The 56,463-nt window shown below is 72.0% G+C and carries 52 protein-coding genes (1 of these 52 only partly in view); 25 read left to right on the top strand and 27 right to left on the bottom strand.

The window, feature by feature from the left end; genetic code table 11:
• Positions 1-142, bottom strand: the 5' end (the start) of a protein-coding gene (locus tag IC605_RS16605) for a saccharopine dehydrogenase family protein (RefSeq protein WP_216326694.1). It extends 944 nt beyond the left edge of the window; 142 of the gene's 1,086 nt are visible here — the first part of the coding sequence; its start codon is at positions 140-142; its stop codon lies beyond the left edge, outside the window.
• A 96-nt stretch (positions 143-238) separates the two neighbouring features.
• Between IC605_RS16605 and IC605_RS16600 the strand changes: the two genes are divergently transcribed.
• Entirely contained in the window at positions 239-3,463 is a 3,225-nt protein-coding gene (locus tag IC605_RS16600; RefSeq protein ID WP_216326693.1) for an alpha-mannosidase, read from the top strand.
• A gap of 29 nt (positions 3,464-3,492) precedes the next feature.
• Here IC605_RS16600 and IC605_RS16595 read toward each other — a convergent pair whose 3' ends face one another.
• From IC605_RS16595 to IC605_RS16575, 5 genes are all read right to left on the bottom strand, one after another.
• On the bottom strand, positions 3,493-3,885 hold the full coding sequence (locus tag IC605_RS16595) for an MmcQ/YjbR family DNA-binding protein (protein WP_343216644.1): 393 nt from the start codon (positions 3,883-3,885) through the stop codon (positions 3,493-3,495).
• Positions 3,886-4,048: 163 nt separating this feature from the next.
• A complete protein-coding gene (locus IC605_RS16590) occupies positions 4,049-4,942 on the bottom strand; it encodes a carbohydrate ABC transporter permease (RefSeq protein ID WP_343216643.1) in 894 nt (297 codons plus the stop codon).
• Positions 4,939-5,826: a carbohydrate ABC transporter permease gene (locus IC605_RS16585; protein WP_216326690.1), complete on the bottom strand. Its 888-nt coding sequence runs from the start codon at positions 5,824-5,826 to the stop codon at positions 4,939-4,941. The genes IC605_RS16590 and IC605_RS16585 overlap by 4 nt, the downstream gene beginning before the upstream one ends.
• A 184-nt stretch (positions 5,827-6,010) precedes the next feature.
• Positions 6,011-7,285 carry an extracellular solute-binding protein gene (locus tag IC605_RS16580; protein WP_246580947.1) on the bottom strand — a complete coding sequence of 425 codons (1,275 nt, stop codon included), beginning with the start codon at positions 7,283-7,285 and terminating at the stop codon, positions 6,011-6,013.
• Between the two features lie 312 nt (positions 7,286-7,597).
• The gene (locus tag IC605_RS16575) at positions 7,598-7,975 is read right to left on the bottom strand and encodes a hypothetical protein (RefSeq protein ID WP_216326687.1); all 378 of its coding nucleotides are present in this window, start codon (positions 7,973-7,975) and stop codon (positions 7,598-7,600) included.
• 135 nt (positions 7,976-8,110) lie between these two features.
• Between IC605_RS16575 and IC605_RS16570 the strand changes: the two genes are divergently transcribed.
• A complete protein-coding gene (locus IC605_RS16570) occupies positions 8,111-9,046 on the top strand; it encodes a DUF808 domain-containing protein (protein ID WP_216326686.1) in 936 nt (311 codons plus the stop codon).
• Positions 9,047-9,159: 113 nt separating this feature from the next.
• On the opposite strand, the gene IC605_RS16565 is transcribed toward IC605_RS16570, so the two are convergent.
• Entirely contained in the window at positions 9,160-10,308 is a 1,149-nt protein-coding gene (locus IC605_RS16565) for an MFS transporter (protein ID WP_343216642.1), read from the bottom strand.
• Positions 10,309-10,459: 151 nt separating this feature from the next.
• On the opposite strand from IC605_RS16565, the gene IC605_RS16560 reads away from it, so the two are divergent.
• Entirely contained in the window at positions 10,460-10,648 is a 189-nt protein-coding gene (locus tag IC605_RS16560) for a hypothetical protein (protein WP_216326682.1), read from the top strand.
• Here the strand turns inward: IC605_RS16560 and IC605_RS25190 are convergent.
• Together IC605_RS25190 and IC605_RS16555 are read right to left on the bottom strand one after the other, a co-directional pair.
• The gene (locus IC605_RS25190) at positions 10,645-10,767 is read right to left on the bottom strand and encodes a hypothetical protein (protein WP_281416354.1); all 123 of its coding nucleotides are present in this window, start codon (positions 10,765-10,767) and stop codon (positions 10,645-10,647) included. The two genes, IC605_RS16560 and IC605_RS25190, sit on opposite strands and share 4 nt — an antisense overlap.
• A 31-nt stretch (positions 10,768-10,798) precedes the next feature.
• Positions 10,799-12,268 carry a glycoside hydrolase family 3 N-terminal domain-containing protein gene (locus IC605_RS16555; protein ID WP_216326680.1) on the bottom strand — a complete coding sequence of 490 codons (1,470 nt, stop codon included), beginning with the start codon at positions 12,266-12,268 and terminating at the stop codon, positions 10,799-10,801.
• A gap of 250 nt (positions 12,269-12,518) precedes the next feature.
• Between IC605_RS16555 and IC605_RS16550 the strand changes: the two genes are divergently transcribed.
• From IC605_RS16550 to IC605_RS16540, 3 genes are all read left to right on the top strand, one after another.
• On the top strand, positions 12,519-13,775 hold the full coding sequence (locus IC605_RS16550; RefSeq protein ID WP_216326677.1) for an ABC transporter substrate-binding protein: 1,257 nt from the start codon (positions 12,519-12,521) through the stop codon (positions 13,773-13,775).
• A gap of 76 nt (positions 13,776-13,851) precedes the next feature.
• Positions 13,852-14,760 carry a carbohydrate ABC transporter permease gene (locus tag IC605_RS16545; protein WP_216326674.1) on the top strand — a complete coding sequence of 303 codons (909 nt, stop codon included), beginning with the start codon at positions 13,852-13,854 and terminating at the stop codon, positions 14,758-14,760.
• On the top strand, positions 14,757-15,680 hold the full coding sequence (locus IC605_RS16540; RefSeq protein WP_216326670.1) for a carbohydrate ABC transporter permease: 924 nt from the start codon (positions 14,757-14,759) through the stop codon (positions 15,678-15,680). The genes IC605_RS16545 and IC605_RS16540 overlap by 4 nt, the downstream gene beginning before the upstream one ends.
• On the opposite strand, the gene IC605_RS16535 is transcribed toward IC605_RS16540, so the two are convergent.
• On the bottom strand, positions 15,673-16,554 hold the full coding sequence (locus IC605_RS16535) for a LysR family transcriptional regulator (protein WP_216326667.1): 882 nt from the start codon (positions 16,552-16,554) through the stop codon (positions 15,673-15,675). The genes IC605_RS16540 and IC605_RS16535 overlap by 8 nt on opposite strands.
• A 141-nt stretch (positions 16,555-16,695) precedes the next feature.
• On the opposite strand from IC605_RS16535, the gene IC605_RS16530 reads away from it, so the two are divergent.
• Positions 16,696-18,390 carry a M20/M25/M40 family metallo-hydrolase gene (locus IC605_RS16530; protein ID WP_216326664.1) on the top strand — a complete coding sequence of 565 codons (1,695 nt, stop codon included), beginning with the start codon at positions 16,696-16,698 and terminating at the stop codon, positions 18,388-18,390.
• Positions 18,391-18,450: 60 nt separating this feature from the next.
• On the opposite strand, the gene IC605_RS16525 is transcribed toward IC605_RS16530, so the two are convergent.
• The 3 genes from IC605_RS16525 to IC605_RS25410 all read right to left on the bottom strand — a co-directional run bounded on the left by IC605_RS16525 (position 18,451) and on the right by IC605_RS25410 (position 20,802).
• Positions 18,451-18,606: a hypothetical protein gene (locus IC605_RS16525; protein ID WP_216326662.1), complete on the bottom strand. Its 156-nt coding sequence runs from the start codon at positions 18,604-18,606 to the stop codon at positions 18,451-18,453.
• Positions 18,607-18,857: 251 nt separating this feature from the next.
• Complete coding sequence (locus tag IC605_RS16520) at positions 18,858-19,574, bottom strand: DUF6683 family protein (protein ID WP_216326659.1); 717 nt, start codon at positions 19,572-19,574, stop codon at positions 18,858-18,860.
• 184 nt (positions 19,575-19,758) lie between these two features.
• Positions 19,759-20,802: a GGDEF domain-containing protein gene (locus IC605_RS25410; RefSeq protein ID WP_216326656.1), complete on the bottom strand. Its 1,044-nt coding sequence runs from the start codon at positions 20,800-20,802 to the stop codon at positions 19,759-19,761.
• Between the two features lie 125 nt (positions 20,803-20,927).
• Here IC605_RS25410 and IC605_RS16510 point away from each other — a divergent pair, with 125 nt between their 5' ends.
• Positions 20,928-21,773, top strand: a complete 846-nt coding sequence (locus IC605_RS16510) for a CBS domain-containing protein (RefSeq protein ID WP_216326652.1) — start codon at positions 20,928-20,930, stop codon at positions 21,771-21,773.
• Between the two features lie 16 nt (positions 21,774-21,789).
• On the opposite strand, the gene IC605_RS16505 is transcribed toward IC605_RS16510, so the two are convergent.
• Together IC605_RS16505 and IC605_RS16500 are read right to left on the bottom strand one after the other, a co-directional pair.
• Complete coding sequence (locus IC605_RS16505) at positions 21,790-23,163, bottom strand: sensor histidine kinase (RefSeq protein ID WP_216326649.1); 1,374 nt, start codon at positions 23,161-23,163, stop codon at positions 21,790-21,792.
• Positions 23,160-23,828, bottom strand: a complete 669-nt coding sequence (locus tag IC605_RS16500) for a response regulator transcription factor (protein WP_216326646.1) — start codon at positions 23,826-23,828, stop codon at positions 23,160-23,162. The genes IC605_RS16505 and IC605_RS16500 overlap by 4 nt, the downstream gene beginning before the upstream one ends.
• 157 nt (positions 23,829-23,985) lie before the next feature.
• Between IC605_RS16500 and IC605_RS16495 the strand changes: the two genes are divergently transcribed.
• The 3 genes from IC605_RS16495 (at position 23,986) to IC605_RS25185 (ending at position 27,802) form a co-directional block, all read left to right on the top strand.
• Positions 23,986-25,254 (top strand): DUF3500 domain-containing protein, encoded by a 1,269-nt coding sequence (locus tag IC605_RS16495; RefSeq protein ID WP_216326644.1) that lies wholly within the window; start codon positions 23,986-23,988, stop codon positions 25,252-25,254.
• Positions 25,255-25,289: 35 nt separating this feature from the next.
• Complete coding sequence (locus IC605_RS16490) at positions 25,290-26,411, top strand: DUF3500 domain-containing protein (protein WP_216326641.1); 1,122 nt, start codon at positions 25,290-25,292, stop codon at positions 26,409-26,411.
• A gap of 68 nt (positions 26,412-26,479) precedes the next feature.
• The gene (locus IC605_RS25185; protein WP_216326638.1) at positions 26,480-27,802 is read left to right on the top strand and encodes a HupE/UreJ family protein; all 1,323 of its coding nucleotides are present in this window, start codon (positions 26,480-26,482) and stop codon (positions 27,800-27,802) included.
• A gap of 58 nt (positions 27,803-27,860) precedes the next feature.
• Here the strand turns inward: IC605_RS25185 and IC605_RS16480 are convergent, their stop codons facing one another.
• From IC605_RS16480 to IC605_RS16465, 4 genes are all read right to left on the bottom strand, one after another.
• Positions 27,861-29,831, bottom strand: a complete 1,971-nt coding sequence (locus tag IC605_RS16480) for a putative bifunctional diguanylate cyclase/phosphodiesterase (RefSeq protein ID WP_216326635.1) — start codon at positions 29,829-29,831, stop codon at positions 27,861-27,863.
• A gap of 294 nt (positions 29,832-30,125) precedes the next feature.
• A complete protein-coding gene (locus tag IC605_RS16475; RefSeq protein WP_216326632.1) occupies positions 30,126-32,948 on the bottom strand; it encodes a bifunctional diguanylate cyclase/phosphodiesterase in 2,823 nt (940 codons plus the stop codon).
• Between the two features lie 164 nt (positions 32,949-33,112).
• The gene (locus tag IC605_RS16470; protein WP_216326629.1) at positions 33,113-33,838 is read right to left on the bottom strand and encodes an alpha/beta hydrolase; all 726 of its coding nucleotides are present in this window, start codon (positions 33,836-33,838) and stop codon (positions 33,113-33,115) included.
• A 116-nt stretch (positions 33,839-33,954) separates the two neighbouring features.
• On the bottom strand, positions 33,955-35,235 hold the full coding sequence (locus tag IC605_RS16465; protein WP_216326626.1) for an FAD-binding protein: 1,281 nt from the start codon (positions 35,233-35,235) through the stop codon (positions 33,955-33,957).
• A gap of 69 nt (positions 35,236-35,304) precedes the next feature.
• On the opposite strand from IC605_RS16465, the gene dinB reads away from it, so the two are divergent.
• The 7 genes from dinB (at position 35,305) to IC605_RS16430 (ending at position 42,092) form a co-directional block, all read left to right on the top strand.
• Positions 35,305-36,387 carry a DNA polymerase IV gene (dinB, locus tag IC605_RS16460; RefSeq protein ID WP_216326623.1) on the top strand — a complete coding sequence of 361 codons (1,083 nt, stop codon included), beginning with the start codon at positions 35,305-35,307 and terminating at the stop codon, positions 36,385-36,387.
• A 163-nt stretch (positions 36,388-36,550) separates the two neighbouring features.
• Positions 36,551-37,207: a GntR family transcriptional regulator gene (locus IC605_RS16455; protein WP_216326620.1), complete on the top strand. Its 657-nt coding sequence runs from the start codon at positions 36,551-36,553 to the stop codon at positions 37,205-37,207.
• Positions 37,208-37,236: 29 nt separating this feature from the next.
• Complete coding sequence (locus IC605_RS16450) at positions 37,237-38,394, top strand: ABC transporter substrate-binding protein (protein WP_216326618.1); 1,158 nt, start codon at positions 37,237-37,239, stop codon at positions 38,392-38,394.
• 267 nt (positions 38,395-38,661) lie between these two features.
• Positions 38,662-39,549, top strand: a complete 888-nt coding sequence (locus IC605_RS16445; protein WP_216326615.1) for a branched-chain amino acid ABC transporter permease — start codon at positions 38,662-38,664, stop codon at positions 39,547-39,549.
• Positions 39,546-40,553, top strand: a complete 1,008-nt coding sequence (locus IC605_RS16440) for a branched-chain amino acid ABC transporter permease (RefSeq protein WP_216326612.1) — start codon at positions 39,546-39,548, stop codon at positions 40,551-40,553. The genes IC605_RS16445 and IC605_RS16440 overlap by 4 nt, the downstream gene beginning before the upstream one ends.
• Complete coding sequence (locus tag IC605_RS16435) at positions 40,550-41,347, top strand: ABC transporter ATP-binding protein (RefSeq protein WP_216326609.1); 798 nt, start codon at positions 40,550-40,552, stop codon at positions 41,345-41,347. Before IC605_RS16440 ends, IC605_RS16435 begins: the two co-directional genes overlap by 4 nt.
• A complete protein-coding gene (locus IC605_RS16430) occupies positions 41,340-42,092 on the top strand; it encodes an ABC transporter ATP-binding protein (RefSeq protein WP_216326606.1) in 753 nt (250 codons plus the stop codon). The genes IC605_RS16435 and IC605_RS16430 overlap by 8 nt, the downstream gene beginning before the upstream one ends.
• 576 nt (positions 42,093-42,668) lie before the next feature.
• On the opposite strand, the gene IC605_RS16425 is transcribed toward IC605_RS16430, so the two are convergent.
• Complete coding sequence (locus tag IC605_RS16425) at positions 42,669-43,490, bottom strand: SDR family NAD(P)-dependent oxidoreductase (RefSeq protein WP_216326604.1); 822 nt, start codon at positions 43,488-43,490, stop codon at positions 42,669-42,671.
• Positions 43,491-43,640: 150 nt separating this feature from the next.
• On the opposite strand from IC605_RS16425, the gene IC605_RS16420 reads away from it, so the two are divergent.
• Positions 43,641-44,225 (top strand): TetR/AcrR family transcriptional regulator, encoded by a 585-nt coding sequence (locus IC605_RS16420; RefSeq protein WP_343216641.1) that lies wholly within the window; start codon positions 43,641-43,643, stop codon positions 44,223-44,225.
• Between the two features lie 317 nt (positions 44,226-44,542).
• Here the strand turns inward: IC605_RS16420 and IC605_RS16415 are convergent, their stop codons facing one another.
• Positions 44,543-45,067, bottom strand: a complete 525-nt coding sequence (locus IC605_RS16415) for a hypothetical protein (protein ID WP_216326600.1) — start codon at positions 45,065-45,067, stop codon at positions 44,543-44,545.
• 110 nt (positions 45,068-45,177) lie between these two features.
• Here IC605_RS16415 and IC605_RS16410 point away from each other — a divergent pair, with 110 nt between their 5' ends.
• Both IC605_RS16410 and IC605_RS16405 read left to right on the top strand, forming a co-directional pair.
• The gene (locus IC605_RS16410) at positions 45,178-46,542 is read left to right on the top strand and encodes a cytochrome P450 (protein WP_216326598.1); all 1,365 of its coding nucleotides are present in this window, start codon (positions 45,178-45,180) and stop codon (positions 46,540-46,542) included.
• Between the two features lie 88 nt (positions 46,543-46,630).
• Positions 46,631-46,858, top strand: a complete 228-nt coding sequence (locus IC605_RS16405) for a hypothetical protein (protein WP_216326596.1) — start codon at positions 46,631-46,633, stop codon at positions 46,856-46,858.
• A gap of 25 nt (positions 46,859-46,883) precedes the next feature.
• On the opposite strand, the gene IC605_RS16400 is transcribed toward IC605_RS16405, so the two are convergent.
• The 3 genes from IC605_RS16400 to IC605_RS16390 are packed head-to-tail and all read right to left on the bottom strand — an operon-like array spanning position 46,884 to position 48,414.
• A complete protein-coding gene (locus IC605_RS16400; protein ID WP_216326594.1) occupies positions 46,884-47,840 on the bottom strand; it encodes a tyrosine-type recombinase/integrase in 957 nt (318 codons plus the stop codon).
• Entirely contained in the window at positions 47,837-48,229 is a 393-nt protein-coding gene (locus tag IC605_RS16395) for a type II toxin-antitoxin system VapC family toxin (RefSeq protein WP_246580950.1), read from the bottom strand. The genes IC605_RS16400 and IC605_RS16395 overlap by 4 nt, the downstream gene beginning before the upstream one ends.
• A gap of 11 nt (positions 48,230-48,240) precedes the next feature.
• Complete coding sequence (locus IC605_RS16390) at positions 48,241-48,414, bottom strand: AbrB/MazE/SpoVT family DNA-binding domain-containing protein (protein WP_216326592.1); 174 nt, start codon at positions 48,412-48,414, stop codon at positions 48,241-48,243.
• Between the two features lie 219 nt (positions 48,415-48,633).
• On the opposite strand from IC605_RS16390, the gene IC605_RS16385 reads away from it, so the two are divergent.
• From IC605_RS16385 to IC605_RS16370, 4 genes are read left to right on the top strand one after another with little or no spacing between them, the layout of a single operon-like run.
• Positions 48,634-49,548, top strand: a complete 915-nt coding sequence (locus tag IC605_RS16385; RefSeq protein ID WP_216326591.1) for an acetamidase/formamidase family protein — start codon at positions 48,634-48,636, stop codon at positions 49,546-49,548.
• Positions 49,545-50,933, top strand: a complete 1,389-nt coding sequence (locus IC605_RS16380; RefSeq protein WP_216326590.1) for an APC family permease — start codon at positions 49,545-49,547, stop codon at positions 50,931-50,933. The genes IC605_RS16385 and IC605_RS16380 overlap by 4 nt, the downstream gene beginning before the upstream one ends.
• Position 50,934: 1 nt before the next feature.
• Positions 50,935-52,278 carry a glutamine synthetase family protein gene (locus IC605_RS16375; protein ID WP_216326589.1) on the top strand — a complete coding sequence of 448 codons (1,344 nt, stop codon included), beginning with the start codon at positions 50,935-50,937 and terminating at the stop codon, positions 52,276-52,278.
• Positions 52,278-53,417 carry an amidohydrolase family protein gene (locus tag IC605_RS16370; RefSeq protein ID WP_216326588.1) on the top strand — a complete coding sequence of 380 codons (1,140 nt, stop codon included), beginning with the start codon at positions 52,278-52,280 and terminating at the stop codon, positions 53,415-53,417. Before IC605_RS16375 ends, IC605_RS16370 begins: the two co-directional genes overlap by 1 nt.
• On the opposite strand, the gene IC605_RS16365 is transcribed toward IC605_RS16370, so the two are convergent.
• The 3 genes from IC605_RS16365 to IC605_RS25405 form a co-directional block, all read right to left on the bottom strand.
• Positions 53,418-54,551, bottom strand: coding sequence for a cytochrome P450 (locus IC605_RS16365; RefSeq protein WP_246580946.1), 1,134 nt, complete (start codon positions 54,549-54,551; stop codon positions 53,418-53,420).
• Positions 54,552-54,674: 123 nt separating this feature from the next.
• Positions 54,675-56,135 carry a hypothetical protein gene (locus tag IC605_RS16360; protein WP_216326587.1) on the bottom strand — a complete coding sequence of 487 codons (1,461 nt, stop codon included), beginning with the start codon at positions 56,133-56,135 and terminating at the stop codon, positions 54,675-54,677.
• Between the two features lie 237 nt (positions 56,136-56,372).
• Positions 56,373-56,463 (bottom strand): IS3 family transposase (locus IC605_RS25405; protein WP_343216646.1); only part of this gene is annotated, 91 nt, incomplete at its 5' end.

Raw genomic sequence — 56,463 nt, 5'->3', positions numbered from 1 at the left:
GTTCCCGGGCCAGGGGCTCGACGGCCTCGCGGGAACGTCCGGCGAGGATCGGCGTGAGCCCCCGGCGGACCGCCTCCCGGGCGATCAGCCTGCCCGTGAAGCCGTTCGCGCCGTAGATCATCGGGCGGGGTTGTAGGGTCATGGCACAGCATAGGCGCGGGGGCCACGTCCCCGCCGGTGTGAAAACATCGGGGAAAGGGCGGCACTTTCCCCCGCAGGCCCGAGAAGGCGAGGACCCATGAACCCCAGCGATCCCGTCCAACAGGTACTCCAGCACCTCACCCCCCGGCTCACCGAACTCGGCGCCTGGCGCGACCGCCACGCCCTGCCCCTGTGCGGCGGCACCTTCCAGGCGGAGGGGCAGACGTTTCCGATCAGCGAGGGTGACCCCTGGCCCGCCCGCGCCCTGCCCGTCACCCTCCGCTTCACCGTCCGCGTTCCCCGGGAGTGGCGCGGCCAGCCCGTCCACATCCGCCTCCAGCCCGGCGGCGAGGGACTCCTGCGGGTGAACGGCGAGGCGGTCGGCGGGCTCAACCCCTACCACCTCGAACATCCCGTGCTGACGCGGGCCGAGGGGGGCGAGGAATTGAACATCGAGCTGGACGTCGTGCCGCGCGGCCTGTTCGGCACGCCCGTCCAGGCCAACGCCTTACGCACGGCCCGCCTGATCGTGCCCGACGGGGACGTGCGCGGGCTGCTGGAGGACTTCGGGGCCGCGCAGGACGCCGCCGGGCAACTCGTGCGCGCCGGGCGGGGAGACATCGCCGCCCTCGTCGCCGACGCGTTGCGGGGCGCCCTCGCGCTCGTGCGGATGGACCGGGGCGACACGGAGGCCTACCTCTCCCGCCTCGCGCACGGTCCCCTCGCCGAGCGGCTGGAACAGCTCGCCCAGACGCCCACCTCCGCCGGGACGCTCGCGGAGCTGGGTCTGATGCCCTCTGCCGGGCAGTCTCTCGCCTCCTTGTGGGAGGAGTACACCTTCCCGCCGCCCGAGGGGGCCTTCCCGGACGCGGGCCGCCCCTGGCTCGCCGCCGCCCGCGCGGCCCTCTCGGCGTCCCTGGGCATCATCCGGGAACGCTACCCCGCCGAGGGCCGCCTGTGGCTGACCGGGCACGCGCACCTCGACCTCGCGTGGCTGTGGCCGACCGGGGAGACCCGGCGCAAGGCGCGGCGGACCTTCGCCACCGTCCTGAACCTGATGGAGCGCTCCCCGCACTTCCACTTCAACCAGTCGAGCGCCCAGCTCTACGCCTGGGTGGAGGAGGATGACCCGGCCCTCTTCGAGCGTGTCCGGGAGCGGGTGCGCGAGGGCCGCTGGGACGTGGTGGGCGGCATGTGGGTCGAGCCCGACGGCAACCTGACCTCGGGGGAGGCGTGGGCGCGCCAGCTCCTGTACGGGCAGCGGTACTTCGAGAGCCGCTTCGGCAAGCGGGCGCGGGTGGCGTGGCTGCCCGACACCTTCGGCTACGCGGCGAACCTCCCGCAATTTCTGCGGCAGGCGGACCTCCCGTATTTCTTCACCACCAAGCTGACCTGGAACGAGACGAACGCCTTCCCGTACGACCTCTACCGCTGGGAGGCGCTCGACGGCTCGCGGGTCCTCGCGCACAGCTTCCGCAACCCCAACGAGGGGTACAACGGCCAGGTCGTCGCCCTCGACCTGTTTGAAACGTGGCGCAATTTCAAGGGGAAGCGGGCGCACGACACCTCCCTCTTCGCCTACGGGTACGGGGACGGCGGCGGCGGCCCGACGGCAGAGATGCTCGAACGCAAGGCGCGGCTGTGCGACTTCCCTGGCCTGCCGCGCCTCGTGACCGGGCGGGTCGAGGACTTCTACGCGGAGGTGAGGCAAGACGGCCTGCCCGTCTGGGTCGGCGAGCAGTACCTGGAGCTGCACCGGGGCACCTACACCACCCAGGGCCGGGTCAAGTTCCTCAACCGCCGCGCCGAGCACACCCTCGTGGAGGCCGACGCGGCGGCGGCCCTCGCCCGGCGTCTGGCGGGGATGGAAGCTCCACGCGAGGAGCTGTACGGGGCGTGGACCACCCTCCTGCGCAACCAGTTCCACGACATCCTGCCGGGCTCGGGCATCCACACGGTGAACGCGCAGGCGCGCGAGGAGCTGGCCTCGGTCCTGGAAACGGCGCGGGGAATCCGTGACGCCGCGTTGAGTGCCCTCTCCGCGCAGGTTCAGCGGGACGGCGAGGCGGTCGTCGTGTGGAACCTGGCGGGAGTGGACCGTCCCCTTCGCGCCCGGATCGAGTGGCCCCAGGACCGACCCGTCCGCTTCACGACTTCCGACGGGACAGAGGTCGCCACCCACCGCGAGGGGGGGACGCTGCACCTTCACGCGCCGGACACACTCGTCCCCGGTTTGGGATATACGACGCTCCTCATCCGGGAGGTCCAACCCACTCCCCCTCCCCCGGTGAACCCGGACGACCTCGTGCTGGAGAATGACCGGCTGCGGGTCGAGGTGGCGGAGGACGGCACGCTCGCCTCCGTGTACGACAAGACGCTGGGCCGCGAGGCGCTGGGCGGGCGCGGCAACCAGCTCTGGGCGCACGAGGACCTGCCTCGGTTGTGGGACGGCTGGGATGTGGACGCCCACGACCTGACGGGCGGGCAGGAGGTCACGGCGCAAGGGCGGCCCACCCGCGTGTCGAGCGGGACGCGCCAGAGTGTGCGGGTGCTGCGCCGGGTCGGGAACGCGGAGATCGAGCAGTTCTACCACCTCGACGCCGGGCGGCCCCGGCTGGAAGTCGAGACGCGGCTGCGCTGGACGGGACGCCGGACGATGCTGCGCGCCCGCTTTCCCCTGAACGTCCGCGCGCTGCACGCGACCTTCGAGACCGCCTTCGGGGCCGTGACCCGCCCCACCCACCGCAACACGTCGTGGGAGGCGGCGCAGTTCGAGGTGCCCGCCCACCGCTGGGCCGACCTCAGCGAGGGGGACTTCGGGGTCAGCCTGCTCAACGACGGCAAGTACGGGCACGGGGCCGGGCCGGGGATGCTGAGCCTGACCCTGCTGCGCTCGCCCGTCTACCCCGACCCGCGCGCGGACGAGGGCGAGCAGACCTTCACCTACGCCCTCTACCCCCACCCCGGCGACTGGCGGGGCGGCACGACGGACGAGGCCGCCGACCTGAACGCGCCCCTCGTCGCCGTCCACAGCGAGCGGCCCGAACCCGGCGCGGCGCTCGACCTCCAGGCCCACCTCGTGACCGTCCAGCCGGGCGGCCTGCGTCTCGCGGCCCTCAAGGAGGCGGAGGAGGGGGACGCCCTCGTCGTGCGGCTGTACGACGCCCACGGCACGCGCGGCACGGCGGAGGTCGAACTGCACCCGGCCCTGGGCAGGGGCGACTGGGAGCGGGTGAACTTCCTGGAAGAGCCCGCCGCCGATCCCGGGGACCTCCGCTTCGGCCCCTTCACGGTCCTGACGCTGAGGCGACGGGAGGGCTGACACTCTTTACGGGATGGGGCGCCCGCCCCTCACCGGGTGGGCAGCCGCTCCCGCACCCGCCGTGGCAAATTCCTCCCCACCACGAGGTCGTAGGAGTGTTCCAGCAACTCGCGGGTCAGGCTGTCCGGCAGCGTCCCGTCGAGCGGCAGGAAGACCCAGTGCCCCCCGAAGTACAGGGCGGGGACGATCTGCGGGTACGCCTCTCGCAGAAGGCCCGACCGCTCGGGCTCGCACTTGACGAGCACGCGCAGTGGGTCTTCCGTGATGTCCACCATCGCGTACATCCGCCACACCGGGGGGCCCCCGTCCGGGTCCTCGCCGCCCACCTTGAAGGTCAGGTTGCGCGAGTCGAAGGGGAAGGTTTCCCTCGTTCCCGGCAGGAGCGCACACGCCCCGCGCACGTCGGCGACGAGCCGCATCATGAGGCCTCCGGTGTGGGGGTCATGCCTCCAAACCAGCGGGCGAGAGAGTCGGAAATTGAAAATCCGTGCGCATACCTTGACGTTCGCCGCATACCACGCTCTACTTTTGACCATCAGCGGCCCGAGCGGTCGCTTTTTTCTTTCTGGTCCGGAGGTCCGCTCCTCAGTCCTTGACCGCGCCCCCCGCGATGCCCGCCACGAAGAGGCGTTGCAGCGCCAGGAACAGGATCAGGAAGGGGATGGTGGCGATGGCCGTGCCCACCATGATCCCGCCCCACGACACGCGCGTCAGGCCGACGAGGGTGCCCAGCGCGACGGGCATGGTGTAGCTGTCTTTCTGCGTCAGGACGATCAGGGGCCACAGGTAGTCGTTCCAGCTCGCCAGGAAGAGCAGGATGGCGAGCGCGGCGAGGGCGGGCCGCACGATGGGCAGCGCGATCTGCCAGAAGATGCGCCACTCGTTCGCCCCGTCGATGCGCGCGGCGTTCAGCAGATCGTTCGGCACCGTCTGGAACGCCTGCCGCATGTAGAAGATGCCGATGGTGTTCGCCAGCGTGGGCAGCACGACCGCCCAGTACGTGTTGCTCAGCCCCAGGTCGCGCGCCACGAGGATGAACTGCGGGATGATCGTCACGAAGGTGGGGATCGTCAGCGTCGCCAGGATCAGCCCGAAGAGGAGGTTGCGCCCCGGGAAGGCGTACTTCGAGAAGGCGTACCCGCCCATGCTGGTGAGCAGCATGCTGAGCAGGGTGTACAGGGTGGCGATGACCACGCTGTTCGCCAGCGTCCGCAGGAAGTTGGTGTCAGCCTGGAGTCCCCGGAAGTTCTCCACGAAGGCGCCGCCGAACCACAGCGGGGGGTTGGGCGAGAAGATCGCCGTCTCCGGGTGCGTGCTGAACACCAGCATCAGCCACAGCGGCGCGAGGAAGAGCAGCGCGAGCGGGATCAAGGCGAGGTGCAACCAGAAGGCGGCGGCCCGCCTCTGGGCCCTCATCCCCCCCGGCTGCGCCGCCGTCACCTGCGCGGGCGCGGCGGAGTCTGCCCGCCGGACCGTCACGACTCCCTCCCGAAGAGCCGGAGCTGGATCGCGCTGAAGATCGCCGCGAGCGCCGCCACCGTGTACGCGATGGCGCTCGCGTAGCCGAAGTTGAAGGAGCGGAAGCCCTGCTGGTAGAGGTACGTCCCCAGCGTCATCGTCGCGTTGCCGGGGCCGCTGTTGGTGATCAGGGCGGGCTCGGTGAACAGTTGCAGCGTCCCGATGATGCTCAGCACGACGCAGAAGAGCAGGGTCGGGCGCAGCAGCGGCAGGGTGATCTTCCAGAACTGCTGCCAGGGGGTCGCCCCGTCGATGGCCGCCGCCTCGTACACCTCCTCGCTGATGCCCTGGAGGCCCGCCAGCAGGATGATCGCGTTGTAGCCCGTCCAGCGCCACGTCATCGCCAGGATGATCACCGCCATCGCGGGCCCGGGCTGGTTGAGCCAGTCCACCGGGCCGAGCCCCAGCCCCGTCAGCCCCCGGTTCACCATCCCGAAGTCGCTGTTGAACAGCAGCCGGAACACCGCCGAGTACGCCACCGTCCCCACCACCAGCGGCGCGAAGAAGGCGAAGCGAAAGAGGCCCCGGAGTTTCAGGAGGCGGCTGTTCAGGGCCACCGCCAGCGCCGTCGCCAGCGTCAGCATGATGGGCACCTGGAGCACCAAGATGAGCAGCGTGTTCCTGAGCGCCGTGAGAAAGAACTCGTCCCCGACGAGCCGTGACCAGTTGGCGAAGCCGAAGGGGGCGGTCGCTCCCAGCCGCGAGTCGCGGAAGCTCATCAGGAACGAGCTGACGATGGGCCACGCCCAGAAGGTCGCGAAAATCAGCAGGTACGGCAGGATGAACAGATACGGCGCGCTGGGAACGCGGCGCCGGGAACGGCGGGGCGCGGGAACAGTGGTCATGGGTCCACCTCAGGGCGGCGGGGCGGGGTGGCGGGAACCGCGCGGGCCCCTCTCCCCCCGCCCCGGGTCGTCTGTCTTCATGGGGGCGTCAGCCGGAACATTGTCACCCCGCGAGCAGCGTCTCCTTCGGGGCAGGGGGGAGGCTTCGCCCCACTCGGCACGGCGCCCCGCGGTGCCGAGCGCCCTAGCGTGCCACCGGCAGGCCCGTCGCGCTGCTGATCTTGCGGGCGGCGTCGTTCAAAGCCTCCTGGGCCGTCTTGTAGCGGCCCTTCACGAAGTCCGACTGCACGACGATCATGACCTGCCGGGCGTCCTGGAAGTACTGGGTGCCGCGCGCCTGGGGCACGTCGCCGAGGGTGTTCAGGACCGTCTGCCAGATGCGCTGGTTGCCCCAGTAGGCCTGCGGCTGCGCGGCGTAGGGGTCGCGGGTCGCGGCGAGCAGGCTCGGCACCAGCCCCTGCGACTTGAGCATGGTGACCTGCCCGTCGGTGGTGCCCAGCGCGTGCTGGAGGAAGGCGTAGGCGGCGGCCTTGTTGCGGCTGGCGCTCGGAATGGCGAGGGCGCTGCCGCCGAGATTGGCCGCGCGCACGCCGCCCACGCGGCTGGCGGGCATCGGGAACACGCCCCACTTGCCGCGCTGGTCGGGGGCGTTCGTGCGGACGGTGCCCTCGTACCACGCGCCGAACATCGCGCCCGCCGTCTTCCCGGCCTTGATGTTCGTGATCTGCCCGCCCCAGTCGCCCGTCGCCACCACATTCGCGTCGTAGAGCCGCTTGATGGTGTTGAGCGCCGCGACGCAGCCCGGCCGGGCGACCGTGACCTGCCTGGCCTCGTTGTCGAAGTAGAAACAGCCGTTCTGGTTGGCGAGCATCCGGAACCACTCGTCGTCCTGCCCGTTGGAGATCGTCGCCATCTTGACGCCGTTCCCGAACTTGGCGTTCATCTTCCGCCCCGCCGCGATAAAGTCGTCCCAGGTGTTGATCGTGGCCGGGTTGACTCCCGCCTGCTGGTAGAGGTCCCGGCGGTAGAACATCACGACCGGGCCCGAGTCCCAGGGCATCGCGTATCTTCTGCCGTTCGCGGTGAGCTCCGTCCACTTGAAGGCCGGGAAATTTTGCACCAGCCGGTCCGCGCCCAGCGTGTTCAGGTCGGTGAAGCAGTCGGGAAAGCGCGCCCAGAAGACCTCGGCCTCGTTGTTCTCGATGGAGTACACGTCGGGGAGGTCGGCCCCGCCCGCCGCGCAGCCCGCCAGCCCCCGGTCGTACACGTTCTGGTTGCCGAGGTCCACCACGTTGACCTTCACGTTGGGGTATTTCTTGTTGAAGCCCGGCACCGTGCTTTGCAGCGCCTTGGCGGCCACGTCCCACGACCAGACGGTCACCGTGCCCGAGAGGTTCTGCCCCTGCGCGGCGGCGGCCGAGCCGAGGGCGAGGGCGGAGAGCAGGGTCAGTTTACGCATGGGGCCTCCAGAGGGGCGAGAAGGGTGGTGGCAGACGGCGTGAAGAGGGCGGGGCCCGTGGAGCGCCAGGTCCCGGTGAGGGTGTCGTTCCCGGGGCCAGGGCAGAGCGTCACGCGGGCGCGGCTCCGACACGAGAGAACATTCCCGGCGCGGAAGGAATGACTTGCGGGAATGACGCTCCGGCACGCTCCCTATTCCCGAACACTGGGAATCTGAACGTTCAACTCAGGTGCGACGAGCGTACTCTCGGGCCTGGGAAAAGTCAAAGAACTGCCCGGTGGCCTGCGCCCCGTTTTCCCCAGCCCACCCGGCTCAGGAGGGCAGCGAGATCACCGGGCGCGCGAGGCGCGGGGCCCGCTTGCGCCACTCTTCCCGCACGCGCCGCCGCAGGTGGGGGCCTTCTTCCTCCCACAGGAGCATCACGACGACGGCGGAGGTGACGATGCACAGCGCGCCGGTGTGGGGGCTGTCGAGCGCGAGGTCGCCCAGCACCGCCGCGAGGTTGAAGAGGAAAGCGCCCGTCCGCCGCCCCTCGGTCGCGCGCAGGCCGGGGGCGAGCAGGTGGCCGAGGGCCAGCCCGGCCAGCCCCAGGCCCAGCGCGGCGCCCCACCCGAAATCCAGCGCGAAGGCCAGGCCCTGGAGCAGCAAGGCGGTCCCCATGCCCCACAGCAGCAGGCGGCCAAAGCTCACGGGTTCCAGCATAAGGCACGCCCAGGGGAAGGACCCCGGCCGGGCTTGCTAGGCTGGAACCCTGATGGCCCCCTGGTACCCCTGCGTTGGTCTCCGCTGCTCTCTCCCTCCCCGCCCCCTCACCGGGAACGCCCGATGAGCGGCGGCCTCGTCGCCCTGCTCGACGATGTGGCGGCCATCGCCCGGCTCGCCGCCGCCTCCATCGACGACATCGGCGCGGCGGCGGGCAAGGCGGGCGCCAAGGCCGTCGGTGTGGTCGTGGACGACACCGCCGTCACGCCGCGGTATGTCACGGGCTTCTCGCCCGAGCGCGAGCTGCCGATCATCTGGCGCATCGCGCGGGGCTCGCTGCGCAACAAGGTGGTGTTCATCCTCCCGGTGGCGCTGCTGCTCAGCCAGTTCCTGCCGTGGGCGATCACCCCGATCCTGATGGTGGGCGCGGCCTACCTGTGTTTCGAGGGCGCCGAGAAGCTCTACGAGGCGGTCGTGGGCCACCCCGAGACGACCCACGAGGACGCGGCCAGGCAGTCGAGCCAGGCGCACGAGGAGCAGATGGTCTCAGGAGCGATCCGCACCGATTTCATCCTCTCGGCGGAGATCATGGCGATCTCGCTGGCGGAGGTCGCCGATCAGCCCTTCGCCCTGCGCGCCGTGATCCTCGTGGTCGTCGCGCTCCTGATCACCGCGCTGGTGTACGGGGTGGTCGGATTGATCGTGAAGATGGACGACCTCGGCCTGCGGCTGGCGAACGGCGACGGACCCGCCCGCCCGCTCGGGCGCGGGCTGGTGCGCGCGATGCCCGCCGTCTTGTCGGTGCTCTCCGTCGTCGGCACCGCCGCCATGCTGTGGGTCGGCGGGCACATCATCCTCGTCGGCCTGGAGGAATTCGGCTTCGGCGGCCTCGCCCACGCCCTGCACGAGGACGCCCTGGCCGTGGGCCACGCGGTGCCGGGCGCCCTGTCGGGCTTCGCCGAGTGGCTCGTGGAGACGCTGGGCTCCGCGCTGATCGGCGTGCTCCTGGGCGCCGTGATCGTGGCGGTCACGCACTTCCTGCCGAAGAAGGGGCACTGACGCCGCCCGGAGCCCCGGTGGGTGGCAGGCGGTCAGCCCTCCGCTCCGGTCAAAAGGGCGAGCCGCCCGGGGCGGCAGGCGGCTCCCCTCTTTTCCCTGACGGCTGAGGGCGCTCACGAACGCAGCGCGCGCCGCAGCCCGAGGGCGACGCCGAGGCACAGCAGGGTGATGCCGAGCAGCGTCAGGGGGATCGCCTGCCAGCCGAAGGCGTCCTTGAAGGCGCCGACGACCGGCGAGAAGACCACCGGGCCGAGGAACGCGCTGGCGAAGACGGAGGTCGTGGCCCCCGCCGTGGGCAGGGTGCGGGTCAGCCACACCAGCCCGGTCGTGAACACGGGCGCGAGGAACAGGCCCGTCAGCGCGTAGGCCACCCCGGCCGCCTCCGGCACCGCCGCCAGGGCGAGGCTCGCGGCGGCCAGCCCCAGCGAGAGGGTCACCAGCCGCGCGGGCGGGAGGCGCAGGGCCAGCGCCGCCGAGACCAGCCGCCCGGCCGTGAAGCTCACCCAGAAGAGCGACGTGAGAGGCGCCGCCCCCGCCGTGCTCAGCCCCAGCGCGTCTTGCAGGTGGGTGACCGCCCACGCCCCGATGCCGCCCTCCACCCCGACGTAGGTCAGAAACAGCAGCACGAAGCCCGGCAGCAGCAGGCGGGCCCGCCCGGTCGCCCGGGCTGAAGGGGGGGCGGCGGGGGTGTCCGGCCCGCTGACCCGGCGCAGGCTCAGCACCAGGGGAAGCAGCGCGGCGGCCAGAGCTGCGCAGCCGAGCAGGGGGAGGCGGAAGTCGCCGCCCGCGAGCCCCACCGCCAGGGGCGCGAGCACGGCGCCGACCCCGAAGCTCGCGCTGAGGAGGTTGAGCATGGAGGCGCTGCGCTCGCCGTACCCCGTGGACATCCAGACGTTGGTGGTGAGGTCGAGGACCCCGAAGCCCAGCCCGAGCAGCCCCGCAAAGGCGAGCGCGACCCCGAAGCCGGGGGCGAAGGCCAGCCCCAGGCCCCCGGCGGCCAGGAGGCCCAGCGCCAGCGTCGCGCGCCGGGGAGGCGACCAGCGCCGCGAGAGGGCCCCCGCCAGCAGCACGCCCGCAAAGGCCCCCGCCGAGTTAAGGCTGAGCAGCAGCGAGGCGCCCGTCGCACTCAGCCCGAACTGCCCGCTCAGGGTCGGCAGCGCCGGGCCCAGGACGGGATAGACCAGCCCAAGCAGCAGAAAAAGCCCGAGCCCGGAGGCGGCCAGCCTGCGCGGCGGCGTGCGGGCGGCCCTATGCAGCGTCACCCCCGCAGCATAGCCAGCCCCGGCGCGCGGGAGCGTCCGCCCCTCCTCAGGCCGTCGCCGGCCGGTCAGGTGGAGGCGGGCGGGGGGTGAGCGAAGGTTGCTCATGAGGGGTTTCTCACACACCGGGGCGGGAGGTGGGGGACAGTGGACCATGTTGCAGAGCTTGCTCGTCGTCGTCGCGGGTCTGTTCGGGGGTGGGGTCCTGATCGCGCTGGGCTTTCTCGTCCACCTCGGGTGGTTCTGGTGGACGGGGCAGGACTATCGCGGCCCCGGGGAGCGCGCCTGGGAGCGGACGGCCGGGCGTCCGGCCCCCTCGCGGCGGGCCCTGACCCCGCGTTAACGGCCCAGCCACTGCCAGAGCATCAGTCCCCACAACACGACCAAAACGAGCAGCGTCACCCGCAGGAAGACACTGAACCACCCGAACGCGAACCGTTGTCGCCGCCGCCGTCTCGCCATGCCGCGCCGACCCTAGCACGGGAGCCGCCCCTCAGTCCCGCGCCAGCGCCCGGGCCGCCGCCCTCAGGTTGACCTCCCGGAATCCGTGCGCGGCGAGCGTGGGAAGCGCGGCGTCCCCGAAGCGGTGGACCGTCCACAGGGCCAGATGCACGGCGGTTCGTCCGTGTAAGGTCGGGGCGAGTTGGGCTTGCCACGCGGGCGGGGCCCAGCGGTCCAGGGTGGCGAGGATGACGGGCGCGTCGGGAAACGTTCGGAGGAGGGACGGGTCGGGCTCTCGCGCCCCGGCCCCGTGCAGGGCCACCCGCAAGCGGGGAAAGTGGGTCCGCAGCGCGTCCGCCAGCGCCTCGCCGCTCGGGGCGTCCCCGTAGGGCCCGCCGACGGGGGCGGTGCGCGGGGCGTAGAGCAGCACGGGCCCGTCCGGGGAGAGGCGCGGCACGTCCCCGAGGAAGGTCAGCGCCTCCCGTGCCCAGCGGGCGACGCTGGCCTCGTCTGCCTCCCGTTCATCTGCCGTGTAAGGCCGGGGCGTCCCCGGAAAGCGCCGCGCCGCGCGTTCCAGCCGGGAGCCTGCCTCCTCCACACGCGCCTCGTCCAGCGAACCTTCCCTCAGCGCGGCTTCGAGCGCCCGGGCGTGCTCGGCGTGAATTCGCAGTTCCCCATGTCCGCAACTGAGCACCGCGTCGGCCCCGGCGGCGAGCGCGAGGGGGGCCGCCGCGCCGTGGGGGGAGCGGTCCGCGATGGCCCGCATGTCGGTCGCGTCCGTGACCACCACCCCGCCGTAGCCCCAGCGTTCCCGCAGCAGCCCGGTGAGCAGGGCGGGGGAGAGGGTCGCGGGCCGGTGCGGATCGAGCGCCGGGTAGACGATGTGGGCGGTCATCACGCTTCCCACGCCCGCCGTGACCGCCGTGCGGAAGGGCAGCCACTCGGTCGCCTCCAGAGCCGCGAGGGGCTTGTCCACCACCGGCAGGGTGAGGTGGCTGTCCTGGTGCGTGTCGCCGTGGCCGGGGAAGTGTTTCACGGCGGCCATCACCCCCTGCGCCTCCAGCCCCAGCGCCCAGGCGGTCCCCAGCCGCGCGACGAGATCAGGGTTGGCCCCGAAGGCCCGCTCGCCGATGACCGGGTTGGCGGGGTTCACGTTCACGTCCAGGCTGGGCGCGAAGTCCCAGTTGATCCCGAGTTCGATCAGTCCCCGCGCCGCGACCGCCCCCGCCTCCCACGCGGCGTCCTCGCTCCCGATCACGCCGAGCGCGAGGGGTGCGGGCGGCAGAGGCACGTCCAGCCGCCGCAGCACCGCCCCGCCCTCCTGGTCGGTGGCGATCCAGGCCCCCCCACCCAGCGCGTCCCGCAGGTCGCGGATCAGCCGCGCGGTCTGCTCCGGCGTGCGGATGTTGCGCGCGAAGAGGCACACGCCGCCGAAACCGTACTCCCGCAGGAAGCGGCCCTGCGCCGGGGTCAGGTCCGGGCCGGGGACATCGACGATCAGGGTGCGGGCGGCCCCCGTCATGGCGGGGCGGCGGGAACCGGGGATCGCTGGGGCAAGTTCATCCCTCCTCCTTGCTGTGCCCGGCCAGCTTCCCAGGGGCGCGGCGCGGCGTCAATTCCCCTTCCCGTTGACAAGCCCCGGACCCCGGCCTACCATCGAAGTGTTCTCAAAATCACAAGTGCAGGTGCGGCGACGGGCGCCCGGACCCCCTCCGGGGAAGCGCAGCGAGGACCGGGGTCGGCCCCTCCTGCCCTCTTTCCCAGGAGGCCCCATGAGACACGCCCTGCGGACCCTGACCCTGGCGCTCGGCGCCGCCGCCTTCGGTGTGGCGCACGCCCAGCAGCCCGTGCAGATCAACTTCTGGACGTATTACCTCAGCCCCAAGTTCGACGACTACATCAAGGGTGTGATCGCCGCCTTCGAGAAACAGAACCCGGGCATCAAGGTCAATTACATCGACAAGCAGGGCACCCTGGAGCAGGAGTTCATTACCGCCGTCTCGCTCGGCAGCCCGCCCGACGTGGTGAACCTGTGGGTCGAGTCCACCCAGAAGGCGGCGGACAGCGGCCTGCTCACCGACCTCGGCGCGGCGGTCGGGCCCAGCCTGAAGACGCTGTACTACCCCAACTCGCTGGGCAACTTCACGGTGAACGGCAAGGTCTACGGCCTGCCGTGGTACGCCTCCTTCAACACGGGCGTCATGGCCTACAACAACGACCTCGTGAAGAAGGCGGGCGTCACGGCCCTGCCCAAGACGACCGCGCAGATGGTCGCCTTCGCCAAGCAGGTCAAGGCCAGGACCGGCGCCTACGGCTGGGCCCCCGCCATCAAGGATCCCCAGGGCGGCACCTTTCTGGGCGTCTTCGTGGACGAGGGGCTGCCGCTGATCCGGGGCAATCAGGCCGTCTTCAACTCCCCGGCGCACGCGCGGGTCCTCCAGTCCTACATCGACCTGTACAAGGCGGACGTGATCCCGCAGGACCTGCTGCGCAAAGAGGCTTTCCAGCTCAGCCAGGAGCTGTACACCCAGGGCAAGCTCGCCACCGTGATCGGCGGGCCGCAGGCGCTCAACCGCGTGCGCGACAACAACAAGGCGATCTACGCCGCCTCGCAGGTGACGGCGGCGCCGCTCGGGGCGGGGAAGGTCCAGGCGGGCGGCGGCATGTCGCTCGTGGTGCCCAAGGCCGCCCCGCACCCGAAGGAGGCGCTGCTCTTCGCCCGCTTCATGACCAACCGCGCCAATCAGGTCGCCTTCGCCAAGATCGTGCCCGTGGTGCCCACCGCCGCGGGCTCCGACCGCGACCCCTACTTCGCCCAGGCCCGGGCGAGCAAGGACCCCATCGAGCGCGCGACCGGCATGATCGGCGCGAACGGGGCGAACCTCAAGACCGCGATTCCGCCCCTGAAAAACCCCACCGACATGTTCAAGGCCTTCGACGACAACATCGAGGCTGCCTTCCTGGGCCGCAAGAGTGCTCAGCAGGCGCTCAACGACGCCGCGACCGCCTGGAACGCCCTGATGAAGTGAGCGGGCCGGGGAGGGGCCGGGGGGAGGTGACCTGCCTTGCCCCGGCCCCTCGCCCTTGGCCTCAAGGAGGCTTCCCATGTTCAGGTTCCTGCGCGGCGCCCCCGTCTCGTACCTCTTCCTGCTGCCCGCCCTCGTGCTCCTCGTGGTGTTCACCCTCTACCCGGTGCTGTACGGCTCCTACCTGGGCTTCACGAGATACACCGCCGTCAACTTCGCCACCCGCACGCCGCCCGAGTGGGTCGGTCTGGGCAACTTCCGCACGCTGGCGGGCGACGAACTGTTCCGCATCAGCGTCCTGAACAGCGTCAAGTACCTGCTCGTCGTCCCGGCCCTCCAGATCGCCTCGCTGGCGGTCGCCGTGCTGGTCAACCGGCAACTCCCGGGAATTGCCTTTTTCCGCGCGGCGTACTACGTCCCGGTCATCACCTCCATCTCGCTCGCCGCCGTGATGTGGGACTGGATCTACAACAAGGACGGGGTGCTCAACTGGCTGCTCAAGGGCCTGCGCCTGATGAGCCCGGACAGCAACCTGAGCTGGCTGCTCGATCCCAGCACGGCCTTCTGGGCGATCATGCTCGTCACCTTCTGGCGCGGCTTCGGGTACTACATGGTGCTGTACATGGCGGGGCTCCAGAACATCCCGGGTGAACTGGAGGAGGCCGCGCGCCTCGACGGCGCCTCGCCCTGGCAGAGCTTCTGGCGGATCACGGTGCCGCTGATGCAGCCCACCATCCTGCTGTGCACGCTGCTCAGCACCCTGTCGGCGATCCGGGTGCTGGAAGAGGTCCTCGTCTTCACGAACGGGACGGGCGGGCCGCTGAATTCCACCTACACGGCCCTGCTGTACGTCTATAAGAAATCCTTCGGCGGGCTGGACTTCAATTACGGGCTGGCGAGTGCGGCGGGGCTCGTCGTGGCCGCCATCGCGCTCGTGCTGTCGGTCCTGAACTTCCGCCTCTTCCGGGAAGGGAGCGTGCGGGCGTGACGCGGGTCGTTCCGGCGGCCCCGCCCGTGGCCCGCACGGTCACGCGCAGACGCAGCGCCCGTCCCCTGCGGCAGGCCCTCACCTACCTCGTGCTGTTCGCCATCTTCCTCTTCGCGGCCTTTCCCTTGATCTGGACCTTCGTGATCAGCGTGACGGACAGCAACGCCGTGACGACGGGGCGCACGGTGTACGACTTCCCGGCGAGCCTCTTCCCGCAAAAGGTCACGCTGACGAACTTCTTCAACGTGGTGCAGACGTACCCGGCGGTGGGGCGGGCCTTTCTCAACTCCCTGATCATCAGCGGCCTGAGCGTGGTCCTGACGGTGCTCGTCTCCGCCCTCGCCGCCTACCCGCTCGCCCGGCACGAGTTCCGGGGCAAGGCGCTGATCTTCGGGGTCATCCTGGCGACGATGGTGCTGCCCACCGAGACGAGCTTTCTGGTGAACATGCTGACGCTGGCGAAGCTCAAGGCGTGGCCGGTCGTGGGCCCGCTGATCGGTCTCGGCTCGTACCTGGGCGTGGTGCTGCCCACCGTGAGCACGGCCTTCGGCATCTTCCTGATGCGGCAGGCGTTCCTGGCGATCCCGCAGAGCCTGCTGGAGGCCGCGCGCATCGACGGGGCGGGGGAGGGGCTGATCTTCCGGCGGATCATGCTGCCGCTGGCGGTGCCGAGCGTCGCCGCCTTGTCGATCTTCACGCTGGTCAACACCTGGAACGCCTACTTCTGGCCGTCCATCGCGCTCACCGGGGCGCAGGAGCGGTTCCCGCTCGCGGTCGAGATGCTCAAGCTCAAGGGGGCCTTCAACGACAACATCTTCAACACGGCGGCGGGGGCGGTGATCATGATGGTGCCGATCCTGGGGCTCTTCCTCTTCGCCCAGCGCTTTTTCATGCGCGGGCTGGAGGGGGCCGTCAAGTAGCGGGTCGGCCTGGCCCGGTCCCCGTCCCCTCCCACAGCAGACCCAGCACGGCGCGGGTCGCGGGGGTGAGGGTGCCGGGGCGGTGCACCGTGCCGAGGGTGCGGGCGAGGGGAAAGGGGAGGGGCGCCCGCCTCACCCCCTGGGGCAGGTCGCCGAGCGCGAGGCGCGGCAGGACCGAGAAGCCCAGCCCGCGCGCGACCATCGCCAGGATCGCGCCCTCGGTGGTCAGGGAGAGGGTGGGCCGGAGCTGAACGCCCGCCCGCCCCAGCGCCCGGGGCACGAAGTCTTCCCGCGCCGAGCCGAGGTGGATGTAGGGGCGCTCCCAGACGCCGGGCCCCTCCCACGCCCGGGGGAGCAGCAGGTCGTAGGGGTCCTCGCCGATGGGGGTGGGCAGCAACCGGGGGTGCGCGGGAAGCTGGGTCAGCCCGATATCCGCCTGGAGCGAGAGAACCGCCGCGTCCACGGCGTCACGCTCCAGGTGCGCGTCCTGCACCTGCACCTCGACCCCGGGGTGCAGCTCGCGCATCCGGGCCACCACCCCCGGCAGCAGTTGCCCCGCCAGGCTCGGAAAGCTGGCGATCCGCACCAGCCCGCTCAGCGGCACCTCCGCGCGGGCGGCGGCGGGCAGTTGCCGGGCGAGTTCGAGCATCTGCCGGGCCAGCTCGGCCACCCGCAGGCCGCCGGGCGTGGGCCGCGCCCCCCCGGCCCCCCGGTGCAGCAGCGCCACGCCCAGCACCTGCTCAAGCCCCTTGACGCTGTGGCTGACCCCCGATTGGGTCAGGTCCAGCTCCACGGCGGCGGCGCTGAAGCTCCCCGTCCGCACCACGGCGAGGAACACGCGCAGATGCGCCAGGGTCGGGCCTCCGTCAGCCATCAGTTTTATTCATAGCAGCTCTTCCATAAATGAGTAACCGTACACACAGTTTCGGGCACAAAGATTAAGCTCGGGTGGAGGCTCGATGAAGCCGACCCGTCCCCTGCCCAGTCTTTCTCATCCCTCTCAGGAGCCCCCGGAATGATCCAATCCGCCCACCCCGACTGGTTCGACCGTACCCGCGACCTTGCCCTGCTGCTGACGAGCTGGCCCAGCGTGACGGGGACGCCGGGGGAGTCGGAATTTGCGGGTCGGCTGCTGGCCGAGGTGCGGGGCTGGCCGGGATTCGCGGGGCACCCGGAGGACGTGTGGCTGGGTCCGGCCCGGTCGGGGCACGGGGCGTGGAACCTCTACGCGCTCGTGCGCGGGCAGAGTGACCGGACGGTGCTGCTCGCCGGGCACTACGACACGGTGGGCACCGAGGACTACGGCGAGTGGCGGCCGCTGGCGGGGGACGCCCGGGCGCTCGCCGAGAGCATCACGCGCAGCCTCGCCGGGGAGGAGACGCTGGGGGCCGCCGAACGGCTCGCGCTCGCGGACCTGACGGGCGGGGACTTTCTGCCGGGGCGGGGCCTGCTCGACATGAAGGGCGGGCTCGCCGCCGGGCTCGCGGTGCTGGAGCGCTACAGCCGCCTGCCCCCCGGCGAGCGGCCCGGCCACCTCCTGCTCGTCGCTACCCCCGACGAGGAGGGCCGCTCCAGCGGGGCGCGCGCGGTGGCCCACGACCTGCCGGGGCTGGCCCGCGACCTCGGGCTGGAGATCGTCGCCGGGCTCAACCTCGACGCCACCGCCGACGTGGGGGGCGGCGAGGAGGGGCGCGCGGCGTACCTGGGCACGGTGGGCAAGGTGCTGCTCTCCGCACTCGTGGTGGGGCGGCCCACCCACGCGGCCTACCCCTTCGACGGGGTGAGTGCCCCCCTGCTCGCCGCCGAACTCCTGCGCCGGGTGGAGGCATCGCCCGACCTCGCCGAGGAGGTGGGCGCCGAGCGGGCCGCCGCCCCCGCCTGCCTGGAGTTGCGCGACAGCCGCAGCGGCTACGACGTGACCACCCCGGCCTGGGTGTGGTGCGCCTTCAACGTGCTGACCCTGCGCCGCACCCCCAGCGAGGTGCTCGCCCTCTTCGCGGAAGTGGCGCGCGAGGTGGCCGAACGAGCGGCCCGCGATTTCGGAACCCGGGCCGCCCGGGCGGGAAGCCTCAACGCCGCGTCCCTGGGGTGCCAACTCCCCCCCGTGCTGACCTTCGGCGAGCTGCGGGGCCGGGCCGAGGCGCGGGCGGGTGCGGAGGCCGTGCGGGCCGTCGTCGCCGCCTGTCCGTCCGGTCCCGACCCTCTGCGGGCCAGCCGCGAGATCACGGTCTCGCTCCTCGGGCTGGCGGGGCTGGAGGGTCCGGCGATCATCCTGGGCTTCGGGGCGCTGCACTATCCGGCCTCCCACCTGTCGGGCCGCCTCGCCGATGAGGTGTTGAGAGAGGCCGTCGAGCGGCACACGGCGGGGCTCTCCCGCGAGACGGGCGAGAGCCTGCGCGTGCGGGGCTACTTCGCGGGCATCTCCGACATGAGTTTCCTGGGGCAGGCGGCGGACCCGCGCGAGCAGGCCTGCGTGGCGGCCCACACGCCGCACCCCGCCCACGTGGACCCCGTGCCGGAGGGCGCGCTGAGGTTCCCGGTCGTCAACATCGGCCCCTGGGGGCGGGACTACCACCAGCGGCTGGAGCGCATCCACGCCCCCTACGCCTTCCGGACGGTGCCCGAACTGCTGTGGCGCCTCGCCCTCGACGTGCTGGGGCACGCCGGAGTCGAGGAGACGTTCGCCGGGACCGGTGTCGCCGCCGACTGAGGTCCGCCCCGGGTCGGTCGCCCGCGCGAGGCCGGTGCCCCGCCGCCCTCGACCGTGCCCTCAGCTATGCCCGGGGTCGGAGTCGTCCGAGGGCCGGCCGTGCTCGCCGGCCTCCGCGTTCCCGTCCATGTCGGCGGGCTGGGAATCCGTCTGGGCCTCGCCCTCTGCGGAAGCCGTTTCGGAGAATTGAACATCGTCGTCCTGGGGCCGGGTCATGGTGGGACCTCCTGGCGAAAGGGTTCGTGGCCGGAGCCGTCTGGTCTGACGCCCGGTCCCCCGACCATCCCCGCCCGGCCGACCCGGGCGTTCAGAAAGGCATGAAGCCGCCTTGGCCGTTGCCCGGCCCCGAGCGCTCGGGGCACACGGGCTTCAGGCCGCCCCATGCTCCCGGAGACGGTGTGGGGACAGACCGGGCGGGCGCACCTCCCGGCGGCATCGGCCCCCGGTCCTGCCCAGCGCCCCCGCCCCTACTTGCGGGCCTGGAGGCCCTTCTCACCCAGCCGGATCCGGTCGGGGTCGAGCCTGAAGCCCTGGAGGGTACCCTTGATCTGCGCCCTGACTTTCTCCAGGCTGTAGCCGGGCGTCCCCTTCTTCGCCTGCTCCACGTCGTTGGACTGGAAGGCGGTGAGCCACATCAGCCCCTCGGCGAACTTCTGCTTGTCGGCGTCCGTCATCCGGGCGACGCCCGGAATCGTGAGCAGCGCGCCCCGGAACTGCTCGTAGGTGGCCCGGTCCTGCGCGTCGGTGGTCTGCACCCCGTCGAGGACCTCGAAGGAACTCACCACGTAGAGGGTCAGGGCGGTCGCCACGTTGTACACGTCGTAGCCCCTGGGTTTCAGGAGCTTGCCGTACTCGGCGGCGATGTCCACCCGGGCGAGGCCGTCGCGAAGCTGCCGCTCGTTGGCGGCGCTCAGGGTGCCGCCTTGTTTCGCCCCGGTGATGAGCCCGTTCACGAACTGGGTCCGCAGCTCACTGCTCACCCTGGGCGAGGGCTGGTAGGTCAGCACCTTCTCGTTTGCGGGCGCGGCCGCGGCGGCCGGGGCGGGCTGACCGCTCTGCGCCTGTCCGGCCACCCGGTCGAAGATGCCCGACAGGGGATTGCCCGAGAGGGGGTTGCCCTGGGCGAGCGCGGCGGGGCTCAGCAGGGCGAGCAGGAGCAGGCTGGGTCGGGTGAGCTTGGTCAAGGGACTCTCCTTGCGGCAGGTGGGGAATGAGACGACCTTACCTCAGGCGCGGACCCGGAACCAGCCGCCGGGGAGGCACAGCCGCGCACGTCGTCCCCCACCCCCCTCCGCCGCGCAGGAGACGAACGCCGCGCCCCCTCACCCTCCCCGGCGCGCCCCCGGCCGAGCCGGGTCTCCGGGGCCGTCACAGGGCGGGGACCGTCTCCAGGCTCCAGCGGTCGCGCCCCTGCGCCTTGGCGCGGTAGAGGTGGGCGTCGGCACGCTGCAACACGCCGCTCAGGGCGTCTCCCGGCCCGGCGACCGCCACGCCGAGGCTCGCCGTGAAGGGCGGCAGGTCCTCCCCGGAAGCGTGCCGCAGCGCCCGCCACAGCCGGGCCGCGACCTGCGCCGCGCGGGCCTCGTCCGCTCCCGGGAGCAGCACCAGAAATTCCTCGCCGCCCCAGCGGGCGACGTGATCGCCCGGCTCCAGGGCCCGCCGCAGCACCTGCGCCGCCCGTTGCAGCACCCGGTCGCCCACGGCGTGCCCGTGGCGGTCGTTGATCGCCTTGAAGTGGTCGAGGTCGAGCAAGACCACCGCAAAGGTCCGGCCCGTCCCCTGGGTCCCCTCCAGGTGGCGGTACATGGCCCGGCGGTTCGCCACCCCGGTGAGGGGATCGGTCAGCGCCAGCACGTGGTACTCCTGGCGCTGCACGCGCTCGCGGGTGACCTGCCGCCCGAAGATCGCCAGTTGCCACACGAGCGCCACGGCCACGCCCATCTCCAGCAGCAGGGTCGTGTCGGTCGGGGGGGGCCGCGTCAGGGCCAGGGCGCTGAAGGCCGCCAGGATGACGAACGTCCAGACCAGGGCGGGCCTCACGGCGAAGGTCTGGACGGCGCAGAGGATCACGAACAGCCCGACGAAGTACAGGCGCGGCGCAACGGGGGCGGGCAGCGCCGCACTCTGGAGAAGCTGCGCGGCGAGCGCGGCCGAGACGATCCAGGTGACCGCGACCTCCAGGCTTTGCAGCGAGACGCGCCCGGAGAGCAGGGCGGCCACCAGCCCGGCGCAAAAGAGCGCCCCGAAGGTGGACTCCCAGGCCAGGGGGCTCAGCGGCCCCGGTTGCAAGGCGTCGAGGAGCGCGACCGCCGTCTGGGCGAGGCAGGCGACGAGCGCGAGGGCGAGGGAGCAGCGCAGCCTCCAGCCCTCGGCCTCCAGGCCAGGTTCCACCCACGGCTTCCCACGCCACACGGCCCCACGGTACTTCGCCCCGGCTTCCCCAACTCTGACACGCGCGGCCCGGTCCCCCCTCCCCCGTAATGCCCCGGTAACCCCCCCGGCGGACCCTGGGCCCACCGAGAAGAAGGAGGCACCCCATGCTCGTTCAGGACGCCATGCACACGCGCGTGATCACCGCCGACCCCCACGAGTCCCTGCCCGACGCCGTGGTCAAGATGGAGACCCTGAGGATCAAGCGGCTGCCGGTCCTGCTGGAGGGGCAGCTCGTCGGGCTGCTGACCGACGGCGAGGTCCGGCGCCATCTCCCCGCCCTGCACGAGGGCCTGAGCCCCTGGGACTTCGCCCACCGCGCCGGGCGGGTGCGGGTGCGCGACGCCATGCGCCGCCCGGTGCTGACGACCACGCCGGAGGAGCCGCTGGAACACGCCGTGCGCGTGATGCTGGAGCGCCGGGTCGGGGGCCTGCCCGTCCTGAACGACGCGGGCGGGCTCGTCGGGATGCTCACCCTGACGGACGTGCTCGCGGCCGCCCTGCGGGAGACGCCCCCCACCTGGGGAGCCGTGCAGGAACACATGACCGCCACGACGGTCAACGTCGAGGCCGGGGCCCCCGCGGGCGAGGCCGCCGCCCGGCTGCGGGTCACCGGGCTGCGGGTGCTGCCCGTGCTGGAGGGTGGCCGTCTGGTCGGCGTGATCCACGAGCGCGACCTGGGCGCGGCGGTCGACCGGGCCAAGGCCGCCCACGGGGACACCGTTCTCGGCGACCAGTTCTTCCTCAAAGGCAAGGCCGCCCGCGACCTGATGCGCCCCCCGGGAGGCCAGGTGCCCGCGGGTGCTCCCCTGCGCGAGGCGGTGTCGAGGATGCTGGAGCAGGGCGTCCACGGCCTGCCCGTCCTCGGGGAGGGTGAGCGGCTCCTCGGAGTGGTGACGGTGAGCGACGTGCTGCACGCCTGGCTCGGGCAGGGAGCGCCGGGCCGCGGCTGAGCGCTGGACCTGGGGCTCAAACCCCCGGGGGAGGGGCGGGGGAACCCCGGGGCAGCGTCAGGGTCGCCGTCGTGCCCCCGCCCACGCGGCTTTCGAGCGTCAGGGTGCCGCCGTGCGCCTCGGCGAGCGTGCGGGCGATGCTCAGGCCCAGCCCGCTGCCGGGGGTGGTGCGGGCCTCGTCCACCCGGTGCAGGCGGTCGAACACCCGCTCCAGATGCCCCGGCGCGATGCCCCGCCCGGTGTCTTGCACCGTGAGCCGCCACCCGCCGCCCCGGACCCCGGCGGTCAGGGTCACCGTGCCGCCTGCCGGGGTGTGGTTCAGCGCGTTTTGCATCAGGTTGTGCAGCACCTGGGTGATCCGCACGGGGTCCACGCGGGCGGGCGGTCCCCCGGCGGCCTGAACGGTGAGCGTCACCCCGGCCTGCCCGGCGCGGTCCTCGAAGGCGGCCGCCACCTCGCCGAGCAGCCGCGCCACGTCGACCTCCCGGCGGTGCAGGGTCAGGTCCCCCGCGTCCGCGAGCGACAGCAGGCGCAAGTCCCCCGTCAGGTGCAGCAGGTGTCCCGTCTGGGCGTGGAGACGGGCCAGCCGCCCGGGCGTGGGCGTCAGGGTGCCCTCCAGCATGGCCTCCAGCGAGGCCCGCATGACGCTCAGCGGCGTGGTCAGGTCGTGGGCGATGTCGGCGCTGAACTGCCGACCCGCCACCCGGCGGCGCTCCAGCTCGGCGGTCATGGCGTTGAAGGCGGCCAGCAGCTCGCCCAGCTCGTCCGGGGGACCCGCCGGGAGGGGGTGGGGCGCGCGGCCCACGGTCAGCGAACGGACCCCGCGTTGCAGGGCGCGCAGCGGCGCGAGCAGGTGGCGGGAGACGGCCGCCCCGAGCCCCGTGGCGAGCAGGGCCGAGAGCCCCACGGCGGCCAGCAGCAGCAGCGCGGTCTGCTGCAGGAACGCCCGGCTCTGCGCGTCGAGCGGCGGCGGCGTCCCCGTGGCGTACAGGTAGGCGATGGGCCGCCCGTTCACCCTGACCTCCCGCAGCCCGGCCCGCCGCGCGGCGGGGAGGACCGTGCCCGCCGGGTACCCCGCGACGCCGCCCACCACCCGGAACGCCGGGTCCAGCACCAGAAAGGGGGGAAGGGAGGACGGCGGTGGGGGCCGCCGCTGCGGCTCCAGGTTGCGTTCCTCCAGCGGGGGCTCCTGCGGCTGCAAGCCCGCCAGCGAGCCGGTGGCCCGGTGGTGACGGCGGATGTTGTTGTCCAGCTCGCGCAGCACCTCGCCCCGGCGCAGCGCCAGGTAGGCGTGCCGGGCGTAGAGGAAGGTCACCCCGGCCAGCAGCAGCAGGGCGGGCAGGCTGACCAGGGTAAAGGCGCGGACGAGCCGGGTCCGCAAGCGCCTCACGGCGCCTCCCGCAGGCGGTAGCCCACCCCGTAGACCGTCTCCAGCAGCTCCGCGTCCTCTCCCAGCTTGGCGCGGAGGTTGCGCACATGCACGTTGATGGTGCGCTCCGAGCCCCCGCCCTCCTCCTGAAGGTGGGTGAGCAGTTCCGAGCGGGTAAAGACCCGCTGTGGGCTGAGCATCAGCAGGTGCAGCAGCCCGAACTCCACCCGGGTGAGGTTCACGACCTCCCCCCGGAGACGAACCGCCCGGGTGAGGGGATGAAGGCTCAGGACTCCGTGCCGCAGGGGCCCGCGCTCGCCGCCGGGTTGCGAGCGCCGCAGCAGGGCCCGCACCCGCGCGAGCAGCTCGGCCACCGAGAAGGGTTTGGTCACGTAGTCGTCCGCGCCCAGTTCCAGGGCCAGCACCTTGTCGGCCTCTCCCTCCCTGGCCGTCAGCATCAGGACGGGGGCGTCCGACTCCGCCCGCAGCCGCCGCAGCACCTCCAGCCCGCCCAGACCGGGCAGCATCACGTCGAGCACGATCAGGTCGGGCCGGGTATGCAGGGCGGCGTGCAGGCCCGCGCGCCCCTCCCGCGCCGACGTGACCCCATACCCCAGCGCCCCGAAATACTCGTGCAGCAGGGCGCTCATGTCCGGGTTGTCCTCGATGACGAGCAGATGTGGCACGCGCTTTCCCCCTTCTGTGCGGCAGCTTAAGGGGCGCTCCGGGCTGCGGGCCAGCAGACTACTCCGGTTCTGAACAAGTCCCCCGTACAACTGGACGTTGGGGGGCCTGAGGCTTGTTTCCTCGCGGCCCCCGCTCCCCCCAGTTTCAGGAGGCATCATGAAGCGTCCTCTCACCCTGGCGCTCCTCGTCGGAACGGCGGCCCTCGGCGTCCGCCTCGCCTGCACGGCGCGCGCCGGAGGGGCCGGGCCCACCTCCCCGGCCGCCACCCTGCGGACGGACGGCACTGTGGTCACCACGGGCCTGCGTCTCACGGGCCGCGACGTCACCCTTCCCGCGAGGTGTGCGGAGGCGGCCAGCGGAGCGCCCCGGGTCGTGTGCGCCGCGAACGCCTTCCTCGCCACGCTGAGCGCCGAGCAGCGGGCCAGGGCCGTCCTGCCCGCGACCCAAGAGAACGCGACCCGCTGGTCGAACCTCCCCGTCGCCCTCGTGCCGCGCGGCGGCGTCGCGCTCGGCGACCTGAACGGCACCCAGCTCGCCGCCGCGCTCGCGGTCGTGAGGGCCGCGACGGGCTCGGCGGCGAACGAGGGCTACGACGAGGTGTTGCAGCTTCGCCTCGCCGACGACGTGCTCAACGTCTCGGGCAACACGGCCGGTGTCGGGGGCGGGGGTCCGCCGCCCGCGGGCCCGGCGGGAGCCACGGGGACGCCCCCGGCCGGTCCGCCTCCCGGTGGGGCGCCGGGCGGTACACCACCCGCCGGGGGCCTCACGGGCAACGACTACGGCAGCGGCCTGTACGCCCTGGCCTTCCTGGGCGCCCCCGGCACCCCGGGCACGTGGCAGCTCCAGTTCGGCGGCCACCACCTCGCGGTGAACACGACCTACCGGGCCGGGCAGGTCGTGGGTGCCACCCCGAGGTTCACGGGCGTCGAACCCAGGGTCTGGACGGCGGGCGGCGCGACCTATGCGCCGCTCAGGAGCGAACACGACGGGATGGCCGCCCTGCTCGGGGGCTTGAGCACCTCCCAGCTCGCCGCCGCCAGACTCTCCCAGACCTTCAGCGACGTGCTGCTGGGGCCGGGGAGGGACGGCCAGTTCCCGGCGGCGAAGGCGGGCGTGCGGGTCGGCACGCTGGGCGCCGCGCAAAAGGCCCGGGTGCTCGCCGCGATCCGGCCCTGGGTGCAGGACGCGGACGACGCCACCGCCGCGCGGCTCCTCGCCGTGTACGGGCGGGAACTGGACGACACGTACGTCGCCTACTCCGGCAACGCGGCGCTGACGAACAACGCCGACTACGTGCGGATCGACGGGCCGAGCGTCTGGATCGAGTTCGTGTGCCAGAACGGCGTCGTGTACCGCTCGCAGCTTCACTTCCACACCGTCTGGCGTGACCACACGCGTGATTACGGCGGCGAGTACAGCTTCTAGCCCCAGTCCCTCCCCTCCCCCGAAAGAGGTGCCGTATGAAAAAAGCTCTGTTCGCCGTTCCCCTCAGCCTCGCCCTGTTGCTCGCCGGGTGCGGCACCACGACCACCGACACCGGCGGCGGCACGGACACCGGCACGGGCGGCGACCCGATCAGCACGGGCACGGCCGCCGAGGTGGTCACCGCCGCCAACGCCTTTCTCGCCACCCTCTCCACGGGCCAGCAGTCGAGCGTGGTGCTGACCCGCACCGAGTCGAACTCGACCACGTGGTCCAACCTCCCGGTCGGCGCGGCGACCCGCAACGGCCTGGCGCTGAGCAGCCTGACCGAAACCCAGCGGGCCGCCGCCCTCGCCGTGGTGAAGGCCGCCACCGGCACGGCCGCGAACGAGGGCTACGACGAGACCACGCAACTTCTCGCCGCCGACGACGTGCTGGCCGGGTCGCAGTCGGGCTACGGCAGCGGCCTGTATTACCTCGCCTTCCTGAATACGCCCAGCACGACCGGGCAGTGGCAGCTTCAGTTCGGCGGGCACCACCTCGCCTACAACATCACCTACAACGCCGGGGCGGTCACGGGCGCCACGCCCAAGTTCACCGGCATCGAGCCCAAGTGCTGGTCGGTGACGGGAAGCACGGTCAACGTCATCACCAGCGGGTGCCCGGCCCCCGGCACGAGCGGGAGCACGACCACCTACGCGCCGCTGTACCAGGAGCAGCAGGGCATGGTGAACATGCTCGCGGGCCTGAGCAGCACCCAGCTCGCCTCCGCCAAGCTCTCGCAGACCTTCAGCGACGTGCTGCTGGGACCGGGCGAGGACGGCCAGTTCCCGAGCACCAAGTCGGGCCTCGCCGTGAGCGGGCTGAGCGCGGACCAGAAGGCCCTCGTGCTCGCGGCCATCAAGCCCTGGGTGCAGGACGTGGACGACACGACGGCCGCCGCCCTGCTCGGCATCTACGAGAACGAGCTGGACAGCACGTACATCGCCTACTCGGGGAGCACCGGCCTGACGAGCACCGCCGATTACGTCCGCATCGACGGCCCCAGCGTCTGGATCGAGTTCGTGTGCCAGAACGGCATCGTGTACCGCTCGCAGATCCATTACCACACCGTCTGGCGCGACCACACCCGCGACTACGGCGCGAGCTTCTCCTTCTGAACGCCGCCGGACCGGGCGGGGGGGCCGGGCCGTCTCCCCGCCCCCCCCCCCGTCCCCGAGGTGACGCCTTGACCCTTCCCCGACCCCCCCTCCTGAGCTGGCTCCTCGCCCTCGTCTTCGCCCTGCTGCCGGGGCGCGGCCTCGCCCACCCGATGCCGACGACGACCCTTCAGCTCGACCTCCACCCGTCGTCGGTCACGGCGGACCTCGCCCTGCCGCTGAACGAGCTGCAACTGGCGACCCGCTGGAACTTGCTCGGCAACGCCTCGGCGCTGGAGCAGTACGGCCCCCAGCTCCGCACCTACCTGCGGCGTCACCTCGCCGCCACCACGCCCTCCGGGCAGGCCTGGGCGGTCGAGATCGGCGAGCCCACCCTCTCGCAGGTGCAGCAGGCCGCGACCGGCCCGTATCAGGAATTCGTGGTGCCCGTGCAGCTCACCCCCCCGGCCGGGGCGAGCACCCGCGCCTTCACGCTGAGGTACGACGCCATCGTGCATCAGGTGGTGACCCACAGCGTCCTCGTGTCCATCCGGCGCGACTGGGAACGCGGGCTGAACAAGGAGAGCGGCAACGAGAACGTCGAGGTCGGCGTCATCCGCACCGACCCGCGTACCGGACAGGTACCGCTCCTGCCGGTGAATCAAGCGCAGGGCAACGCCTGGCAGGGCTTCGTCGGCATCTTCAAGTTGGGGATGCAGCATATTGCCGAGGGCACCGACCACCTCCTGTTCCTGCTCACCCTGCTGCTGCCCGCCCCACTGCTGGCCGTCATGAACCGTCGGCCCCACTGGGGGGCGTTCGGCGGCCCCCGGCGCTCGCTGCTGAACATCGTCAAGATCACCACCGCCTTCACCGTCGGCCACTCGCTGACGTTGCTGCTGGGCACCCTGCGGATCGTCAACGTGCCGGATGCCCCCATCGAGGCGCTGATCGCGGTCTCGATCCTGGTCTCGGCCGTGCACGCCCTGCGGCCGATCTTCCCGGGGCGTGAGCTCGTCATCGCGGGGGGGTTCGGGCTGATTCACGGGCTGGCCTTTTCCTCCACCCTGGCCGAACTCGACCTCAGCCCGTGGCAGACGGCGCTGAGTCTGCTGGGGTTCAACCTGGGGATCGAGGCGATGCAGCTCATCGTCATCGCCGTGACGATGCCGTGGCTGATCCTGCTGGCGCAAACGAGGCTCTATACCCCGGTGCGCACCCTCGGTGCGTCGCTCGCGGTCCTGGCCTCGCTGGGCTGGCTGGGGGACCGGGTGGGGCTGGCAAACCCGCTGGGCACGCTGGCGGATAGCCTGGGCGCGGCCGGGCCGTGGGCGCTGCTGGCCCTGGCGGCCCTCGCGCTGCTGGGCTTCGCCTTCAGGCGGGCGGGCAATCAGGGGGTCTCCACCTCCTAGCCCCCTCCGGTTCCTGATCTGAAGCCTGCCCGCCCTGGCCCTGGTCCGGCGGGCAGGCTCAGGGGGTGACCCCGTGGCTGGTCGCGGCCCCGCGCACGCCCTGCAAGAACAGGGCCGCCGCCCCCTCGCCGAGCGGCCGGGAGAAGAGGTAGCCCTGCCCGTAGTCGCAGCCCAGCGCGCGCAGGGCGCCGAGCTGTTCCGCCGACTCGATGCCCTCGGCAACGACCCGCAGGCCGAGGTGCCGGGCCATGCCGATCATGGTGCGGACGAGTTCGGCGCTCTCGGGGCTGGACGACATGCGCGTGATAAAGGAGCGGTCGATCTTGATGACGTTGACCGGGTGGTGCTGGAGGTAGCCCAGCGAGGAGTAGCCGGTCCCGAAGTCGTCGATGTGCAGCCCGATCCCGAGGGCCCGCAGGCGGTCAAAGTTCGCGCGGGCGACCTCCGAGTCCTGCACGAGAACGCTCTCGGTCATCTCGATCTTCAGGCGCCGCGGGTCGAAGCCGGTCTCGCGCAGGATCTCCTCGACCCGCTCGCACAGGTCGGGCTGGGCGAACTGCTGGCCGGAGAAGTTCACGCTCAGGCTCAGGGGGCCCGGGCCCGGGATCTCCCGCCGCCAGGCCTCCATTCGCCCCGACGCCTCGCGCAGCACCCAGCGGTCGAGGTCGAGGATCAGCCCGCTCTCCTCGGCGACCGGGATGAACTGGGCGGGGGAGACCGGCCCCAGGGTGGGGTGCGACCAGCGCACGAGCGCCTCGAAGCCCTCCGGCTCCCCGCTGCCCAGGGCGACGATCGGCTGGTACTCGACCGTGAGCTGCCCCTCCCGCACGGCGGCGCGCAGGTCACGCTCCAGGGTGATCAGCCCCTGCGCCTCGGCGCGCAGCTCGGCGGTAAAGAGCTGGTGCCCCGCCCGGCCGCGCGCCTTGGCCCGGTACATGGCGATGTCCGCGTCGCGCAGCACGTCCTCGGGACCGCCGTGTGCCGGGTCGGCGAGGACCACCCCGATGCTCGCCGACATCTGCACGTCCTGGCCCCCCAGGGACAGTGGCGTCCCCAGGGCCCGCTGGACGCGCTCGGCCGCCCGCAGCGCCTCCGCCGGGTCCACCTCCTCCAGCAGGATCACGAACTCGTCCCCGCCCATGCGCGCCACCGTGTCCAGGGGCCGCACGCAGCCCCGCAGCCGCCCCGCCAGCTCGACGAGCAGGGCGTCGCCCGCCGTGTGCCCGAGGGAATCGTTGACCCCCTTGAAGCGGTCGCAGTCGAGGAGCAGCACCGCGAACTGCCCCCCCGGTCGGCGGTGGGCGCGCTCGATGGCCTGCCCCAGCCGGTCTCGCAGCAGCGCGCGGTTGGGCAGCCCGGTCAGCGCGTCGTGGAAGGCGTCGTGCTGAAGCTGCTCGCCCATCCGCCGCAGCTCCTCGGTGCGCTCCTCGACCCGCCGCTCCAGCTCGCCGTTGAGCCGCTCGAGGGCTTCTTGCGCCTCGCGGCGCTCGGTGATGTCGCGGCCGTAGCCCAGCACCAGCTCCAGCCGCCCGTCCGGCGAGAACACCGGGTTGAAGTGCCGCAGGTGGTGCCGGGGGCCGGGGGAGCCGGGGAACGTCTCCTCCCAGGAGACCGGGCGCCCCCCCTCGACCGCCGCCCGGAACTGGGCCTCGCGGCGGTGTGCCACCTCCGGGTCGAAGCCCCGGTGCTCGACGTACTCGCGGTCGCTGCGGCCGATGATCCATGCCCGGATGGTGTCGTCGCGAATGGCGGCCCGGTTGCAAAACAGGTAGCGGCCCCCCGGGTCGAGCACGACCACCTCGACGGGCAGGCGGCCCAGGATGCCCTCGTAAAAGGCCCGCTGCTCCTGCCCGGCGCGCGCCGCCTGCGCCCGGTCCGCGTCGACCCGGGCGCAGGTCTCCGAGACCCGCGAGAGAAGCTGCCGCCACGCCCCGGGGTCCGGCGGCGCGGTCTCGTCGAGCCCCAGCGCCCGCAGGTCGCGCTCCAGCAGGGGGTGGACCCCGGATTCGGCCGACGGTTCAGCCGACATGGAGGACCAGGGCGGACCCACGCCCCTCGGCGGGGGGGGGCGGACAGGCGGGGCAGAGGTGGGGTGCGGACATGCCTTCCTTTCGGGGGCGCAAGCGGAGGTCGTGGGCAGTTTTTCCGGTGTGAAGGGTAGGCGCGGCGCCCTCACAGGAGGCTGACTGCGGGGGCCCCTCCGAAGATGAAGGCCCGGCCCACGCGGCCCCGGGAGCCCAACAGGCGGTGAGGAGCGCCGGGTGGGGGGCGTCAGCGCCTCCTCACCGGCAGGGTCGCCGCAGAGGAGCGAGCAAGCCGGGCTTCAGCGGGCCGGGGCGACGCGGCTCTCCTCCAGCAGGGTTCCGAGCGCGCGCGCGTCCTGGGGCCTGCCCGTGAGGTAGCCCTGCACGTAGTCGCAGGCGTGCGTGCGCAGGAACTCGAGCTGCGGGGCCGTCTCCACCCCCTCCACCGTGACCTCCAGCCCCAGCGCCTGGGCGAGATTCATCACCGCCCGGACGAGGGCCTCGTCGCGTCCCGCCGAGGGGAGGTCGCTCGCCACGCCCGCCGTGAAGGAGCGGTCGATCTTGAGCCCGTCGATGGGGTACTGCTTGAGGTAGGCGAGGTTGGAGTACCCGGTCCCGAAGTCGTCCACGACCACCCGCACCCCGAGGTCCTTGAGGCGCCGCAAGGTTCCCTGCGCCTCCAGGGCCTGCATCAACATGCTCTCGGTAAGTTCGAGTTCGAGCCGCTCCGGGCGCAGGCCCGAGGTCCGCAGCGCCCAGGTCACCGTCTCGATCAGGTTGGGTTCCAGAAACTGCCGGGCGGAGAGATTGACCGACATCCGGAGACCGGGGGCGAGGGCCGTCCACGCCACCGCCTGCTCGCAGGCCTGGCGCAACACCCAGGCGCCGATGGGCACGATCAGCCCCGTCACCTCGGTCAGGGGAATGAAGTCGGCGGGCGGCACCAGCCCGAGGTCGGGATGTTGCCAGCGCAGCAGGGCTTCGACCCCCACCAGCCTTCCGCTGCGGGCCTCCCACTGCGGCTGGTAGTGCAGCACGAATTCCTGCCGCTCCAGGGCGCGGTTGAGGGCCGTTTCCAGCGTCATCGCGGCGAGGCGCTCCTCGCCTTCCGGGGTATACACGGCGTACCCGCCGCCCCGGCGCTTGGCCTGGTACATGGCGGTGTCCGCCTGCTGGAGGAGGTGCTCGACCGCCGTCGCCGCGTGCGCAAAGACCGTGAACCCGATGCTCGGCCGCACGAAGACCTCGTGCCCCGCGAGGTTGAAGGGCTGGGTGAAGGTGTGCAGCAGCCGCTCGGCCGCCGCCTGGATGCCGGGCGAGGTCGCCGCGCCCCCCAGCACGAGCAGGAACTCGTCGCCGCCCATGCGGGCGAGGGTGTCGCCCCCGCCGAGCACCCCCCGCAGCCGGGCGGCCACCTGCTGGAGCAGCGCGTCCCCGACGCTGTGCCCGAGCGTGTCGTTCACCAGCTTGAAGCGGTCGAGGTCCATCAACCCGACGGCGACCGGCCTGCCCGCCGCCGTGGCCTCGGCCAGGGTGCGCTTGAGTTCGCGCTCGAACAGCACCCGGTTGGGCAGGTTGGTGAGGGGGTCGTACAGGGCGTGGCGCTCCAGCGCCGAGTGCGCCCGGGCGCGCTCGATCACCAGCGCGGCGAGGCCCGATCCCGCGTCGAGCTGCGCCCGCTCGTCCGCGTTGGGGGGCGCGGCGTCCTTGCCCAGCAGGAGCAGCGTGCCCAGCGCCTCGCCCTCGCCGCTCCGGATCGGGTGCCGCCAGACGTGCCACACCCGCGGGGCCGCGCCGAGGGGCAGGGTGAAGCGCTCCTCCCCAGGGCGGGCCGCCACGAGCGCCCAGCTCTCCCGCTCGGGCCCCTCGTCCCCGTGCGCGGTGTAGACCTCGGGGGGCTCGCCGGGCAGCACGACCGCCGCCCGCCGTCCCTCGAACTGCCGCTCCAGGGTGCCCGCCAGCCGCGCGAGGACCTGCGAGAGCGGCGCGTTCTTCGCCGCGAGTTCGAGGACCCGCGCCCGCTCGCGGTCGAGGTGCTCGGCGAATCTCTTGCGGTCGGAGATGTCGCGCTGGATCGAAATCCAGTGGGTGTACCAGCCCGTCTCGTCGGCGACGGGCGCGATGGACAGCTCGACCCAGAACTCCGAGCCGTCCTTGCGGTAGTTCACCACCTCGACCTGCACGCTCTTCCACTTCTTGAGCGCCTTGCGAATCTTGTCGAGCGCCCGGCGGTCGGTGCGCGGCCCGTGCAGGAGGCGGGGGGTCTGGCCGATCACCTCCTCCAGCGAGTAGCCCGTCGTGCGGGTAAAGGCCGCGTTCGCGTACACGATGCGCGGCCCCGGCAGGTCCTGCGGCTCGGCCTCCGTGATCAGCACCGAGTCGTTGGCGTGCGCGAGGACCGATTCGAGCAGGGCGAGCTGCTGCGCCGCGTGGTGGCGCTGCCCCTCCTCGCGGGGGACCCGCTGCGCCGTGCCCACCAGCCCGCCCGGCAGCGGCGCGGCGGTGAGCGTCACGTCCACCGGCTCGCCGCCCGGTGGCCTCAGTTGCAGGTGCTGGGGCGGGGTGGGGTGGGGTCCGCGCGCCACGCTGCGCCGCAGGGCCGCGAAGGCACCCCGCAGCCGGTCGTCCTCGACCTCGCGCCCGAGCACCTGCTCGCCCGGCAGGCCCAGCGTCTCCGCCGCCGCCGCGTTCCACTGCTTGACCAGCCCCTCCAGCGTGAGGGAATACACCGCCAGCGGCGCGGCCTGCACCATCGCCTGAAGCTGGTCGTGCGCCTGTTGCAACGTGGCCTGCCCCGCGTGCAGCTCCCACTCGTGCCGCAGCGCGGCGACGAAGGGGTGCCCCTCCGCCCCCGCGTGCCCGGCCGGGAGGGGACGGCCTCCCCAGAGCGTCAGCGTGCCGCCCACCCCGCCGTGCCGGAACGAGAGCGTGTGCGGCGCCCCGGGGTCCCCGCCCTCCGCCGCCCCCAGCGGCCAGCCGCCCTGCCAGGACGCCCCGCCGTCCGTCAGCGTGAGCCGGGCCGCCCGCGCCCCCGTCAGGCGGGCGTAGAGGTCCAGCGTCGCCGCGAAGGCGCGGTCCGGAAGGGTGCGGAGGAAGGAAGGGTCGTGCGGTGCCGAGGACATAACCACCCCTGGTGAAGGGAAAGAGCGGAGCGCGGAGGGTGAGGTGGGTCCCGCGTGATCCGGGGCCCGGGAACAACTCGTTCAATGATGAACAGCCCTGCCCTTGCAGAACTCTTACCGTCAGGGTGACTCGGGCCCGAACCGGGTGCCCGCCAACAATGTTTCTACGACCCCCGCAGGAAGCGGAGGACGGCGGCCCAGTACCCCTCCGTGACCGCCTTCTCCGTCGTCTTGGCGGGATCGAGGTTCGCCACCCCGCGCAGGCCGAACCCGGGCGGGACGTACCGGACCCGGCGCGACGAGCCCGCCGCCGCGAGCAGGTCGCGCGCCGCCGCGATCTCGAAGGGCTCGTCGCCGCTCGTGACGAAGACGGGCACCCGCACCCGCCGCGCCTCGGCGAGGGCGTCCAGGTCGAAAAGATCACCCCGGTTGGGGCTGAACGCCAGAATCCCGGCGAGGTCCGGATGCCGCGCCGCGAGGACAAAGAGCAGGGCGCCGCTCTGGCCGCCTCCCAGCGCGAAGACGGGGAGGCCCGGGTGGCGTTCCCGCAGCCACGCGAGCGCCACGCCGAGGTCCGCCAGCGCGTCCGTCCCGGTCAGCGTCCGGTCGCCCAGGCCCGCCACCGTGCGGTTGTGCCGTCCGTCGTACTCGCCGCCGAACCGCCCGTCGAGCGCGAGCGAGGCGTAGCCCTCCCGCGCGAATCTGGGCGCGATCCCGTCGAACTCGTGCAGGTTCTGCCCCGCCGCGTGCAGGAGGAGCACCACGCCCCGGGGCCGGGCGGGGGAGACCGACTCGCCGTACAGCATCAACCCGTCGGGCGCCCGAAGCTGCACGGGCGCGGCCAGCGACACGGAGAGGGTGAGCAGCGCGGCCAGGACGAGGTGACGCATGGGTGCCTCCGGGAGCGAGGTGACCGTTCCCCTCGTGGAGAGGGGCCGGGATCAGGGGTTGGAGGCCCCATCCTGCGCCCGCCCGTGGCCTGTGCGCAACGGGGCGTCCCCACCGCCTACGCCCCAAAGATGAACGTCTCCAGAAAGGCGTTGCGGAACTTGCCCCGGGGGTCAAGGGACACGAGCAGGTCCCGGAAGTCGGGCAGCCTCGCGTACGACGCGCGCAGGTGCGCGGGCGGCAGGGTGAACACCTTGCCCCAGTGCGGGCGGACGCCGAAGGGCGCGAGCCGGGCTTCGAGGGCCGGGAGCAATTCGCGCACCGCCCGTTCGTCCCGGTGCCAGGTGAAGTGGAAGGCCACGCTCTCCCGCTCGTAGGCCGGGCTCAGCCACAACCCGTCCGCCGCCACCGTGCGGACCTCCGAGACCTGGAGGAGGGGGGCGATCTGCTCGCCAAGCCCGTGCAGGGCGCGCAGGGCGGCGGGGCCGTGTTCGCGCGGGACGAAATACTCGCTCTGGAGTTCCTTGCCGCTGCTGGGCGTGTCCTCCAGCCGGAAGTGCGGCAGCCGCTCGTGCCAGGGGCCCGCCGCGCCCCTCTGCGGGGTGCAGTTCACGGCGGAGAGGCCCGGAATGGGGTGACGGTCCTCCGGGGCGGGGGTGGCCCCGAACCATTCCGGCTCCGGCCTGAAGGTCTCGCCCTCCCGCACCCGCCGCTTGAGCCACGCCTGGTGAAACCGCCCGCTTCCCCAGTCGGTGAAGAGGCTCACGCTGTCCGCCGCCGACATCACCGCCCCGAAGTTGTCCTCCAGCGCCTCCAGGCTCAGCCCCTCGTACACGTCCTGGCGGACCTGATAGGTCGGGATGACCTCCAGCGTGAGCCGCGTGACGACGCCGAGGCCACCGAGCGCGACGACCATGCCCCGAAACGCTTCCCCGTGTTCCTCGCGGGAGAGGGCCACGGGGTCGCCGCCCGCCGTCACCAGTTCCAGCGCGCAGACGGACGTGGCGAGGGTGCCCAGCCGGTCGCCCGAGCCGTGGGTGGCCGTCGCGCAGGCCCCCGCGACCGAGAGGTGCGGGAGGGAGGCGAGGTTCGGCAGGCCATACCCCCGCGCGTGCAGGAAGCGGCCCAGCTCCCCGTACCGCACCCCGCCCTCCACGGTGACCGTGCGCCGCTCCTCGTCCAGCCCCACGACGCGGTTCAGGTGCTCCAGCGAGAGCATCGCCCCGGTCGTGTCCGCGACGCCGTTGAAGGAGTGGCGGGTGCCCGAGACCTTCACCCGGTCCGCGCGGGCGACGAGGGCCCGCACCTCCTCCACGTCGCGCGGGCGGTGCCAGCTCGCCGCGTGGTAGGTGTAGTTCCCGGCCCAGTTCCTCGGTGACGTGATCGGCGGGTGGGTCATCGCGCCCCATTGTGCGCCCGCCCGCCTCCGCACTCGCCCTGACCCCGCCCGCCGCGTCACACTGCCCCCATGACCCGAGCTGTCGTGCACGTGGATATGGACGCCTTTTACGCCTCGGTCGAGCTGCGCGAGCGGCCGGAGCTGGCGGGGGAGCCCGTCGCCGTGATCGCCACCGCCCGCAGGGGGGCCGTCATGACCGCCAACTACGTCGCCCGGGGCTTCGGGGTGCGCAGCGCCATGCCCGTCCACTTCGCCGTCCAGCGCTGCCCGGGGCTCGTCCTCATCCCGCAGCGGATGGACCTGTACCGCGCCGTCTCCGCCCAGATTCACGGCCTCTTCTCTCGGTACACCGACGTGATCGAGCCGCTGGCCCTCGACGAGGCCTACCTCGACGTGACCCGGGAGGGCCGGACCCTCGACCAGGCCGAGGAGATGGCCCGCAGCATCCAGGCCGACATCCTGGCGGAGACGGGCCTGACCTGTTCGGCCGGGGTGTCGGTGAACAAGTTTCTCGCCAAGCTCGCCAGCGGGCTGCGCAAACCCGCCGGGCTGACCGTGATCCGCCCGGAGGAGGTGGACGCCCTGCTCGCCGCTCTGCCGGTCGAGGAATTCCACGGGGTAGGCCCGGTGATCGCCGGGAAGCTGCGGGCGCACGGCATCCGGACGGGCGCGGACCTGCGCGCGAGGTCCCTCCCCGTCCTGCGGACCCTGCTCGGCCCCGGCAAGCTCGCGCCCCGGCTCCACGACCTCGCGCGCGGCGTGGACGAGCGGCCCGTCGAGGCGCACCGCGAGGCGCGGTCCATCGGCGTGGAGCGGACCTTCGAGGAAGACCGCACGACGCGCGAGGCCCTGCTCGCCGAACTGCCTGGTGTCGCGGCGGAGGTCGCCGACCGCCTCGCCCGGCGCGGCTACGTGGGCCGCACGGTGGTCCTCAAGCTGCGGTACGGGGACTGGACGCCGGTCACGCGCCGCAGGACCGGCGAGCGGCGGCTGCAAGGGGCCGGGGAGATCGCCGAGGTCGCCGCCGGGCTCCTCACCCCGGACCTGATCGAGGGGCGGGGCGTGCGGCTGCTCGGCGTGAGCGTCCTCAACCTGGCGAGGCGGGACGGGGCGCAGGGAGGGGAGACCCTGCCCCTTCTCCCCCCCGGATGAGCGCGCCTTCCCCGGTCCTGTCACGTGAGACGTGCCGACCACGGGCCCGGAGTCGCCTCCCCTCGCCTCTTGCGCTCCAGCCTGTTACATGTAACACTTCATCTGTTCCTCAAGCTTTTCATCTACGTCCGCCGGGCTCCCCGGAGGGAAGGAGGTGCCTTTGGTGTTGCTTCAACCGGTGGGCAGCGCGCGGGTGGTGGACGCCGTGCGCGAGCGGCTGCGCGGTGCGATCCTGGCGGGGGACCTCGCGCCGGGAACCCGCCTGAGCGTGCCCGAACTCGCCCGGCAGCTCGGGGTGAGCCGCTCGCCCGTGCGGGAGGCGGTGCTGCTGCTGGTGGGGGAGGGGCTGGCGGTGGAGCACTCGCGCCGGGGGGTGGAGGTCGCGCGGCTCGACGTCTCCGGACTGCTCGAACTCTACGAGCTGCGCGCGGCGGTCGAGGGGCTGGCGGCCTGCCTCGCGGCGGGGCGGATGGGCGGGACCGACCTCGCGGCCCTGCGCGGGGTGCTCGACGCCCAGGGCGCGGCGGCGGTGGCCGATCACCGGGGCTTCCGGGAGCTGGACGCCCGCTTCCACAGAATCATCGTGCAGACCTGCGGCAACGGGCGGCTTGCCCGCCACGCCGAACTTCTCGCCCGCGAGATGCGGCTGGCCGGGCCGCTGCTCCTGAATGACCCCGCCCACCTGCGGCGCAGCCACGAGGAACACCGCGCCGTCGAACACGCCCTGCGCCAGCGCGACGGCCCCGGCGCCGAGGCCGCGATGCGGGCGCACCTCACCCGCGTCGCGGGGGCCGTCCGCAGGCACCACGCCCACCCCTGACCCTCCCCTCCCGCCACAAGGAGTTCCCCATGCGCACAGTCACCCTCTTTACCCTCAGCCTCGCCCTGCTCGGCGCCGCCCAGGCCCAGGGGGGCACGATCAAGATCGGCGCGATCACGTCGGTCACGGGCCGTTTCGCCGAGTTCGGCAAGATGCAGCTCGCGGGCTTCAAGGTCGGCGTCGAGGAGGTCAACCGCCGGGGGGGCGTCCTGGGCCGGAAAATAGAACTCGTCATCGAGGACAACGCCTCGGACGTGAACAAGGGCCTCGCCGCCGCCGAGCGGCTGGTGAACGCCGGGGTGCCGCTGGTGCTCAACGAGTACTCGTCGAGCCTCGTCAAGGCGCAGGCGCAGTACCTCGCCCGCCAGAAGGTCCCCGCGCTCGTCTTCAGCTCCAGCGGCGACGACATCACCAAGCCCGGCAACGACTACGTGTTCCGCCTCAACCAGCCCGCCACCGAGTACGCCCGCGTCATCCTCAACATCTTCCGCGACCACAAGTTCAAGACGATGGCGGTCATCGCGGGCACGGGCGCCTTCGAGAAGAGCGTGGCCGACGCCGCCCAGGACCTCGCCAAGAGTTACGGCATCCAGATCGTCGAGGACCAGCGCTACGACAAGGGCCTGACCGACTTCCGCCCGGTCCTGAACCGCATCAAGGCGAAAAACCCCGACGGCATCCTGATGGTCTCCTACGCGGAGGATTCCGTCGCCCTGATGCGTCAGGCGCGCGAGGTCGGCGTGAAGCCCCGCCTCTTCGCCGGGGGCGCGGCGGGCTTCGCGCTGCCCGAGTTCGTGAAGGACGCCGGGAGCGCCGCCGAGAACGTCGTCACCGCGACCGCCTGGATTCCGCAACTGCGCTACGCGGGCACCCAGAAGCTCAACGTGGAACTCAAGAAAGCGCTGGGCGGCCAGGACCCGAGCTACCACGCCGCCCAGGCCTACGCGGGCGTCCTCGCCGCCGCCGAGGCGATCCGCCGCGCTGGGGGCACCGACCGCGAGAAGGTGAAGGCGGCCCTGAACTCCCTGACGATGCAGACCGCCTTCGGGCCAGTCCAGTTCAAGGACTACGAGGGCTTCCGCAACCAGAACCCGCTGGCGATGGTGGCCCAGCAGGTGCAGGGCGGGGCCTTTGTGCCCGTCTATCCCAAGACGGTCGTGCCGCGCACGCTCAAGTTCGAGCGGTGAGGGGCGGGGAGGAGTTTTTCTCCCTCGCCCCTGGCGGGACTGGTCCAGCTCCGAAGGAGAGAGGGCCGGGGTGAGGGGGCGACGGGGCGAACTTCAACGCCGAGAAGATGCCTTCCCCCTGCCTGCTGGCTTCTCGACGCCCATCCCGCTCACCCCCTCTGCAAGCAGCTCTGCGAGTCCCAGCCTCTCTCCTCAAGGGGGAGGAGCAAAAAGCTCTTCTCTCGCTTTTGCTCCTGATCACCCACCCCTTCCCCTCCCGGAGCCCACATGGACCAAGCTGGCCTCACGGCCCTGATACAGACGCTCGCGCAGGGGCTCCTCACCGGGGGGCTCTACGCCCTGATCGGCACCGGCCTCAGCCTGATCTTCGGGGTGATGCGGGTGATCAACTTCGCGCACGGCGACTTTCTCGCCATCGGCATGTTCATCACGCTGGCGCTCTTTCGCACCTTCGACCTCGACCCCTACCTCAGCCTGCTCGTGGCCGCGCCCGTGGGCTTCGCGCTGGGCTTCGTGATCCAGCGCCTCGTCCTCGCGCGGCTCGGCGACCGGCTGAGCGAGGGGAGTATGCTCGCCACCCTGGGCATCGGCCTGATCATCAGCAATACGCTCCTCCTGACCTTCGGGGCGCAGCCGCAGAACATCAACGTCCCCTACGCGACGAACACCTTCCAGCTCGGCGGCGTGCAGGTCAGCATTCCGCTTCTGATCGCGGGGTTGGGCACGGCGCTCGCCATCGCGGGGCTCAACCTGCTGCTCTACCGCACCGAGCTGGGCCGCGCCATCCGCGCCACCGCGCAAAATCCGCTCGGGGCGGAATTGCAGGGCGTGAAGACCGCCCACATCCAGGCCATCGTCTTCGGGCTGGGGGTGGCCTTCGCCGCCGTCGCGGGGGTGCTGCTGATGCCGCTGCTCTACGCCTTTCCCACCGTGGGCGAGAACTACACCACCAAGGCCTTTATCGTCACCGTCCTCGGCGGGCTGGGCAACCTGCCGGGCGCCGTCGCGGGCGGGCTGGTGCTCGGGGTGGTGGAGTCGCTGGGGGCTTACTACATCAGCAACAATTACCGCGACGCCTACGGGCTGGTCGCCTTCCTGCTCGTGCTGCTGCTGCGCCCCGAGGGGCTGTTCGGGCGGACGGTGAAGCGCGTATGACGACGACCGCGCCCCTGAGTGCCGCCCGCCCCCGGGCGCTGACCTTCGGCAACGTGTGGCTGAGCCTCGCCCTCCTCGCCGTCATGCTGCTCTACCCCTTCGTGTTCGGCAAGGCGCTGAACTTCGGCGTCTCGACCCTGATCTTCGCGGGGCTGGCGATGAGCTGGAACGTCCTCGGCGGCTGGGCCGGGCAGCTCAGCCTGGGGCACGCCGCCTTCGTGGGGGTGGGCGCGTACACGATGACGCTCCTCGCCACGCCCGAGCGCGTCCCCGCCTTCCTCGGCGGCCCGGTCGCCCCGTGGTGGGGGGCATTGATCGGCATGGGCCTCGCCGTGCTGCTCGCCGCCGTGTGGGGGGCGCTGACCTTCCGGTTGCGGGGCAGCTACTTCACCCTCTCCACCATCGCGGTCGCGCTCGTGCTGCGGCTCGTCGCCATCAACTCCGAGTGGACGGGCGGCTCGGAGGGCCTGTTCATGCCCGAGCTGCCCACCTTCCTCGGGCTCGACCTCTTCGACCGCCGGGTGGAGTACGGCCTCGCCCTCGCCTTCGTGGCGCTGACCCTGCTCGTCACCCACCTCCTGCGCCGCTCGCGGCTGGGGTACGCCCTCCAGGCCGTGCGTGAGGACGAGGACGGGGCGCGGGCGCTCGGGATCGACCCGGCCAGGATGAAGCTCGTGGCCTTTATGCTCAGCGCCGCCCTCACGGCGCTGGGCGGCAGCCTGTACGCGATCTACCTGCAAGCCTTCGAGCCGCACACCCTGCTCGAACTGCCCGTCTCGGTGCAGATCGCCCTGATGGCGATCATCGGCGGGCGGGCGAGCATCCAGGGGCCGGTGATCGGGGCGCTCCTGCTCGCCACCTTCGGGGAGGTCTTCCGCACTGTGTTCGCCAGCGCCAACCTCCTGATCTACGGGGTGCTCATCCTCGCCGTCACGCTCTTCGCCCCGGACGGCATCCTGGGCCTGTTCCAGCGGGGCGGGCGCAAGCTGGGGACGGCGCGATGACCACGCCCTCCCGCACGCCGCCGACCCTGCCCGAACTCACCGAGTTCCCCGGTCAAATCGTCCACGCGCCGGGGGGACCGCCGCTGCTGACCGCCGAGGGCGTCACCGTGCGCTTCGGCGGCGTGACGGCGGTGAAGGGCATCAGCCTCGCGGTGCGGCCCGGCGAGATCCTGGGGCTGATCGGCCCGAACGGGGCGGGGAAGACCACCCTCTTTAACGCGCTCACCGGCTTCGTGCGCCCCAGCGCCGGGCGGGTCACCTTCGCCGGGCGCGACGTGACCCACGTCCAGCCGCAGGCCCGCGCCCGGATGGGCATGGCCCGCACCTTCCAGGTCGAGCGGCCCTTCGAGGACCTCAGCGTGCTCGAAAACGTCCTGGTGGCGGCCTTCCTGCGCCACCGGGGCCGGGAGGCGGAGGACCGCGCCTATGCCGTTCTCGAACGGGTGGGCCTCGCCGACCGGGCCACGCAGCCCGCCTCGCAGCTCAACCTCGCCCGGCGCCGCCGCCTCGAACTCGCCAAGGCGCTCGCGCTGGAGCCCCGGATGCTCTTTCTCGACGAGAGCATCGCGGGCCTCAACCCCCCCGCCCAGCAGGAGATGGTGGCCCTGATCCGCACGCTCGCCCAGTCGGGGCTCGGCATCGTGATGGTCGAGCACATCATGCACGTGATCATGTCGCTGTCCGACCACGTGATCTGCATGGCCTTCGGGGAGCTTCTGGCGGAGGGCCATCCCCAGGCCGTCGCCACCCACCCCGACGTGGTGCGGGCGTACCTCGGAGACGACCATGACTAGCGTTCGGCCCGCGCCCGTGCCCGCCCCCGTCCGCGACCGCGTGCTCAGCGCCGAGGGCCTGGAGGTCGCCTACGGGGAGGTGCAGGTCGTCTTCGGCGTCGGCCTGCACGTGGACAAGGGGGAACTCGTCGGACTCGTCGGCGGCAACGGCAGCGGCAAGAGCACCATCCTGCGCGTGCTCTCGGGGATGCTGCGGGCCCGCGCGGGGACGGCCACCTACCGGGGCCACAACCTCAACGGGGTGCCGCCGCACAAGATCACCGACCTCGGCGTGGCGCACGTGCCGATGGGGCGCCAGCTCTTCGGGCAGATGACGGTGGAGGAAAACCTGCTCATGGGCGCCTACCTCCCGCGCACGAAGGCGAACCGGGCGGCGAACCTCCAGAAGGTCTACGACTTCTTCCCGCGCCTGACCGAAAAACGCCTCACCCCCGCCGCCGCCCTCTCGGGGGGCGAGCAGCAGATGGTCGCCATCGGGCGCGCGCTGATGAGCGAGCCCGAAGTCCTCCTGATGGACGAGCCGAGCCTGGGCCTCGCCCCCCTCGTCGTCTCGGAGGTCATGCGGGTGATCGGCTCGCTGCGCGAACTCGGGCTCACGGTCCTCCTCGTCGAGCAGAACGTGCGGCAGGTCCTCAAGGTCACCGACCGCACCTACGTCCTCGAACTCGGGCGCCTCGTCAAGGAGGGCCCCAGCCGCGAGCTGATGGGCGACCCGGACATCATCAAGGCCTACCTGGGCGTCTGAGGGCGAGGCCCGGCGCTCGTGTGGTGCGGGGTTTCGTTGGGAGGTCTGGTGTTCTGTGGCGGCGGGTGGGCGGTTGTTCTCCCCCTGCGGGACTGGGCAGAGAGGGCCGGGGTGAGGGGACGACGGAGGAAGCGCCGGCGCGGGCAAGCTGGCCTGTCTTGTCTTCCCGTCGCGCCGTGAGTCGCTGGCGTTCACCCCCCTATCTCCCCCATCAAGGGGGAGGAGTGGGCGAGGCGACCTGCTCGCGTCAGCGTTACGGACGTTCGGGCCATCGGGCCGTACTCCTCTCCACACGGAGAGTTGCGCAGCAGAGGGGGTAGACCGCAACCGCCATGCGGCGCGACGGGAAGGCAGGCCGTTTCGGAGTGATCCGAGAGTCGGAACAGTGGACGACGCCGGTGATCTCAACCACGCTTTGCGCGACGTTGCGAAGCTCTCTCGCCATTCAATGCGACTCCGCAACAGTGTTTCGCAATACGAGAACTGCGTGTCCTCCGCATCGGCGGAACGGACTCGAAAATGACCGTTTCCGCACCGTCGGCGTCTGGCCGGGGCCGACCCGTGCCGTGCCTCCAGTTAGCCTTGCGCGGCGTTGGAGACGGCCTCCCAAACTTCCCAGGTAGCGAGGCGCTCAGCATATGTGGCACGTACCCAGGGCAGATTCCCACTCCCCAGGAAGAGCCGCAGCGGCGGGTGCTCGGCGTCCACGAGCGTCAGGATGGCGGCCGCCGTCGCCCGCGGGTCGCCCTGCTCCTGGCTCGACAGGCCTGCCATGACCCCCTGCCGAAGCTCGGCATAGGCGTCCAGGCCCGGCGCGACCCGGAGCGAGGCGGGACTCCCGAACTCGGTGGCGTAGGCCCCGGGCTCGACCAGGGTCACCCGGATGCCGAAAGACGCCACCTCCTGCGCCAGACTGTCGTGCAGGGCTTCAAAGGCCCACTTGGACGCGCAGTAATAACCGATGAGCGGCAGCGCCACCAGGCCGACGCCGCTGGAGACGCCGAGGATGTGCCCGCCGCCCTGCTGCCGCAGCAGCGGGAGGGCCGCCCGGACGACCCGCAGGGCCCCGAACACGTTGGTCTCGAATTGAGCGCGCACGTCGGCCTCGCTCGCCTCCTCAATCGTGCCTACCAGCGAGTAGCCCGCATTGTTGACGACCACATCGAGCCTGCCAAACTGAGCGTGAGCCTGCTCGACGGCCCGCTGGGCCTGATCGGCGTCGGTTACGTCGAGCGCGAGGGGGAGAACAGCGTCCCCGAAGCGCCCGGCGAGGTCGGCGACGCTCGCCACGTCGCGGGCCGTGGCCGCGACCCGATCACCCCGTTCGAGGGCGGCCTCGGCCCAGAGACGCCCGAACCCGCGGGATGCGCCGGTGATGAACCACACTTTGCCGTTCATGTCTTCCTCCTTGGCCTGCCGAGTTCGTCGTGACCGGGGATGGTCTGGTCACTGGGCGTCCGTTCGGGTATGCTGAAAAGCGGAACACCGTTCCAAAAGAATACGGAATCATGTTCCGTTTGTCAAACCTGGCAGAGGGGAGCGGCTGAAGTGACGGAAATTGACGAGAGGGCAGGGAAAGCAGGCCAGTCCAAGCGGGCCGACGCCCGGCGCAACGAGCAGACGTTGCTCGACGCCGCCGCTGCCCTCTTCGTCACGTCCGGCGTCGAGGTGCCGGTGCGGGACATCGCGCTCAAAGCCGGGGTGGGGGTGGGCACGATCTACCGGCACTTTCCGACGCGGGCGGACCTGATCGTCGCCGTCTACCGCCACCAGGTCGAGGCCTGTGCCGAGGCCGGTCCACGGCTCCTGGCGAGCAGCGCCAGTCCCTACGGGGCGCTGGCGAAGTGGATCGACCTCTTCGTGGATTTCCTGACCACCAAGCACGGCCTTGCCGCTGCGATGCGGGCGGATAAGGCCGGTTTCGACACGCTGCACGCCTACTTCCTCGACCGTCTCGTGCCGGTGTGTGCTGGATTGCTGCGCGCCGCCGCGGAGGCTGACGAGATCCGCCCCGACGTCGAGGCGTTGGAACTGATGCGCGGCGTGGGCAACCTCTGCATCGGTGCGGGCGACCCCCACTACGACGCCCGGCGCCTGGTCGAATGGCTCGTTGCCGGACTCCGCCGATCCTGAGCGTGATCGTCCCGTGTGGCACATCGGGCGGATAGCCGACCTGGCTGCTCCCCGCCCGTCCAACCCTGCCGCACCAACTGTGATCTAAGTTTCTAGCGTCATCCGGCACTCTTCCTCTGGGGTTCCCCCATCTTGTGGGTGACGAAGGTGGTCACACGCCCCCTTCCTCTCCGCCAGGAACTCGGCCATCAGGCCGCGTCCGTCCTCACGGGTGAGGCTTCCCGTCGCTGCCCCGATCAGAGCCGCCCTTGCCAGGCGGGGGGGCGGTGGGATGAGGCGGGGCACGCGGATGTTCCTGCCCGGCGCGTCGCCCGCACTCAACCCTCGTCCGCCCGCCCGGCCTCGTACCGCCGGGCGGCGGCGCGGGCGAGCGCCCAGCCGCTCAGAACCGGCGGGGGCGCGGCCGAGCAGCTCGCCAGCTCCCGCAGGGTGAGCCCCAGTTCCTGCGCCTCCCCGTGGGCGGCGCGCAGCACCCCGCCGAGCAGGTCGCGCTCGCGGGCGGGCAGGGGAGAGCGGCCCGCCCGGCCCCGCAGCCGGGGCATCGCCTCCCCGGGGGCGAGGCGGTCCAGCCACGCGCCGCGTTCCGGCAGCCCCAGCCGCGCCCACCACGCCACGGCCTCCGGGGGCGCCGGGACCTCCGCGAGTGCCGCCGGAACGGTCACCCCCTCGTCCGGGCACGCCGGGCACCGCCGCAGCCGGGGGTGCGCGGGCCATCCGCGTTCCAGCAGCCGACCGAATCCCGCGCTCCCCGTGAAGCCCGGCACCAGGTGGCCGCAGGCGAGCACCTCCATGTCCCCGCTCACGCCCAGCACCCGGCGGTGGGTCCCTCGCCCCGTCGTCACGCGGACATGGTAGCGGCCCCGCCCGCCCAGCGGGTTGCAAACGCGAGCAAAGGCTCGGATACTGGGCGGGTCAGGCGGCGCGCGGTGTTGGCGCCGCCCGGAGGTGTCCTATGACCCAGCCTCACCCCGCCCCGCACACCCTGCCGCTCCCGCCCCGCCCCGAGGCCCGGCCCGGCGGCGAGGGCGCGGCGAACCCGCTGGAGACCCTGCCCGCGCTCGCCCGGGCGTACGGCGACCTCGTGTTGATCGGCAAGACCGAGGAGGGCGCGCCCATGTGCCTGGTGAGCGACCCGCACCTGATCGAGTTCATCCACGTGCAGACCGGGCGGCTGTTCGACAAGGGGTACCAGAACGCCGCGATCAACACGCTGCTGTTCGGCAACGGCCTCGTGACGAGCGAGGGCGACTTCTGGCTGCGGCAGCGCCGGATGGTGCAGCCCGCCTTCCACCGCGAGCGTATCCAGGCCTACGGCGAGGTGATGGTGGACGCCGCGCGCCGGTACGTGGAGGGCGTGCGGCCCGGGGAGACCCGCGACGTGCACTCGGACATGATGCACCTGACCCTCGACATCATCACCAAGACGCTGTTCGACCTGGAGATGGGCGAGCGGGCTGAGCCCTTCGAGCGGGCCATGAACGACATGTTCGAGGCTGACGTGCTGCTCCGGTCGGCCCTGCGGGGCGGCGAGGAGCACCCGGAGGCGTTCGCCGCCTTTCAGGACGCCACCTCACGCATCGACCGCTTCGTCGCCGACCTCATCCGCGAGCGCCGGGCGGAGGGCGGGGAGGACCGGGGCGACCTCCTCTCCACCCTGCTCGCCGCGCAGGACGACGAGCGGCGCGGCATGACGGATCAGCAGCTCCTCGACGAGGCGAAAAACCTGATCATGGCCGGGCACGAGACGACCGCCAACACCCTGACCTGGGCGTGGTGGCTGCTCTCCCGCCACCCCGAGGCCGAGCAGCACCTGCACGGGGAACTGGACCGCGAACTCGGCGGGAGGGTGCCCACCCTCGCCGACCTGCCCCGCCTGACGTACACGACTCAGGTCGTTCAGGAGGCGATGCGGGTGATCCCGCCCGTCTGGACGGTGGGCCGCCGCGCGCGGGCCGACCTGGAGCTCGGCGGCCACTTCATCCCGGCGGGCACCGCCCTGGTGATGAGCCAGTGGGTCGTCCACCACGACCCGCGCTGGTACGACGCGCCCGAAGAGTTCCGCCCGGGGCGCTGGGCGGGCGACCTCGAGAAGCGCAATCCCCGCTACGCCTTTTTCCCCTTTGGCGGGGGCCCGCGCGTGTGCATCGGCGAGAACTTCGCCCGGATGGAGGCGCCGCTGCTCCTCGCCACCATCGCCAGCCGCCACGCCGTGCGGGTGGTGCCGGGGCCCCCGGTCGAGATCGAGACGGCGATCACCCTGCGCCCCCGGGGCGGCCTGCGGGCGACCTTCGAGCCGCGCGGCGGCGAGACGGCCTGACGGCGGGGCGGCGCGCGGCCCCAGCCCGCAGGTGACCGCCCTGGATGTGACAGGGCGGTGACAGCCGCGGGCCTAGGCTGGGCGCACGATGCCGGGAATCGCTCCTCCCCCCCAAGCCGCCCACCGGAAGTTGCATGACGATCCCCAGTTCGCCACGATCACCGTCGGGGCCGGGTGGTCGGTGCGGGTCGGCGACCGGGTGCTCTGGCGCTGGCAGGACCCCGCCGAGGAGGTCTGGTTGGTCACCCAACTCCTGCGCGAGCCCGGCCCCGGCAGCGTCGTCGGCCACAAGGTGGTCGCCCGGCGGGTGGGGTAGGGCCCGCCCCTCCCCGCAGTCCGCCTCAGTCCCCCCTCAGCGACAACCCCAGCCTGTCGCCCGGCGCCTCGGCGAGGTCCTGCTCGACCCCCAGGTAGACCTCGGTGGTCTGGAGGCTCGCGTGCCCCAGCGAGAGCTGAATCTGGTCCAGCGGGGCCCCGCCCCGGTGCGCGAGCTTGGCGAAGGTCCGCCGCAGGTCGTGGGGGGCGAGCCGCACGCCCTCCAGGTCCTCCGGGGTGAGGCCCGCGTGCCCCAGCCGCTGGCCGTACTTGCGGACGATCAGGGCCACGGCCTCGTGCGAGAGCCGCCCGCGCGCGAGCACCTTCTCCCCGCGCGGCGCGGTCGGGCGGAAGACGTGCCCGCTCGACAGCCCCGCCGCCCGCGTCCAGGCGTCCACGGCGGCCTTGCACCACCCTGGCATCGGCACCGTGCGGGTGCGCCCGTGCTTGCCCGTCAGGTCGAGCACCACCCAGCGTCCCTCGCGCCGCGCCAGATGGTCGAAGGTCAGCGCCACGAGTTCCGAGCGCCGCAGCCCGCAGCCCAGCAGCACGGCGAGGAGGGCCCGGTCCCGCAGCCCCCGCAGCGTGGTCACGTCGGGGGCGAGCAGGAGTTCTTGCGCCTGCGCCTGACTCAGCCACGTGCCCGTGCGGCGCCCCTGCCGCCGGATCCCCTTCACCCGCGCGATGGCCTCCGCCTCGAACGCGCCCAGCAACCCGTTGTCCGCCGCCTCGCGCACGAGCTTGCGGATGGCGGCGAGCCGCACGTTCACGCTCGACGGCGCGAGCCCGCTCTCCACCAGTCCCGCGACATACCGCCCCACCACGGCCTTGCTCAGCGGCGGGCGCCCCTGTTCCTCCCACCACGCAAGGAAGTCCGTCAGCGCCCGCCGGTACGCCTTTTTCGTCAGCGGCGAGGGGACGGAATCGAGGACGAGCTGGACGGGATCGGGGACGGTGGAATTGGTCTGGGGAACGAGGGTCATGTGGGAATCCAGTCCTCCAGGCGGAGACCGGGCACCTGCGCGAATTCGCGGGTGTGGTGGGTGACCAGCGGAAGATCGTGGGTCAGGGCGGTTGCGGCAATTTGAAGGTCAAGGGGGCCGGTGGGCGTGCCCAACCGCTCCAGATGGTGGCGAAGGCGCCCATCCTGGTCCGTCACCTGGCTGTCGAAAGGCACGATCTCCATCTGGGCCGAGAGGTCGAGCACGGCCGCGAGGTTGTGCTCTGGCCGCCCGCTCCCGTGCGCGCCGTCAAGCAGCTCCGCTTCCGTCACGGCGCCGATGCCGACCTCGCCAGGCCTCAACGCCTCGAAGCGGGTCCGCACCGTCGGGGGGCGACTTCGGACGAAGACGCAGATGTTGGTGCCGAGCAGATAACGCAGGCTCAGAAGACTTCACGCTCCTGCGGCCGCCCCCCCGGGAGAAAGTCACCCTGGATGTCCGCCAGGGCGTCGAACGCCGCCCATGTCGCCTCAGGGCGCAGCGGGCGCAGGATCAACGTCCCACCCCGCCGAACCACCTGGGAGTTCCCACGTTTGAACACCTCCGTCGTCGCCACGTCCCCTCCGTATCCTCACCTGAGTGTATCCGTTGCCCTCCCCCGTTTGTTCTTGATCTAAGGAACCTTCTCGGTAGTTCAAAACAGGATGGGGAAGAGGGCGGGCCCCGGGCTCCGGGCGGTGACCCCCGGCCCGGGCAGACGTGCTATAAGGCGGCGAAAACGAAACCCCCCCGGCGGCCTCCACCTTTTTTCCCTTCACAGCGACAGGAGAAACGGATGACGACCTTCACCGTGCCCCGCGACCACCTCGTCTACGCGATGGACCCCGCCAATCCGCCCGCGCTGCGCGTGCCGGGCGGCAGCCTTCTCGTCTTCCAGACGCGCGACTGCTTCGAGGACCAGATTCAGGACGCCGGGGCCGCGTTCACCGCGCTCGACTGGAACCGCATCAACCCCGCCACCGGCCCGGTGTACGTGGAGGGCGCCCGGCCCGGCGACGCCCTCGCCGTCGAGATTCTCGACATCCGGGTCGGCCCCCGGGCGGTGATGGTGACGGGCCCGGGGCTCGGCGTGGAGGGCGACGCGCTCGAACACCCCACCGTCCGGGTCTTCCCGGTCGAGGACGGGGGGGTCACGGTGAGCGGCGTGCGGCTGCCCCTGCGCCCCATGATCGGCGTGATCGGCACCGCGCCCGCCGAGACGCCCGTGCCCAACGGCACCCCCGGCCCCCACGGCGGCAACATGGATACCACCGTGATCCGGGCGGGGAGCCTGCTGCTGCTGCCGGTGAACGTGGAGGGCGCCCTCCTCGCCCTCGGCGACCTGCACGCGGGCATGGGCGACGGCGAGGTCAGCGTGTGCGGGCTGGAGGTGCCCGGCGAGGTGACCCTGCGGGTGACGGTCGTCCCTCAGTGTCCCTGGCCGCTGCCGATGGTGCAGACGCAGGCCCACCTCTACACGGTCGCCAGCGCCCTGACCCTCGACGAGGCCGCGACCCTGGCGACGAAGCACATGAGTGCGTTCCTCCAATCGGAGGCCGGGCTCTCCCGCGCGGACGCCATCGGGCTGCTGAGCGCCGCCGGGAACCTTCAGATCAGCCAGGTCGTGGACCCGCTCAAGACCTGCCGCTTCGAGCTGGGGCTGGACGTCCTCGCGCAGCTCGGGGTGGAGCCGCCCCGGGAGCGGGTGTGAGCACCGAGGGCGTGGGCGGATCACCCCTCCCGGCGGACGAGCGGGTGGGTGTGGAGGAGTTCGGCTACCGCCAGGAACTCAAGCGGGCGCTGTCCTTCCGCGACCTGCTCGTCTACGGGATGATCTTCATGGTCCCGATTGCGCCGTTCGGCATCTTCGGGTACGTGCTCGACGCGAGCCGGGGGATGGTGGCCCTCGCCTACCTCGTCGGCATGGTCGCCATGTTCTTCACGGCGATGAGCTACCGGGCGATGTCGCGCGACTTCCCGGTCAGCGGCAGCGTGTACGCCTACGCGCAGCGCGGCATCGGCAGGGCGGCGGGCTTCTTCGCGGGGTGGCTGATCCTGCTCGACTACATCCTGATCCCGGCGCTGCTGTACGTCGTGAGCGCGGCGGCCCTCGCGCCCCTCTTTCCCGCCGTGCCCAAGGCGGCGTGGGTGGTGGGGTTCCTGCTCGTCGGGATGGTGGTCAACCTGCGCGGGGTGGAGCTGACCGCCCGCGCGAGCCGCGTCTTTCTGGTGCTGGAGCTCACCGTCCTCTTCGCCTTCCTGCTCGTGGGGCTGATCGCGCTCTACAGCGGGGCGGGGGCGGGGCGGCTGACCCTCGCGCCGCTCTACCAGCCGGAGGTGCTGACCCCTGCCGTGATCGGGGCCGCCGTCTCGGTCGCCGCGCTGAGCTTCCTGGGCTTCGACGCGATCAGCACCCTCAGCGAGGAGGTGAAAGACCGCCGCCGGGGCACGGTGGGCCGCGCGACCCTCGCCGCGCTCTTCCTGATGGGGGGCCTGTTCATCCTGCAAACCTGGGTGGCCGCTGACCTCAGCCGGGGGCTGACCTTCCGGTCGCTCGACACCGCCTTTTACGAGGCGGCGGCGGTCGCGGGCGGGAGCTGGCTGGCCCTGCTCACGGCGGGGGCGACCGCGCTGGCCTGGGGCGTGGCGAACTCGCTCGTCTCGCAGGCCGCGATCAGCCGCATCCTCTTCGCGATGGCGCGCGACCGCCAGTTGCCCGCGCCGCTCGCCCGCGTCCACCCCAGGTTCAAGACCCCCCACGTCAGCATCGTCCTCGTGGTGCTCGTCTCGCTCGTCGTCGCGCTGGCCTTTCTCGACAACGTGGCGCTGCTCACCAGCCTCGTGAACTTCGGGGCGCTGACGGGCTTCCTGTTCCTGCACGCCTCGGTGATCGTGCACTTCTTGGTGCGGCGGGGCTCGCGCAACTACTTCAGCCACCTGCTGCTGCCGGGTGTGGGCTTCGGGATCATCGCCTACGTGCTCTACAGCATGGGCGCGGCGACGTGGCTGCTCGGCCTGGGCTGGCTCGCGGTCGGCGTCCTGTACTACCTCGTCTTGACGCGGGTGCTGCGCCGGGACACGGCGCTGGAGGTCTAACGTGCGCGACCTCGACTGGCCCGACCTCGCGCCCGGGGGCGTTCAGTGGGTGCGGGTGCACTGGTGCGACCACGCCAACGTGATCCGCGCCAAGGCCGCCCACGTCGCCCTCCTCGACCCCGACGCGGGGCTGCCGGGCGGCATCGGCCTCGCCGCCGCGCAGATGGCCCTGCCCGTGATGTTCGACGCGCTGGCGCCGGGCAGCGGTCTGAGCCCCGTGGGTGAGGTGCGCCTCGTGCCCGACGGCAGGACCCTGCGGACGACCGCCCTGCTGCCGGGGCACGCCCTGGTGCTGGGGGACCTGCGGCGGGAGGACGGCCAGCCCTGGGAGCACTGCCCCCGCGACTTCCTGCGCGGGCAACTGGGCCGCCTGGAAGCGTACGGCCTGACCCTCACCGCCGCCTTCGAGAACGAGTTCTTCCTGCTGCGCCGGGACCCGGAGGGGCGGCTCGTTCCCGCCGACCGCACCGTGTACGCGCAGACGGGGGCGTTCAACGCGCACCTCCCGTTCCTCCACGACCTCACCGCCGCCCTCCTCGACCTCGGCCTGACGCCCGAGCACCTCTACCCGGAGAGCGCTCCCGGCCAGATCGAACTCGCCGTGCGGTACAGAGTCGGGGTGGACGCCGCCGACCAGCAAATTTTCTTCCGGGAGGCGGCCCGCGCGGCGGCGGGGAGGCACGGCCTCGTCGCCTGCTTCCTCGCCAAGGTGTCGGAGACGGCGGCGGGCAGCGGGTGTCACATCAACCTGGGATTGCGGGACGCGGGGGGACAGGACGCGCTCGGGGACCCGGACGACCCGGACGGCCTGAGTGCGGCGGGCCGGGCCTTCATGGCGGGCATCCTCGCGCACCTCCCGGCCCTGACCGCCGTGACCGTGCCGCTGCCGAACGGGTACCGCCGTCTCAAGCCCCACTTCTGGGCGGGCGCGTACTGCGCCTGGGGGGTGGGCAACCGCGAGGCCGCGCTGCGGGTGACCCGCCACGGGGGCCGCGTGACCCGCTTCGAGGTGAAGGCGGCGGACGGCACCGCCAACCCCTACCTCGCGCTCGGTGCGCTGGTCGCGGCGGGGTTGGGCGGCCTGGAGCGTGATCTCTCCCTCCCCCCCGAGGCGACGGTGGACCCTGCTCTCCTCGGCGAGGCCGAGCGCGAGGCGGCCCGGATGTTCCCCCTGCCCGCGTCCCTGAGCGCGAGTCTGGACGCCCTCGAGGCGGATACGGTGCTGCGGGCCGCCTTCGGGGAAGCGCGGCTGCGGGCGTACGTGGCGGTCAAGCGGCTGGAGGGGGAAGCCCTGAGCCCCCTCTCCCCCGAGGAAGAACTGGAATTGCTCGCGGAGCGGTACTGATGACGCCCGACGCGCTAGCCGAGCACGTCGCCGCCCTCCCCATCCTCGACCACCACGCGCACGGGCTGTACCCGGAGGCGCTGTGGCGCGCGGAGCCCATCGAGCCGTACTTCACCGAGTCCGCCGACCCGGAGATTCTGGCGCGGCACGTTCCCCACAACCTGTATTTCCGCCGCTCCATCCGTCACCTCGCGGAGCTGTACGGCTGCGATCCCACCCCGGACGCGGTGCGGACGGCCCGGCAGGCGCAGGACTACCCGGCCCTCTGCGCCCGGCTCATGCGGGAGACGGGCATCTCCCTGCTGCTGATGGACGACGGCATCTGGCAAGGTCGCCTGCTGACGGTGGAGCAGATGAACGCTCTGCTTCCCACCCGCCGCGTCGCCCGCATCGAGGCGGAAGCGGCCGCGCTGCTGCGGGAGGCGCCGGACGCGAGGGTCTATCTGGAACGGGTGGAGGCCCACTTCGACGCCCTTGCCCCGGGTCTCGTCGCCCTCAAGAGCATCGCCGCCTACCGCACGGGGCTGGACATCACGCGGCCCGAGTTGTCCGAGGTGCAGCGTGATCTCGATGCCCTCTTGCGGGAGACGCCGGAAGACAGGACGCCCCGCCTCAATCGAAAGGCCCTCCTCGACGCCACGTTGCACGCGGCCCTGCGCGCCGGTCTACGTCACGGCCTGCCCATCCAGTTCCACACCGGCTACGGCGACCCGGACCTCGACCTGCGCCTCGCCAACCCCCTCCACCTGCGCGCCCTGCTCGAAGACCCGGAGTTGCGCGGCCTGCACGTCGTCATGCTGCACGGCTACCCCTTCATCCGCGAGGCGGGCTACCTCGCCAGCGTGTACCCGGGGGCGTGGCTGGATGTGGGGCTCACCATCCCCTACACGAGCACGCACGGAATGGTGACCGCCTGGCACGAGAGCCTGCACCTCTCTCCAATCACCAAGGTCCTGTTCAGCACGGACGCCCAGCGGACACCCGAGATGTTCTGGCTCGCCGCGCGCGCGGGACGGTCCACCCTGACCCGCGCCCTCGGGGAGACGGTGGAGGCGGGCGACCTCTCCCCGGAGGAGGCACGCTGGGCCGCCCGGCGCCTCCTGCACGACAACGCGGCGGAGCTGTACAAGGCGGACTGATTACCCGAAGGTGACGGGCAGCCGCTTCACCCCCGAGACGATCTGGCTGGGGATGGGATCGAGCACGGTGCCCGGCTCCACCCGCAGGTTCGGCAGGCGGTCGAGCACGGCGGAGAGGGCGACGCTCGCCTCCAGCCGCGCGAGCGGTGCTCCCAGGCAGAAGTGCACCCCGTGCCCGAAGGCGAGGTGCCGGTTGGGCGTCCGGGCCGGGTCGAAGGTGGCGGCGTCCCCGAACTGCGCCTCGTCGCGGTTGGCCGAGCCGATCCAGGCGATGACGGGGCTGCCCTCCCGGATAACCTGCCCGCCCAGCTCCACGTCCTGCGCCGCTACCCGGAACATGGACTGGACCGGCGAGCGGAAGCGCAGCGACTCCTCAATCGTCGTCGGCAGCAGACCACGGTCGGCCCGCACCCGCCCGTACGCCCCCGGCGCGTCCTCCCAGCACAGCACCGTGTTGGCGAGGAGGTTGGTCGTCGTCTCGTTCCCCGCCACCAGGAGCAGCACGCAGAAGCCGAGGAGTTCCTGGGTGCTCAGGTGCTCACCCTCCACCTGCGCGGCGATCAGCCCGCTGATGAGGTCCTCGCCGGGGTCGTGCCGCCGCTCCTCGATCAGCCGCCCGAAGTAGGCCGCCATCTCCCGGCTGCCGCTCATGTTGCCCGTCACCACCGCGTCCGACCAGCGCTTGAAGGCGTCGCGGTCGGAGGCGGGAATGCCCAGAATCTCCGCGATCACGATGACGGGCAGCGGGTAGGCGAGGTCGAGGACGAAATCCATCCGCCCCGCCCGCTCGACCTTGGAAAGCAGCTCGTCCACGAGTTCGGCGATGCGGGGTTCCAGGGCGCGGACCTGCCTCGGCGTGAACGCCTGCTCGACGAGGGCCCGCAGGCTGCGGTGCCGGGGCGGGTCGGTGGAGATGATGCTCGACGACAGCGCGCTTTCGGGATTCTCGCCGCGGGGGCGACCCCGCTCGGAGGAGAAGTTCTTCCACTCGGAGAGGGTCCGCTGCACGTCCGCGTAGCCGAAGACCATCCACATCCCGGACTGGGGGTCACGGACGACGGGCGAACGCTCGCGCATCGCCGCGTACCAGGGAAAGGGGTCGAGGAGGGAGTAGCGGGGTTCGGTCACGGTCATGGGTGGGGTCCATTCTGGAGGAGAGGTGCGGAGGTGGGTGGGAGGCCACCCGGTCTCCTGGAATACCCCCGCGCGCCTCCGCCGTTCGTGTCCCGCCTGACCGTAGAGGCCCGGCTCTCGTCCTCAGCACACCTGCACGGTCTCGATGCCGAGCAGGGCGCCGAGCTTGTGCACCCTCTCCGCGACGTTCCCCACCCCCACCGCGCAGTGGTGCGCCGGGCCCTGCGCGTTCCACGCCTCCACGAAACGCCGCGCGCCCGGCGGAAAGCGGTAGCGGCTGTTGGTGTTCCCGATCTCCAGGATCGGGCCGGGCACGCTCTCCCCCTGCGCCACGAGGAGCATCAGCCCGCTCCCCCGCTCGACGACCGAGAGCAGTGTCACCGGCCCGTGCTGCACGCTCATCTCCACGCTCAGGCCCCGCCCGACCTTGCCGTGGTAGACCGCCAGCGGCCGGACCTTCGTCTTCCCCTGCGCGATGCGGGTGTGTCCGGGGCCGTCGTGCCCCATCAGCACCACGTCGTCGTCGAAATCGAGCGCGTAATACTCGGTAAAGGACCCGCCCACCCCCAGGGTGTCCATGATCTTCATCGCCTGGGCGTTTTTCACCTCGTACTCGCCCGCGACCGGAACGCCCCGCGCGGTCAGGAGCGAGCACCCCAGGATCACGGAGCCGATCACGTCCTCGTTCTCGTGCCCGGGGACCGAGTGGGCGTAGTACGCCAGAGAGCCGAGGTGGTGCCGCTCCACCAGCCGGTCGAGGGCGACGGACGTTCGCGCCGCCCGCTCCAGCTCCGCCGGGTCGCAGTCGGGCTGGAGGTCGAACTCGGCCGCGAACTCCGCCAGCTTCGCCCGCACGTCCTCGCCGCCGACCCCGCGCCGCAGCTCCGCCAGCTCGTCGAGTTCCACGATCTGGAGGTGGGTGCCGAAGGTGACGGCCTGGAGCGTCGTGTCGGTCGAGATGTCGAGCATCCCGTTGTAGGAGTGCCCCATCAGCCCCAGGCGGTTGTGGCTCATGACGTGCGCCACCCGCGCCGCGTCGAGCCAGCCGTCCACCTCGTTCCAGACGTGCGGGTCTCCCTCCAGCACCCCGGTCACCTGGTGGAAGGAGACCCCCGCCCGCCGGAACACGTTGGCGATCTCCGGCACCGGACACGCCGAGCAGAAGGCCAGCCACTCCCCCGTCATCCGCGTGCGGTCGCCCAGCGCGCCCAGGCCCGCGTAGTCGATGGCCGCCCCCGGCTGGAGGTTGAGGATGACCACCGGCACCCCCGCCCGCCGCACGACGGGAAGCACCGTGGAGGACAGCGCGTACGTCGTGACGTGCAGGAAGATCAGGTCCACGTCCGCGCGGCGAAAGGCGTGCCCGGCCTCGGAGGCTTTCTCCGGCGTGTCGATCAGGCCCAGGTTCACGACCTCCACGTCCGGGCGCGTCAGCCTGCGTTCGACCTTTCCCACGTATCCGTGCAGCCGCTCCTCCAGCCCGGGGAACTGCGGCCAGTACGTGTCCAGGCCGATGCCGAAGAGGCCGACCTTCAGGGGCGAGAGGGCGCGGGTGCTGGCGGGCGGGGCGGCTGCGGTCGTCATGGGACCTCCCGGGTGGAGGAAAGGCCGCCACCGCCCGGGGGTGGACGGTGACGGCGGGGCGGGGACGGAACTTCAGAGCGTTTGAGATAGAACGCTGTCATGCTGAGCGCAGGGGAGCATCTCCGATATGCCGGGTAAGACCCTTCCCTTCGTTCAGGGTGACCCTTCCGCCGTCAGACGCGCTCAGAAGTTGAACTTGTCGATGTTTGGGCCTGCCCCGATATTGCGTAGTTGAAGTTAAGCGGCTGTAGCTTGGCGTTCGAACTCCAGGGGCGTCAAGTACCCCAGGGTGGAATGGCGGCGCTGGCGGTTGTAGAAGACCTCGATG

The sequence above is a fragment of the Deinococcus aestuarii genome, assembly GCF_018863415.1.
In the GTDB taxonomy this organism is placed as follows: Bacteria; Deinococcota; Deinococci; order Deinococcales; family Deinococcaceae; genus Deinococcus; species Deinococcus aestuarii.
This window is presented reverse-complemented; position numbering and strand designations above follow the sequence as displayed.

Coding starts and splice junctions, on each gene's coding strand:
- IC605_RS16600 (WP_216326693.1), top strand. CDS start 239: ATGAACCCCAGCGATCCCGTCCAACAGGTACTCCAGCACCTCACCCCC.
- IC605_RS16595 (WP_343216644.1), bottom strand. CDS start 3,885: ATGATGCGGCTCGTCGCCGACGTGCGCGGGGCGTGTGCGCTCCTGCCG.
- IC605_RS16585 (WP_216326690.1), bottom strand. CDS start 5,826: ATGACCACTGTTCCCGCGCCCCGCCGTTCCCGGCGCCGCGTTCCCAGC.
- IC605_RS16580 (WP_246580947.1), bottom strand. CDS start 7,285: ATGCGTAAACTGACCCTGCTCTCCGCCCTCGCCCTCGGCTCGGCCGCC.
- IC605_RS16570 (WP_216326686.1), top strand. CDS start 8,111: ATGAGCGGCGGCCTCGTCGCCCTGCTCGACGATGTGGCGGCCATCGCC.
- IC605_RS16560 (WP_216326682.1), top strand. CDS start 10,460: ATGTTGCAGAGCTTGCTCGTCGTCGTCGCGGGTCTGTTCGGGGGTGGG.
- IC605_RS25190 (WP_281416354.1), bottom strand. CDS start 10,767: ATGGCGAGACGGCGGCGGCGACAACGGTTCGCGTTCGGGTGGTTCAGT.
- IC605_RS16555 (WP_216326680.1), bottom strand. CDS start 12,268: ATGACGGGGGCCGCCCGCACCCTGATCGTCGATGTCCCCGGCCCGGAC.
- IC605_RS16550 (WP_216326677.1), top strand. CDS start 12,519: ATGAGACACGCCCTGCGGACCCTGACCCTGGCGCTCGGCGCCGCCGCC.
- IC605_RS16545 (WP_216326674.1), top strand. CDS start 13,852: ATGTTCAGGTTCCTGCGCGGCGCCCCCGTCTCGTACCTCTTCCTGCTG.
- IC605_RS16535 (WP_216326667.1), bottom strand. CDS start 16,554: ATGGCTGACGGAGGCCCGACCCTGGCGCATCTGCGCGTGTTCCTCGCC.
- IC605_RS16530 (WP_216326664.1), top strand. CDS start 16,696: ATGATCCAATCCGCCCACCCCGACTGGTTCGACCGTACCCGCGACCTT.
- IC605_RS16525 (WP_216326662.1), bottom strand. CDS start 18,606: ATGACCCGGCCCCAGGACGACGATGTTCAATTCTCCGAAACGGCTTCC.
- IC605_RS16510 (WP_216326652.1), top strand. CDS start 20,928: ATGCTCGTTCAGGACGCCATGCACACGCGCGTGATCACCGCCGACCCC.
- IC605_RS16495 (WP_216326644.1), top strand. CDS start 23,986: ATGAAGCGTCCTCTCACCCTGGCGCTCCTCGTCGGAACGGCGGCCCTC.
- IC605_RS16490 (WP_216326641.1), top strand. CDS start 25,290: ATGAAAAAAGCTCTGTTCGCCGTTCCCCTCAGCCTCGCCCTGTTGCTC.
- IC605_RS16480 (WP_216326635.1), bottom strand. CDS start 29,831: ATGTCGGCTGAACCGTCGGCCGAATCCGGGGTCCACCCCCTGCTGGAG.
- IC605_RS16475 (WP_216326632.1), bottom strand. CDS start 32,948: ATGTCCTCGGCACCGCACGACCCTTCCTTCCTCCGCACCCTTCCGGAC.
- IC605_RS16470 (WP_216326629.1), bottom strand. CDS start 33,838: ATGCGTCACCTCGTCCTGGCCGCGCTGCTCACCCTCTCCGTGTCGCTG.
- IC605_RS16465 (WP_216326626.1), bottom strand. CDS start 35,235: ATGACCCACCCGCCGATCACGTCACCGAGGAACTGGGCCGGGAACTAC.
- dinB (WP_216326623.1), top strand. CDS start 35,305: ATGACCCGAGCTGTCGTGCACGTGGATATGGACGCCTTTTACGCCTCG.
- IC605_RS16450 (WP_216326618.1), top strand. CDS start 37,237: ATGCGCACAGTCACCCTCTTTACCCTCAGCCTCGCCCTGCTCGGCGCC.
- IC605_RS16445 (WP_216326615.1), top strand. CDS start 38,662: ATGGACCAAGCTGGCCTCACGGCCCTGATACAGACGCTCGCGCAGGGG.
- IC605_RS16440 (WP_216326612.1), top strand. CDS start 39,546: ATGACGACGACCGCGCCCCTGAGTGCCGCCCGCCCCCGGGCGCTGACC.
- IC605_RS16435 (WP_216326609.1), top strand. CDS start 40,550: ATGACCACGCCCTCCCGCACGCCGCCGACCCTGCCCGAACTCACCGAG.
- IC605_RS16430 (WP_216326606.1), top strand. CDS start 41,340: ATGACTAGCGTTCGGCCCGCGCCCGTGCCCGCCCCCGTCCGCGACCGC.
- IC605_RS16425 (WP_216326604.1), bottom strand. CDS start 43,490: ATGAACGGCAAAGTGTGGTTCATCACCGGCGCATCCCGCGGGTTCGGG.
- IC605_RS16410 (WP_216326598.1), top strand. CDS start 45,178: ATGACCCAGCCTCACCCCGCCCCGCACACCCTGCCGCTCCCGCCCCGC.
- IC605_RS16405 (WP_216326596.1), top strand. CDS start 46,631: ATGCCGGGAATCGCTCCTCCCCCCCAAGCCGCCCACCGGAAGTTGCAT.
- IC605_RS16400 (WP_216326594.1), bottom strand. CDS start 47,840: ATGACCCTCGTTCCCCAGACCAATTCCACCGTCCCCGATCCCGTCCAG.
- IC605_RS16385 (WP_216326591.1), top strand. CDS start 48,634: ATGACGACCTTCACCGTGCCCCGCGACCACCTCGTCTACGCGATGGAC.
- IC605_RS16370 (WP_216326588.1), top strand. CDS start 52,278: ATGACGCCCGACGCGCTAGCCGAGCACGTCGCCGCCCTCCCCATCCTC.
- IC605_RS16365 (WP_246580946.1), bottom strand. CDS start 54,551: ATGACCGTGACCGAACCCCGCTACTCCCTCCTCGACCCCTTTCCCTGG.
- IC605_RS16360 (WP_216326587.1), bottom strand. CDS start 56,135: ATGACGACCGCAGCCGCCCCGCCCGCCAGCACCCGCGCCCTCTCGCCC.